At 68.1% G+C, this 56,862-nt stretch carries 56 protein-coding genes and 2 pseudogenes (1 of these 58 running past the window's edge); 43 read left to right on the plus strand and 15 right to left on the minus strand.

The window, feature by feature from the left end; genetic code table 11:
* Window positions 1-735 carry the 3' portion of a phytanoyl-CoA dioxygenase family protein gene (locus tag AB0K82_RS07820; protein ID WP_364394092.1) on the plus strand. 81 nt of this gene lie to the left of the window's left edge, so 735 of the gene's 816 nt are visible here — the last part of the coding sequence; its start codon lies off the left edge, out of view; it ends in the stop codon at window positions 733-735.
* A gap of 113 nt (window positions 736-848) precedes the next feature.
* On the opposite strand, the gene AB0K82_RS07825 is transcribed toward AB0K82_RS07820, so the two are convergent.
* Window positions 849-2,024, minus strand: coding sequence for a low temperature requirement protein A (locus AB0K82_RS07825; protein WP_364394095.1), 1,176 nt, complete (start codon window positions 2,022-2,024; stop codon window positions 849-851).
* Between the two features lie 234 nt (window positions 2,025-2,258).
* On the opposite strand from AB0K82_RS07825, the gene AB0K82_RS07830 reads away from it, so the two are divergent.
* Together AB0K82_RS07830 and AB0K82_RS07835 are read left to right on the plus strand one after the other, a co-directional pair.
* Complete coding sequence (locus AB0K82_RS07830; protein ID WP_364394097.1) at window positions 2,259-3,011, plus strand: SDR family oxidoreductase; 753 nt, start codon at window positions 2,259-2,261, stop codon at window positions 3,009-3,011.
* Between the two features lie 146 nt (window positions 3,012-3,157).
* Complete coding sequence (locus AB0K82_RS07835) at window positions 3,158-3,400, plus strand: hypothetical protein (RefSeq protein WP_364394099.1); 243 nt, start codon at window positions 3,158-3,160, stop codon at window positions 3,398-3,400.
* Window positions 3,401-3,832: 432 nt separating this feature from the next.
* Here the strand turns inward: AB0K82_RS07835 and AB0K82_RS07840 are convergent, their stop codons facing one another.
* Window positions 3,833-4,369, minus strand: a complete 537-nt coding sequence (locus tag AB0K82_RS07840; RefSeq protein ID WP_364394102.1) for a nuclear transport factor 2 family protein — start codon at window positions 4,367-4,369, stop codon at window positions 3,833-3,835.
* Window positions 4,299-5,255: an oxygen-dependent coproporphyrinogen oxidase gene (hemF, locus tag AB0K82_RS07845; protein ID WP_364394104.1), complete on the minus strand. Its 957-nt coding sequence runs from the start codon at window positions 5,253-5,255 to the stop codon at window positions 4,299-4,301. The genes AB0K82_RS07840 and hemF overlap by 71 nt, the downstream gene beginning before the upstream one ends.
* A gap of 196 nt (window positions 5,256-5,451) precedes the next feature.
* On the opposite strand from hemF, the gene AB0K82_RS07850 reads away from it, so the two are divergent.
* Window positions 5,452-6,435, plus strand: a complete 984-nt coding sequence (locus AB0K82_RS07850; protein ID WP_364394106.1) for an aldo/keto reductase — start codon at window positions 5,452-5,454, stop codon at window positions 6,433-6,435.
* A gap of 25 nt (window positions 6,436-6,460) precedes the next feature.
* Here the strand turns inward: AB0K82_RS07850 and AB0K82_RS07855 are convergent, their stop codons facing one another.
* From AB0K82_RS07855 to AB0K82_RS07865, 3 genes are all read right to left on the minus strand, one after another.
* Window positions 6,461-6,646 (minus strand): GNAT family N-acetyltransferase, encoded by a 186-nt coding sequence (locus AB0K82_RS07855; protein ID WP_364394108.1) that lies wholly within the window; start codon window positions 6,644-6,646, stop codon window positions 6,461-6,463.
* Between the two features lie 185 nt (window positions 6,647-6,831).
* Window positions 6,832-7,545, minus strand: a complete 714-nt coding sequence (locus AB0K82_RS07860; protein ID WP_364394111.1) for a trypsin-like serine protease — start codon at window positions 7,543-7,545, stop codon at window positions 6,832-6,834.
* A 128-nt stretch (window positions 7,546-7,673) separates the two neighbouring features.
* Window positions 7,674-8,015: a hypothetical protein gene (locus AB0K82_RS07865; protein ID WP_364394113.1), complete on the minus strand. Its 342-nt coding sequence runs from the start codon at window positions 8,013-8,015 to the stop codon at window positions 7,674-7,676.
* Between the two features lie 981 nt (window positions 8,016-8,996).
* Here AB0K82_RS07865 and AB0K82_RS07870 point away from each other — a divergent pair.
* The 8 genes from AB0K82_RS07870 to AB0K82_RS07905 all read left to right on the plus strand — a co-directional run bounded on the left by AB0K82_RS07870 (window position 8,997) and on the right by AB0K82_RS07905 (window position 16,356).
* Window positions 8,997-10,628 (plus strand): MFS transporter, encoded by a 1,632-nt coding sequence (locus AB0K82_RS07870; RefSeq protein ID WP_364394115.1) that lies wholly within the window; start codon window positions 8,997-8,999, stop codon window positions 10,626-10,628.
* A 4-nt stretch (window positions 10,629-10,632) separates the two neighbouring features.
* Window positions 10,633-12,438, plus strand: coding sequence for a DEAD/DEAH box helicase (locus AB0K82_RS07875; protein ID WP_364394118.1), 1,806 nt, complete (start codon window positions 10,633-10,635; stop codon window positions 12,436-12,438).
* 41 nt (window positions 12,439-12,479) lie between these two features.
* Entirely contained in the window at window positions 12,480-13,487 is a 1,008-nt protein-coding gene (locus tag AB0K82_RS07880; RefSeq protein WP_364394120.1) for an ATP-binding cassette domain-containing protein, read from the plus strand.
* Entirely contained in the window at window positions 13,414-13,749 is a 336-nt protein-coding gene (locus tag AB0K82_RS07885) for a hypothetical protein (RefSeq protein WP_364394122.1), read from the plus strand. Before AB0K82_RS07880 ends, AB0K82_RS07885 begins: the two co-directional genes overlap by 74 nt.
* Before the next feature lie 303 nt (window positions 13,750-14,052).
* Complete coding sequence (locus tag AB0K82_RS07890) at window positions 14,053-14,217, plus strand: hypothetical protein (protein ID WP_364394124.1); 165 nt, start codon at window positions 14,053-14,055, stop codon at window positions 14,215-14,217.
* 14 nt (window positions 14,218-14,231) lie between these two features.
* On the plus strand, window positions 14,232-14,654 hold the full coding sequence (locus tag AB0K82_RS07895; protein ID WP_364394126.1) for a metalloregulator ArsR/SmtB family transcription factor: 423 nt from the start codon (window positions 14,232-14,234) through the stop codon (window positions 14,652-14,654).
* Between the two features lie 61 nt (window positions 14,655-14,715).
* On the plus strand, window positions 14,716-15,756 hold the full coding sequence (locus AB0K82_RS07900; protein ID WP_364394129.1) for a VWA domain-containing protein: 1,041 nt from the start codon (window positions 14,716-14,718) through the stop codon (window positions 15,754-15,756).
* Between the two features lie 414 nt (window positions 15,757-16,170).
* Window positions 16,171-16,356: a hypothetical protein gene (locus AB0K82_RS07905; protein WP_364394132.1), complete on the plus strand. Its 186-nt coding sequence runs from the start codon at window positions 16,171-16,173 to the stop codon at window positions 16,354-16,356.
* A 425-nt stretch (window positions 16,357-16,781) separates the two neighbouring features.
* Here AB0K82_RS07905 and AB0K82_RS07910 read toward each other — a convergent pair whose 3' ends face one another.
* Window positions 16,782-18,155, minus strand: a complete 1,374-nt coding sequence (locus tag AB0K82_RS07910) for a nitrate/sulfonate/bicarbonate ABC transporter ATP-binding protein (protein ID WP_364394134.1) — start codon at window positions 18,153-18,155, stop codon at window positions 16,782-16,784.
* Between the two features lie 20 nt (window positions 18,156-18,175).
* Window positions 18,176-19,927 carry an ABC transporter permease subunit gene (locus tag AB0K82_RS07915; protein ID WP_364394137.1) on the minus strand — a complete coding sequence of 584 codons (1,752 nt, stop codon included), beginning with the start codon at window positions 19,925-19,927 and terminating at the stop codon, window positions 18,176-18,178.
* Window positions 19,928-20,408: 481 nt separating this feature from the next.
* Between AB0K82_RS07915 and AB0K82_RS07920 the strand changes: the two genes are divergently transcribed.
* The 4 genes from AB0K82_RS07920 to AB0K82_RS07935 all read left to right on the plus strand — a co-directional run bounded on the left by AB0K82_RS07920 (window position 20,409) and on the right by AB0K82_RS07935 (window position 23,234).
* The gene (locus AB0K82_RS07920) at window positions 20,409-20,786 is read left to right on the plus strand and encodes a hypothetical protein (RefSeq protein ID WP_364394140.1); all 378 of its coding nucleotides are present in this window, start codon (window positions 20,409-20,411) and stop codon (window positions 20,784-20,786) included.
* Between the two features lie 51 nt (window positions 20,787-20,837).
* Entirely contained in the window at window positions 20,838-21,014 is a 177-nt protein-coding gene (locus tag AB0K82_RS07925) for a DUF2637 domain-containing protein (RefSeq protein ID WP_364394143.1), read from the plus strand.
* A 1,000-nt stretch (window positions 21,015-22,014) separates the two neighbouring features.
* A complete protein-coding gene (locus AB0K82_RS07930) occupies window positions 22,015-22,218 on the plus strand; it encodes a histone-like nucleoid-structuring protein Lsr2 (protein ID WP_364394231.1) in 204 nt (67 codons plus the stop codon).
* Window positions 22,219-22,682: 464 nt separating this feature from the next.
* Entirely contained in the window at window positions 22,683-23,234 is a 552-nt protein-coding gene (locus tag AB0K82_RS07935; protein ID WP_364394146.1) for an NUDIX domain-containing protein, read from the plus strand.
* On the opposite strand, the gene AB0K82_RS07940 is transcribed toward AB0K82_RS07935, so the two are convergent.
* Window positions 23,215-23,865 (minus strand): TetR/AcrR family transcriptional regulator C-terminal domain-containing protein, encoded by a 651-nt coding sequence (locus AB0K82_RS07940; protein ID WP_364394148.1) that lies wholly within the window; start codon window positions 23,863-23,865, stop codon window positions 23,215-23,217. The two genes, AB0K82_RS07935 and AB0K82_RS07940, sit on opposite strands and share 20 nt — an antisense overlap.
* Window positions 23,866-23,964: 99 nt before the next feature.
* Between AB0K82_RS07940 and AB0K82_RS07945 the strand changes: the two genes are divergently transcribed.
* The 6 genes and pseudogenes from AB0K82_RS07945 (at window position 23,965) to AB0K82_RS07970 (ending at window position 27,497) form a co-directional block, all read left to right on the plus strand.
* Entirely contained in the window at window positions 23,965-25,473 is a 1,509-nt protein-coding gene (locus AB0K82_RS07945) for an FAD-dependent monooxygenase (protein WP_364394151.1), read from the plus strand.
* On the plus strand, window positions 25,470-25,622 hold the full coding sequence (locus tag AB0K82_RS07950; RefSeq protein ID WP_364394153.1) for a hypothetical protein: 153 nt from the start codon (window positions 25,470-25,472) through the stop codon (window positions 25,620-25,622). Before AB0K82_RS07945 ends, AB0K82_RS07950 begins: the two co-directional genes overlap by 4 nt.
* A gap of 365 nt (window positions 25,623-25,987) precedes the next feature.
* On the plus strand, window positions 25,988-26,419 hold the full coding sequence (locus AB0K82_RS07955; protein WP_364394233.1) for an Rrf2 family transcriptional regulator: 432 nt from the start codon (window positions 25,988-25,990) through the stop codon (window positions 26,417-26,419).
* 91 nt (window positions 26,420-26,510) lie between these two features.
* Window positions 26,511-26,681, plus strand: a pseudogene (locus AB0K82_RS07960) (SDR family NAD(P)-dependent oxidoreductase); the annotation flags it as partial.
* Window positions 26,682-26,830: 149 nt separating this feature from the next.
* Window positions 26,831-27,031, plus strand: a complete 201-nt coding sequence (locus AB0K82_RS07965) for a hypothetical protein (protein WP_364394241.1) — start codon at window positions 26,831-26,833, stop codon at window positions 27,029-27,031.
* A gap of 49 nt (window positions 27,032-27,080) precedes the next feature.
* A complete protein-coding gene (locus tag AB0K82_RS07970) occupies window positions 27,081-27,497 on the plus strand; it encodes a nuclear transport factor 2 family protein (protein ID WP_364394236.1) in 417 nt (138 codons plus the stop codon).
* A 395-nt stretch (window positions 27,498-27,892) separates the two neighbouring features.
* Here AB0K82_RS07970 and AB0K82_RS07975 read toward each other — a convergent pair whose 3' ends face one another.
* Window positions 27,893-28,462, minus strand: coding sequence for a TetR family transcriptional regulator (locus tag AB0K82_RS07975; protein WP_364394156.1), 570 nt, complete (start codon window positions 28,460-28,462; stop codon window positions 27,893-27,895).
* A gap of 142 nt (window positions 28,463-28,604) precedes the next feature.
* Here AB0K82_RS07975 and AB0K82_RS07980 point away from each other — a divergent pair, with 142 nt between their 5' ends.
* The 14 genes and pseudogenes from AB0K82_RS07980 to AB0K82_RS08045 all read left to right on the plus strand — a co-directional run bounded on the left by AB0K82_RS07980 (window position 28,605) and on the right by AB0K82_RS08045 (window position 44,024).
* The gene (locus tag AB0K82_RS07980) at window positions 28,605-29,465 is read left to right on the plus strand and encodes an NADP-dependent oxidoreductase (RefSeq protein ID WP_364394158.1); all 861 of its coding nucleotides are present in this window, start codon (window positions 28,605-28,607) and stop codon (window positions 29,463-29,465) included.
* Between the two features lie 253 nt (window positions 29,466-29,718).
* Window positions 29,719-30,008, plus strand: a pseudogene (locus AB0K82_RS07985) (transposase); the annotation flags it as partial.
* Window positions 30,009-31,238: 1,230 nt separating this feature from the next.
* A complete protein-coding gene (locus AB0K82_RS07990) occupies window positions 31,239-32,879 on the plus strand; it encodes a GH3 auxin-responsive promoter family protein (RefSeq protein WP_364394239.1) in 1,641 nt (546 codons plus the stop codon).
* 15 nt (window positions 32,880-32,894) lie between these two features.
* The gene (locus tag AB0K82_RS07995) at window positions 32,895-33,935 is read left to right on the plus strand and encodes a phytanoyl-CoA dioxygenase family protein (protein ID WP_364394160.1); all 1,041 of its coding nucleotides are present in this window, start codon (window positions 32,895-32,897) and stop codon (window positions 33,933-33,935) included.
* Window positions 33,904-34,803, plus strand: coding sequence for an alpha/beta fold hydrolase (locus tag AB0K82_RS08000; RefSeq protein ID WP_364394163.1), 900 nt, complete (start codon window positions 33,904-33,906; stop codon window positions 34,801-34,803). The genes AB0K82_RS07995 and AB0K82_RS08000 overlap by 32 nt, the downstream gene beginning before the upstream one ends.
* Window positions 34,800-35,993: an enolase C-terminal domain-like protein gene (locus AB0K82_RS08005; protein ID WP_364394165.1), complete on the plus strand. Its 1,194-nt coding sequence runs from the start codon at window positions 34,800-34,802 to the stop codon at window positions 35,991-35,993. Before AB0K82_RS08000 ends, AB0K82_RS08005 begins: the two co-directional genes overlap by 4 nt.
* The gene (locus AB0K82_RS08010) at window positions 35,990-36,742 is read left to right on the plus strand and encodes an SDR family oxidoreductase (RefSeq protein ID WP_364394167.1); all 753 of its coding nucleotides are present in this window, start codon (window positions 35,990-35,992) and stop codon (window positions 36,740-36,742) included. Before AB0K82_RS08005 ends, AB0K82_RS08010 begins: the two co-directional genes overlap by 4 nt.
* Window positions 36,743-36,751: 9 nt before the next feature.
* Entirely contained in the window at window positions 36,752-37,540 is a 789-nt protein-coding gene (locus AB0K82_RS08015; protein WP_364394169.1) for a glucose 1-dehydrogenase, read from the plus strand.
* Between the two features lie 12 nt (window positions 37,541-37,552).
* The gene (locus AB0K82_RS08020; protein WP_364394171.1) at window positions 37,553-38,995 is read left to right on the plus strand and encodes a 3-isopropylmalate dehydratase large subunit; all 1,443 of its coding nucleotides are present in this window, start codon (window positions 37,553-37,555) and stop codon (window positions 38,993-38,995) included.
* A 10-nt stretch (window positions 38,996-39,005) separates the two neighbouring features.
* Entirely contained in the window at window positions 39,006-39,647 is a 642-nt protein-coding gene (locus AB0K82_RS08025; protein WP_364394173.1) for a 3-isopropylmalate dehydratase small subunit, read from the plus strand.
* 51 nt (window positions 39,648-39,698) lie between these two features.
* Window positions 39,699-40,727 (plus strand): NAD(P)-dependent oxidoreductase, encoded by a 1,029-nt coding sequence (locus tag AB0K82_RS08030; RefSeq protein ID WP_364394175.1) that lies wholly within the window; start codon window positions 39,699-39,701, stop codon window positions 40,725-40,727.
* 29 nt (window positions 40,728-40,756) lie between these two features.
* Window positions 40,757-41,533, plus strand: a complete 777-nt coding sequence (locus AB0K82_RS08035; RefSeq protein ID WP_364394177.1) for a fumarylacetoacetate hydrolase family protein — start codon at window positions 40,757-40,759, stop codon at window positions 41,531-41,533.
* 20 nt (window positions 41,534-41,553) lie between these two features.
* Complete coding sequence (locus AB0K82_RS08040) at window positions 41,554-42,651, plus strand: phenazine antibiotic biosynthesis protein (protein WP_364394178.1); 1,098 nt, start codon at window positions 41,554-41,556, stop codon at window positions 42,649-42,651.
* A gap of 77 nt (window positions 42,652-42,728) precedes the next feature.
* A complete protein-coding gene (locus tag AB0K82_RS08045) occupies window positions 42,729-44,024 on the plus strand; it encodes an aldehyde dehydrogenase family protein (RefSeq protein WP_364394180.1) in 1,296 nt (431 codons plus the stop codon).
* 189 nt (window positions 44,025-44,213) lie between these two features.
* Here the strand turns inward: AB0K82_RS08045 and AB0K82_RS08050 are convergent, their stop codons facing one another.
* The 3 genes from AB0K82_RS08050 to AB0K82_RS08060 form a co-directional block, all read right to left on the minus strand.
* A complete protein-coding gene (locus tag AB0K82_RS08050; protein ID WP_364394182.1) occupies window positions 44,214-44,900 on the minus strand; it encodes a class I SAM-dependent methyltransferase in 687 nt (228 codons plus the stop codon).
* 365 nt (window positions 44,901-45,265) lie between these two features.
* On the minus strand, window positions 45,266-46,663 hold the full coding sequence (locus AB0K82_RS08055) for an MFS transporter (RefSeq protein ID WP_364394184.1): 1,398 nt from the start codon (window positions 46,661-46,663) through the stop codon (window positions 45,266-45,268).
* Window positions 46,664-46,680: 17 nt separating this feature from the next.
* Complete coding sequence (locus AB0K82_RS08060) at window positions 46,681-47,067, minus strand: hypothetical protein (RefSeq protein WP_364394186.1); 387 nt, start codon at window positions 47,065-47,067, stop codon at window positions 46,681-46,683.
* Between the two features lie 361 nt (window positions 47,068-47,428).
* Between AB0K82_RS08060 and AB0K82_RS08065 the strand changes: the two genes are divergently transcribed.
* From AB0K82_RS08065 to AB0K82_RS08080, 4 genes are all read left to right on the plus strand, one after another.
* Window positions 47,429-47,926, plus strand: coding sequence for a hypothetical protein (locus tag AB0K82_RS08065; RefSeq protein ID WP_364394188.1), 498 nt, complete (start codon window positions 47,429-47,431; stop codon window positions 47,924-47,926).
* 50 nt (window positions 47,927-47,976) lie between these two features.
* The gene (locus AB0K82_RS08070; protein WP_364394190.1) at window positions 47,977-48,459 is read left to right on the plus strand and encodes an integrase core domain-containing protein; all 483 of its coding nucleotides are present in this window, start codon (window positions 47,977-47,979) and stop codon (window positions 48,457-48,459) included.
* A gap of 253 nt (window positions 48,460-48,712) precedes the next feature.
* Window positions 48,713-48,910 carry a hypothetical protein gene (locus AB0K82_RS08075; RefSeq protein ID WP_364394193.1) on the plus strand — a complete coding sequence of 66 codons (198 nt, stop codon included), beginning with the start codon at window positions 48,713-48,715 and terminating at the stop codon, window positions 48,908-48,910.
* A gap of 196 nt (window positions 48,911-49,106) precedes the next feature.
* Complete coding sequence (locus tag AB0K82_RS08080; protein WP_364394195.1) at window positions 49,107-49,520, plus strand: thiamine pyrophosphate-dependent enzyme; 414 nt, start codon at window positions 49,107-49,109, stop codon at window positions 49,518-49,520.
* Window positions 49,521-49,700: 180 nt separating this feature from the next.
* On the opposite strand, the gene AB0K82_RS08085 is transcribed toward AB0K82_RS08080, so the two are convergent.
* Both AB0K82_RS08085 and AB0K82_RS08090 read right to left on the minus strand, forming a co-directional pair.
* Window positions 49,701-50,867 carry an alpha-hydroxy-acid oxidizing protein gene (locus AB0K82_RS08085; RefSeq protein ID WP_364394197.1) on the minus strand — a complete coding sequence of 389 codons (1,167 nt, stop codon included), beginning with the start codon at window positions 50,865-50,867 and terminating at the stop codon, window positions 49,701-49,703.
* A 393-nt stretch (window positions 50,868-51,260) separates the two neighbouring features.
* On the minus strand, window positions 51,261-52,613 hold the full coding sequence (locus AB0K82_RS08090) for a molybdopterin-dependent oxidoreductase (RefSeq protein ID WP_364394199.1): 1,353 nt from the start codon (window positions 52,611-52,613) through the stop codon (window positions 51,261-51,263).
* A gap of 999 nt (window positions 52,614-53,612) precedes the next feature.
* Between AB0K82_RS08090 and AB0K82_RS08095 the strand changes: the two genes are divergently transcribed.
* The 3 genes from AB0K82_RS08095 (at window position 53,613) to AB0K82_RS08105 (ending at window position 56,378) form a co-directional block, all read left to right on the plus strand.
* Window positions 53,613-53,927, plus strand: a complete 315-nt coding sequence (locus AB0K82_RS08095) for a hypothetical protein (RefSeq protein WP_364394202.1) — start codon at window positions 53,613-53,615, stop codon at window positions 53,925-53,927.
* Window positions 53,928-54,564: 637 nt separating this feature from the next.
* Window positions 54,565-55,413: a DUF2637 domain-containing protein gene (locus tag AB0K82_RS08100; RefSeq protein WP_364394204.1), complete on the plus strand. Its 849-nt coding sequence runs from the start codon at window positions 54,565-54,567 to the stop codon at window positions 55,411-55,413.
* Window positions 55,414-55,775: 362 nt separating this feature from the next.
* Entirely contained in the window at window positions 55,776-56,378 is a 603-nt protein-coding gene (locus AB0K82_RS08105; protein WP_364394207.1) for a divalent metal cation transporter, read from the plus strand.
* Window positions 56,379-56,862 lie beyond the last annotated feature (484 nt).

A 56,862-nucleotide genomic window follows, 5' to 3' on the forward strand; every position in this document is an offset into this window, starting at 1 on the left:
TTCGTCCATCTGCCCGGAGTCATCTCCCGGGCGGACGCGGCCAGGTTCGCCGACGCGGCGCTGGCGGCCCGGACCACCGTCCGGGACCATCACGACGGGATGATCTTCACGCAGTTGCTCCAGCTGTGGCGTCACGACGGGACGCTGCGCGAGCTGACCCTGAACCCGGATCTGGCGGCCATCGCGGCCCGGCTGGCGGGGATCCCGCTGCGGTTGTGGCACGACCAGCTGCTGATCAAGGAGCCGCGCAACGGGGCCGCGACCGAGTTCCACCAGGACCAGCCGTACTGGCCGCACGCCGGCTCACGGCACGCGCTCTCGGCCTGGATAGCGCTGGTGGACGTGCCGGTCGACCGCGGCTGCATGACCTTCATCCCGGGCTCCCAGCACCTGGAGGGCCTGCGGTCGCAGGATCTGTCCGACCACACCGACATGTTCACCGTGGCGCCCGGGTTGCAGTGGGAGCAGCGCGTCACCGTTCCCCTGCCCGCGGGCGACTGCACGTTCCACGACTCCCGTCTGGCGCACAGCGCCACACCCAACCTCACCGGCGACCCTCGTATCGCCCACGTCATCATCTATGTGGACGCGGACCTGACCCTGGCGGCCGAACCCGCCCATCCCGTCACCGACCCGCTCGGCCTGACCGCAGGCGGGCCGCTGCCCGACGAGCATTTCCCGCCCTTTGCCGACCACGCCTTCGCGCGGCGGGATCGGGCTGAAGAGGGCTCCTGACAGCCGACCGGCAGGGACCGTTCCCGCGTAGGCGGGGACGGTCCCTGCTTGGACGGCCTCACCGTCCGTCACCGGTGTAGCGGGGATGGTCGGCCGTTCTCAGGTGCCGAACGTCACGGGGTCCGAGCCTCGCGGTCGGCTTTGGGGAGGATGGTGACGGCGGTCATCAGGACGCAGACGCCTGCGATCGCCGCGATGACGGCGGCCACTCCGGTCCGCGGCGCCGCGAACGGCAGAAGCAGGACGGCGGTGGCGGCGGACAGCACCGCGGCCGGCTGGATGACGGGTTCGGCGATGAGCGGCGTGTGGACGAGCCAGTGCAGGACGACGAACGTCGCGGCGGGGATCGCCACGGCGTAGCAGATGGCGAGGGGAGAGGCATCGAGGTCGTGCCCGGTCTGCTCGACCGCGACTTCGAGGCCGGCGCCGAGAGCCGCGAGGGCGGCGAAGATGCCGTAGTGGCCGTATCCCCACAGGTAGGACCGGTCGCGCCGGTCGTTGAGACCTTCGCCGGCCGGGGCGAGGAAGTAGAGCCACCAGAGGGCGAACAGCAGGACGAGGCCCGAAACGGCGATGACGACGAGGGGACCGCTGAGCTCGGCCGCTTCGAGCGCCCGGTCGACTCCGTTGGACGTGGCCAGGACGCTCTCGCCGAAGAGGATGATCGTGAACAGGCCGTAGCGTTCGGCGATGTGGTGCGGGTGCCAGTTGGTGGGCGTGGTCCGTTCCGCCCACCGCGGCACCGCCAGCTCCAGAACCGCCAGGGTGATGAAGGACGGCAACTGGGCCGGTGACGTCAGGTTGCCCGTCTCGGCGAGAGCGAGACGCAGAATCCAGCCCACCTGGAGGACGGAGATGCCGCCGGCGTAGCGCAGCGCGGTACGGCGGCCTGCGGAGTCCGCGGCACCGGCCCGCAGCCACTGGGCGATGAGAGCGAACCTCATGATGAGGTAGCCGAGCGTCACGGCGCCGTAGTCGGAATGGTCGGCTGCGGCAGGCACACCCGCGGCCAGCACCAGCACGCCGGCCATCTGCACCATGGTCAGCAGCCGGTAGGGGACGTCGTCGGTGTCGTACGACGACGCGAACCAGGTGAAGTTCATCCACGCCCACCACACCGCGAAGAAGACCTGGAGGAACGAGGCGATCCCGGCCAGGGCGTGCCCGTCGACGACGTCGTGGGCGAACCGGTCGGTGACGGCCGCGACGGCCACCACGAAGGTGAGATCGAACAACAGCTCGAGCGGGCTCGAGGTGCGGTGCGGCTCGTCGACCGCGCGCGGGGTCATTCGGACCCGGATCCGGTACCTGGTGTCTGTCGGCGGCACGCCTTGCTCCCGTCGCTCCATACGTCCGTCCCGCTGACAAAGACCGGGCAGCGCCCTCTCCGGTGACAGCTCGGGCCGAATGACCCGCGACTCTAAAGATTTCTCGCCCGCGTTGTCACATCCCGGACGGGTGGCCTGTCTTAGCTGGCGACCGGATGGCGCACGGAGCGCCCCGGCGGACAGGAGGGCTTGTCAATGAAGATCGTGGTAGTCGGCGGTACCGGCCTGATCGGGTCGAAGCTCGTGACGAAGCTCGGCGAGCACGGCCACGAGGCGGTTCCGGCCTCGCCGAACACCGGCGTCAACACGCTCACCGGCGAAGGGCTGGCCGAGGTCCTGGACGGCGCGTCCGTGGTGATCGATGTGTCCAATTCCCCGTCCTTCGAGGATGCGGCGGTGCTGGAGTTCTTCCAGACCTCCACCGGCAATCTGCTGGCGGCGGAGGAGAAGGCCGGGGTGGGCCACCATGTCGCGCTGTCGGTGGTGGGCACCGAACGGCGGCCCGACATCGGCTACTTCCGGGCGAAGGTCGCTCAGGAGAAGCTGATCAAGGAGTCGTCGATCCCCTTCTCGATCGTGCATGCGACGCAGTTCTTCGAGTTCGCCAGGCGGATCGCCGACGAGGCCGCCGACGGCGACACGGTGCGGATGCCGCCGGTGCTGTTCCAGCCCATCGCGGGGGAGGAGGTCGCGCAGACGGTCGGCCGGACCGCGGTGGGGTCGCCGCTGAACGGGCGGATCGACATCGCCGGTCCCGAGCGGTTCCGGATGGACGAGTTCTTCCGCGGTGCCCTGGCGGCCTGGGGTGACCCGCGTGAGGTCGTCACCGATCCGCATGCGCACTACTTCGGCGCCGAGATGCGGGAGAGCGATCTGGTGCCGGGCGACGGCGCGACCCTCGGCGAGGTCAAGTACGCCGACTGGCTGAAGAGCGACGCCGGCAAGTAGTGCCCGACTCGCCCCGCCCCGCCCTCACGAGCCAGAGAGGTTGGTCCATGTCCGGCACTGATCCGAATGCCAGATCGTCCGCGTGGCAGATGGCGCTCACCACGATCCAGGAGGTCGAGCCGCTCCAGGCCACAGGTGGAGGAGAGATGAGCAAGCCGACCGGCGACGACGACTTCGGGATCGGACTCGAGGCCGAAATCGAGGCGGAACTGACCATGGCACAGTCGAGCCGTCCGGAGGATTCCGCCGGACTGCCGGCCTCGGAGTGGCTGTTCGACCCCACCGACGTCGAGCGTGAAGAGGTCGAGCTCCGCACCCTCCTCGGTGCGGTCGAGGGGCTGGAAGGCGACTCCCGTTCACGCCGACGCGGCACCGGCGAAGGCACCTGAGCCGCCGCGCCGAGGACGCGGCCGTGGCGAGCCCACTTTCGACATGGGCGATCGGGCTGGAACACGCGACCCTGCCGCCGTGCCTTCGGGCTCCTACCGGCGGAAGGCCGATGCGGCCCCGGCCCCCGGCCCCGGCCCCCGGCCGGGGCAGCCTCGACCGACCCGTCGAGCGCGTCGTCCAGGCCATCCGCCGGGTCACCACCTCCAGACCGGGGGCGGCCAGGGGCCGGGCCAGCGCCGCCAGGCCGGACCTGCCGGGCCGTGGTCCGCCCGCCGCCTCCGCGTCGTACGGTCCCGGTGGCCAGGACGTCGTGCCGCTCGCCGGCGACACGGGCCCGCTCTGCCGGGGCGGTGACCACGCCTCGAACCGGTCCGGCACGGCCACGACCGGATCAGGCGGCGTTCCCGGCGGTCGGGGTCGGCCACGGGCCGTCAGGCCGTGGGGCGCTCGGCGGCGTTGAGGCGATAGTGGGCGCGCTCGGCGTCGGGGATCGGGAACGAGCTGTGCACCCACATCTGGTCCACCGCGCAGGCGGTCATCCGCCACACGCCGTTCTCCTTGCGGAAGCGGTCGACGCGTACGCCTTCGCCGGCGATGATCGGGCGTTGCGGTCCGCCGGCGTCCTCGCCGACGAGCACGCCGAGCAGGTACGACAGTGCTACGGCGGTGCCGTCCTCCTCGCCGTAGACGGTCGGGTTGAGGCTTGCGTGACGCAGCCCGTCGTTGATCGGCAGCTTCTCGCGCAGCAGTGCCAACGCCGCGTCCCGGCCCTCTCGGTAACCCCAGACGTGGTCCAGGACGAAGTCGTCGGTGAGCATGCCGGCCAGCGCGTCGAAGTTGCGCGCGTCGAAGCACCACTCGAAACGGGCGACGAGGTTGAGGCAGGCCAACTGGTCATCAGCGCTCAGGCTGGTCTGAATCTTCTCCCAAGAGCCGAAGTATCCGTTCGGAACGATCGACGAGATCACGTTTTCCTCCTCTGTACTGCTGTTGCACGACGATGCTGGCAGCGAGCGGGGAGGGGGCGACAGTGCCGCTGTCACGGATCGCATGTGAAGAACGCACAGTCTCGGACAGGACCTCGGACCAGCGGCGCGTCCCTCTGTCATAGACGAGGTTGAACTCGGCGTACCGTCCCCGCCGCCGCAACTGCCAGGCACGTTGCCGCTCGCCGTACGGCATCGGGCAGCGGCGGTCGAGTATCGGCAGGTAGGCGGGCAGGATGGTGGCGAGGCCGTCCTCGACGAGGGCGAGGCACCGGTCGAACCCCGCCGGGCCCTGCTCGGACAGGTGGTCGAAGAACACTCCGCCGATGCCGCGCATCTCTCCACGGTGGGAAATGGTGAAGTAGTCGTCGCAGGCCGCCTTCCACTCGGCGTACCGGCTGGGCGGATGGCGGTCGCACCACGCCTTGAGCGTCGTGTGGAAATGGACGGCGTCAGCCTCGAAGCCGTATGCCGGCGTCAGGTCGCAGCCGCCGCCGAACCACCGTTCCTCCGCGCCACCGTCGGTCACGCCGAAGAATCGAAAGTTCGCGTGGAACGACGGCGCGTACGGGTTGAGCGGGTGCAACACCATCGAGATCCCCGTGGCGGTGAACGGCCGCCCGTCGGTGCCCGGGACCGTATCGGCGATCGTGGGCGGCACCCGGTCGCCGTGGACGAGTGAGACGTTCACTCCGGCGCGTTCGAAGATGCGCCCCCGCTCCAGCACGCATGCACGGCCGCCACCGAGCCCGGACCGGTTCCACTCCCGGACGCGGAACCGTCCGTCCTGGTCATAACGCTCGAACTCGGCGACCAGCCGGGACTGCTCGGCGCGCAGCATCTCGGCGATGCCCGTGGCATGGCTCATCGGACCTCCTGGGGATTCGCAGGCGACATTGCTCAGACGCGCCACGGCGTCCGCCGGTGTCGCGGCGGTGTGCCGTCCGTGGGATCTCGCCCGGCCGCCCGCCCGCGCCGGGCCGAAAAACCGGTTGGATACGCGGGTCCGGCGCCGCGACACTCTGTGTGTCGCATGGGGACGCCGTACGGGGGAGACCGACCGGATGAGGACGACACGGCTGGGGCGCAGCACGGTGGAGGTCACGGAGCTGGGCTTCGGCGGCGGGCCTCTCGGCGGCCTCTTCGCACCACTGGACGACGAAACCGCCACCAACACGCTCGAGGCGGCCTGGAGTTGTGGCATCCGCTACTTCGACACCTCGCCGCACTACGGCATCGGGCACTCGGAGCGCCGAACCGGTGAGTTCCTCCGGAGCATGCCCCGAGGCGGTTTCACCCTCTCGACCAAGGTCGGACGGCTCCTCGTGGAGCAGGACCCTGCCGGACGCCGGGACGAGTCGTTCCACGTGCCGGCCACGCACCGCCGGGTGTGGGACTTCTCCCGCGACGGTGTCCTGCGCAGTGTCGAGGACTCCGTGAGCCGTATGGGCGTGGACCGCATCGACGTGCTGTTCCTGCATGACGCGGAGCAGCATTTTGAGGACGCGCTGCGCGACGGGTACCCGGCGCTGGCGGAGCTGCGTTCCCAGGGCGTGGTGGGCGCCGTCGGGGCGGGCATGTACCACCCCGGCATGCTGACCAGGCTGGTCGAGGAGACCGATGTCGATGTGGTGATGCTCTCCGGCCGCTACACACTGCTGGACCACAGCGCGCTCGACGACCTGCTGCCGGCGTGCACCGCACGCGGCGTGTCGGTGCTGGCTGCCTCGATCTTCAACTCCGGCCTGCTCGCCACACCCCGCCCCGCCGAGGGAGCGCCCTTCGACTATGCCCCCGTCTCGCCGGAGATCCTGCGGCGGGCACGTCGGATCGCGGCCGTGTGCGAGGCACACGGTGTGACCCTTCCCCAAGCGGCGATGGCGTTCCCCCTGCTGCATCCGGCGGTCGCCGGCATCGTGGTCGGCATGCGCTCACCGGACGAGGTACGGGACAACATCGCCGCGTACCGGGCGGAGGTGCCGGGCCGGATGTGGGCCGATCTGGTCGCGGCGGGCCTTCTCGACGAGCGGGCGCCCGTACGGGCCTGAACGGCCCGCCGCTCCGCGCTCGCGGTTACCACGGGGCGTGAGCGCACAGGGCGGCGGCCGGCTCGCGGACCGTGAACACATCCAGCGGGTCCTCGGTCTCCACGGTGAAACCGCGGCGCTCGTACAGCCGACGGGCCCGGCTGCCCTGGAGCACGTTCAGCCGCATCCGGGCGCCGTCGCCGTCGCATCGCTCCAGCAACATGCGCAGCACGGCCGATCCGACCCGCTGCCCCGGTTCGACGTGCCAGTGCTCCAGCCGGTGAGGGCCGTGCGCGGGGCACAGCGCTACGCATCCGGCCAGGGGACCGCTGAGATGGGGAGAAGATGCCGTAGCCGCCTCCCGCGAAGTCGGCTCGGATCGACGACACGGGGCCGGCCTCGGGGTTGCGCTCCGCGCTATCGCTTCGTGACTTTGTGGATCCAGGCGAGTTGCTGGGCGATCTCCCCGGCCCCGGCGATCTTCTCTCGGTCGGAGCCGTAGAAGACGCCGAGCAGGGTCTCCTTGCCGTGTGCGCCGATGCTCATCACCGGGGCCCCAGAGTCGCCGCCGGCGGGAATCCCGGACACCTTCTCCATGCAGAAGTCCGTGCCGCCCGGTACGGCGTAGCCCTCGCAGCGGCGGGCGTCCGGCCGTAGGACCCGCAGCGTCGACTGCTTGAGCACGGGCGACTGACAGGTGTTCTCATCGGCGGTGCAGGTGGCGCCCCACCCGTACTGCCGCACGATCTCACCGGGGTGGACATGGGCCGTGGCCAGGCGAACCGGGCGGATCTTCATCGGCGAGACCTTGATGAGCATCATGTCGGCGCGCGCGTTCCCCGCCCGCTTGCCCACCGGGCGGACAGTGGTGCCCTTACGCATGTCGAGGTTGCCGACCCGGAACGAGATCCGCTTGTCGGCGACCGCCTGCCCCTGCTCGAAGAAGCAGTGCGAGGCGCTGATCACCCACTGCTTCGTGACCGCCGTCCCGGTGCACACCGGTTTGCCGTCGATGAGCATGCGCACCGCCCATGGGCCGTAAGTGCTCTTCGACCCGCCGATGACAGCCGAGGCCGGCCCCGACACCATCACCGATCCCGTTACCAGCAGCAACGCAGACACCAACAGCACACGAACGCGACGCACCATCCGGAACAGCTCCTCTCGGGGCAGGGCCTTACCGGTGGTGTAGATACGCCGTCAGAGCAAAAAGTTTCCGAGTCTTGAAGGCCAGCGCACGGCGGGGACCGCGGGGGCGGCTACGGGAGGTCTTCCACGGGAAGCGGCGGGACCGCCTCAGATGCCGGGAATGAGACCTTCGTCAGTGCGGATTTGGTGTGGGCGAAGACCCACACGTTGTCCGGCCCCGACGCGGCGATCCAGTCGAGTTCGACGGGCTGGGACGTCTGCGGAAGGCTCTGCTCACGCCAACTGCGCCCGTCGAAGTGCAGCAGCGGAACGGAACCGTTGATCGACACGTCGCGCCGCCCGTACGCCCACGCCTCGGTCGCCCCGGCGGCCACGACGCGCTGCGGCGTCTGGTCGGTCCGGCCGATATAGGAGTAGTTCCAACCCGGACCGCGAACCGGCCGAGGCGTCACGATGTCGCCGGATCGCGACGGCGCCTTCGCAGTGCCGGTCGAGCATCCGGCCCCGGCCGCCGCCACAGCAACCAACCCGGCGACGAGTAAGCGGCGTACGTCCATGCCGACAACCTATGAATGGGACCTCCGCCGTTCGGCCGGTCCGCTCTTTTGATCCCCTGCCGTGTACGAGGACCCCCATGCCCTTCGCGGTGATCGCGGCAGCACGCTGCCACCGGCAGCACGACACAAGCCTGAAGCCCCGCCTTTCCAGAAGAGAAGCAGGGCTCCTGACCTGCACTTTCATGCGGTGGGCGGTACTGGGATTGAACCAGCGGCCTCTACCGTGTCAAATGTCGTCCCGATCAAGGCCTGACCTGCGATTTTTCGAAATGTCGCAGGTCGGTGTCGTCCAATGGCGCACGTTGACGCCGGTTGAGGACGGTTCGGGAATGGCGTGTGCTCCCGGTACTCCCCGTTCCCGACGGGAGCATGGGAGCAAAAATTGGGGGAGCGGCCGCATGGCCGCGACGCGGGGCAACCCCGTAAGGTCATCCTCTTCCTCTCCATGTGTGTGCCGGCGATTTCCGTTCCGCTGACCGTGGTGAATTCCAATCCCGCCATTCAAAAATACGCCGGGAAGAACGTTCAGCCTGCTGAACCGACAGGCCGAAGGGGTCGTCCGCACGGGGTAGTCGTCTGGATACGCTGCAGCTCCCGGCAACGGGCTCCGGGAGCGCCTGCGCGGCGGCGGCACCTCACCATCGCGAGGTCAAACAGCAGGACCAGGAATTGACAAGGCGGTTGGCGGTATGCCCACGGAAGCGCACTAAACCGCCGGTCCGCTCACATCTTCAAGAATTGACAGAGTGCTTGGCGGCATGCCCTCGGGAGCACCGAAGAATCGCCGACCGTTATCGGTCCCCGGGGAATTGACACACGCCTGATGGCTGCCTACAGTCCGCTTGTCAGTTTTCCAGAGCGCACCCAAAGGTATTCATGGCTACATCCACGTTGCCGAAGTCCAGGCAGCAGTTGATTCTCACCGTTCTCATGATGTGTTCGCTGCTGATCTGGCTGGACAACACCGTCCTGAGTACCACCCTGGAGACCCTCGCGGACCCGGTCCGTGGGCTGAACGCCGGCCCGGCCGAGCTGCAATGGGCCACCGGCTCGTACACGCTGGCCTTCGCCACCTTGATGTTCACCGCGGGTGCGCTGGGCGACCGCTTCGGCCACCGGGCCGTGCTCGCGACGGGCCTGGTGGTCTTCGCCGCGTCCTCGGTGTGGGCGGCGTACGCGGGCGGCGCGGGGCAGTTGATCGCCGCGCGGGCGGCGATGGGCGTCGGCAGCGCGCTGATCATGCCGGCCGACCTGGCCATCCTCATGTGGACGTTCACCGGCGCGGCGCGATCGACCGCGATCGCCATCTTCTCGACCTCCGCCGGTGTCGGCATGGCCGTGGGCCCGGTGCTCGCCGGTGTGCTGCTCGACCACTTCTGGTGGGGCTCGGTCTTCCTGGTCAACGTCCCGGTTGTGGTCCTCGCGCTGATCGGCATCGCCCTGCTGGTCCCGAACTTCCGCAGCCCCGCCGTGCGACCGCTGGACCCGGCCGGGATGCTGCTGTCCATCACCGGTCTCGCGGCGCCCGCCTACGGACTGATCCGCGCGGGTCAGGTGGCGGCCTGGGGCCGCACGGACGTCTGGGCGCCGATCGTCGTCGGACTGATTCTGCTGGCCGTGTTCGTCCGCGTCGAACTGCGCACCAAGATGCCGAGCTTTGATCCCCGGCTGCTCGCCCAGCGCGCGTTCGGCGGCGGCAACGTGGCGCTCGGCCTGCTCCTGTTCGCCGTGTCCGCGGTCACCTTCTACAACGCGTTCTACCTGCAGGGCGTGCGCGGCTACTCGCCGATCGAGGCGGGCCTGGCCAGCCTCCCGACCGCGCTCGGCGCGATCTTCGGCGCGCCCGTCGGCACCCGCCTGGTGCACCGCTGGTCGCTGCGGCTCGTCGCCGTGCCGGCGCTGATCGTCGCGGCGCTGACCATGGGCGCGTACGGGCTCTTCGGACTGGGCACGCCCCTCGTCTGGATCGAGGTCGTGCTGCTGGTCCAGGGCCTGTCCATCGGCATAGTGATCGGCCCGGTGACCGCGGCGCTGATCAGCACCCTGCCGCTGGAGCGGGCCGGTGCCGGGTCGGCCGTCACCAACACCGTGCGCCAGACCGGCAGTGTGATCGGTATCGCCGTCGGCGGCACGATCATGTCGATCGTGTACCGACGCGCGATCGAGCCGTCGCTGGACGGTGTCCCCGGACCGGTACGGGAGCAGGCGCGGGTCTCCGCCGAACAGGCGCGGCACGTCGCCACCACGTCCCACCTGCCCGCGCTCGGGCACGCCGCCGACAACGCGTTCGTCCACGCCATGCATGTCGGCGCGGTCTGGATCATGTTCGTCGCGCTCTTCGGCGCGGCCGTGCTGCTGCTCGCCCTGCGCTCGGTCCGCAAGCCCGCGGCTGCCGGGGGCGCGCCGGAGCCCGCGCGGGACGGCGGCCCGACCGCGGACGAGACGGCCCCCCGGGCCGGTGCCGAGGACCTGACCGCCCGCGAGGGCGCCGACGTTGGCACCCGCTGACGCCATGGGAACCAGGCAGAAACTCCCCGAGGCGCGGTCGGACACTCAGGCCACATACCTGCCCGACCGGCACATGTTCGCCCTGTGGACCTGGGCCGACGGCGCGGTGGGGGCGGCCCCGCCGGTCGGTGACGTCGAGACCGTCCCCCTGGTCGTTCCGACGCCGGACCTCGGCGGGCTCAAGGTGTCCGACGTCGACTGCGTGCTGATCGAGCCGGACCGGCTCGTGACCGTGCCCCTCGACTCGCCCGGCCGGTCGGTGGACATCTGGCGGTCGTGGATCGCGGGCGGCGAGTCGGCTCTGCCGATCGCTGCGCACGCGGTCCCCGACGCCACGGGCGTCGCCGTTACGACGGCGGAACACGCGAGCGGCGTCTTCCGCCACACCACCTCGGTGGGGGCCGAGATGCGCACGGCGCTCACCGCCAAGCTGCGCCCGTATCAGGTGCGCGGGGTGAGCTGGCTGCGCGAGACCATCGACACGCACGGCGGCGCGGTGCTGGCCGACGAAATGGGACTCGGCAAGACCCTGCAGACCATCGGCTGTGTCGCCGGACGCGCCGAGAAGGGGCCGCAACTGGTGGTCTGTCCCACCTCGTTGGTGGGGAACTGGGCACACGAGATCGCGCGGTTCGCACCCGACCTGCGGACCACGATCTGGCGCGGCGGGCCGCTGCCCGAGGTGGACAACGGCACGGTGGTGCTCACCGGCTACCCCACGCTGCGCACGCACAGCCCGGCCCTGGCGCGGATCCAGTGGAGCACCGCGGTCTTCGACGAGGCGCAGAGCCTGAAGAACCCCCGTACGCAGGTGTCGAAGGCCGCGCGCACCATCGCGGCCGACGCGCGGATCGCCCTGACCGGGACGCCCGTCGAGAATCACCTCGACGAGCTGTGGGCCCTGCTCAATCTGGTCGCACCGCACCTGTTCGGGAACCGCACGCAGTTCCGCCGCCGTTTCGTGCGGCCGATCTCGGACGGCTCCCCGGCCGCTTCCGCCCGGCTGCGCGGGGCCATCGAGCCCGTCGTGCTGATGCGGAAGAAGTCCCAGGTCGCGGGGTCGCTCCCGCCAAAGATCCACGCCGATCTCCTATGCGACCTCACCGAGGAGCAGGAGCGGCTGTACGACCGGCTGCTGGAGCAGGTCATCGACGACGGCTTCGGCAGTGGCACCCAGCGGCAGACCAAGGTGCTCGCCGTCCTTACCTCGCTCAAGCAGGTCTGCAACCATCCGGGCCTGATCACGGACGACCTCGGGGAGCTGTCGGGCAGGTCGGGCAAGCTCGACCTGTGCACCGACATCGGGGCCAACAACCTGGAGAACGACTCTCCGACCCTCGTCTTCACCCAGTACCGGCAGACCGGTGAGCTGCTGGTCCGGCACTTCGCCGAACAGTTCGAGGTGAGTACGCCGTTCTTCCACGGCGGCCTGAACCAGGAGCAACGGGCCGACATCGTCCGCCGGTTCCAGTCCGACGACGGTCCGAAGGTGCTCGTCCTCAGCCTGAAGGCCGGGGGCACCGGGCTCACGCTCACGCGCGCGGCCGACGTCATCCACTTCGACCGGCGCGTCCCTGGCCTCAGTGGTGGGCACCGTCGCCTTCATGGCGCCGGTGGCCGCAACGCTGCTCGCATGCGGAACAGCGACGCGGGCCTGAACGACACCGTCGGCACGCAGTGCCGGCTCAGCTCACACTCAACGAGTGCTCCAACCAAGGGCCCGGCGTCAGCCGGGCCCTACCCATGTGGAGGGCAGGCTCGACGGCGCGCAGGTCGTCGGCTGAGACGTTCTGCCCGCCGAGGCGGGTGAGCAGGTCGGTCAGGAACTCCTCCAGCAGAAGCAGGCGCGCCTTGGCGGGGTCACCGCTGCCGTACTCGGAGTACTGGTTCTCCCCCGTCATCACCGTCGGCAGACACCTCACCGAGACCGTACGAGCCCACCGCACCGGCGACCCCGGCGCCGCCTCGCCCGGAACGGCCTCGACCCGGCGCTCGCAACGGCGTACCCATTCGAACTGTCCGGCGGCCAGGCCCAGCGGCGCCCTCGCCATCGCGACCGTGCACGAACCCGCGGTCCTCATCGCCGACGAGGTCACCACCGCCCTCGACCCCATCACCCAGCGAACCGTCCTCGACCTGCTGCGCGCCCAGGCAGGCGAACGCGCCATCGTGCTCATCACGCACGACCTGGCAGCCGCCGCACGCTGGGCCGACGACATCGCCGTCATCCACCACGGCCGGATCGTCGAACACGGACCCGTCACCGACGTCCTCGCCCGGCCCACGGCGGAGCTCACTCGTGAGCTGACCGACGCCTCCGCTCTCGCGACGACCTACGCCGGACCCGGCGAACGCTCCGGAACCGCTCTCTCCGGCAAAGGTCTCACCCGCGCCCTGCGCGGCCGAGGTCGCAGCACCATCGCGGTCGACGGTGTCGACCTTGAGATCGCTCCAGGGGAGTCCATCGCGATCGTCGGCCGCAGCGGATCCGGCAAATCCACCCTCATCGGCGCCCTCGCAACCCTCGACCGTCCGGACTCCGGAACCGTCCATCACGACGTCTGGGCCCTGGCCGAACGCGGACGCCGCACCCTACGCCGCCGCACCGGCCTGATCTTCCAGCACCCCGCCGCCTTCGACCCCCGCCACAGCGTCCGCCAGGTCATCGCCGAAGCCGGCCCGTACGACGACGACCTGCTACGCCGCGTCGGCCTGGACCCGGCCATCGCACGCCGCCACCCCGCCACGCTGTCCGGCGGTGAACGCCAGCGCGTGGCCATCGCCCGTGCCCTGGCTCAGCCGCCCCCGGCTTCTGCTCGCCGACGAACCCACCAGCGGCCTCGACGTCCTCACCCATGAGCACATCCTGCGCCTGCTCGTCGACCTGCGCCGCGACCTCGGCCGCACCCTCGTCCTCGTCACCCACGACCTACGCGTGGTTCGACGCATCGCCGACCGGGTCATCACCCTCGCCGACGGCCACATTGTCGAAGACCTCCCCGCCGATCGCCTCTCCGAGGCCGAAAGCCCCGAGACCAAGGGGCTGCTCGACGCCACTCCAACACTCAGCCGAGTACGGCACCGGGCTCAACCGTCAGAGGGGCATCACCCTGCCGGCTGACTGGTTCGGGCTTCACCCGGCCGTTGGTCGAGCCGGGCCGCTCCGAGTAAGAGGGCGGCCAGGTCGGCCGGGCGCATCCGGTGCCGCGCGGCTCTAGAGGCGCGCGACCGTACGTCGGGCAGCCCCGGTGATGGCCGTCAGGCTGTGCCATGTTCCTGGGCGATCCCCTCCGTGAGCGCATGGAACAGCGATGGCGCTCGGCGCCGAATTGAATTAAGCTTATTGCGCAATCATGCAAGTAGCTCGAGTTTCGTTGGAGGCGCCGTGAGACGGCATGCCTGGGTGATGCGTCCAATACCGGTCGTGGCGATAGTGCTGCCCAGCGAGATGCTGATCGTCTGGCTGTTGCCGGACCCGGCGCGAGGTGCCGTTTCGTTGGTGTTGATCACCGCGGCCGTCACCGCGTTGCTGATGGTCGGTGTCTACTCGCGGCGAGGGCTGCGGGGGCGTGGTAGCGGTCGTTGGTGAATTAGGGTTGTTGCATGAGCGCGCAAGCTTCGTCTGAGTCACCAGTGGTCAGCGTTGACGCGATCGTCTCGGTCCTGAAGGCGGTCGCCGACCCGACGCGGTTTCAGATCTTGTGGGCGGTGGCCGAAGAGGAGCGAGCGGTCGGCCAGCTTTCGGAACTGGTGGGGGCGCATGTGGCCGCGGTGTCGCAGCATCTGGCGAAGTTGCGTGCGGCCGGTCTGGTGAGCTCGCGCCGGGACGGAACACGAATCTTCTACAGGGCGGCGAACTCGCAGGTTCGCGACCTGCTGGAGGGTGCGGGGCTGCTGACCGGGTACATCACCGGTCAGGTCGACCCGCCACAGGAAGGGCAAGGGCCTCGGGGGGTGGCGGTGCCCGCACAGGTGGGAGCCGTCGTGCCGGTACCGATCATCGCGCGGGGTCCGGCACCGGCGTAAGCACAGATCCGGGGACCGGGGCACGGGGGCGTATCGGGTGACGGAGTCGTGATGAGAGGTGATGCCGCCGCCGACCGTAGCGACCCAGGGCGGCACCGGCGATGACCACCTCGCGGCAAGGCGTCGTTCCCGGATGGCGTCTCGGGTGGCTCCCGTGACGTTTCTCTCTCCGGAGCGGCTGTGGTGGCTGCTGTTGGTTCCCGTCATGGTCGCCGCCTATCTGCTGATGCAGAGGCGCCGGAAGAGATACGCGGTACGGTTCACCAACCTGGCGTTGCTGGCCCAGATCGCGCCGCGCCGCCCCGGGTGGCGACGGCATGTGACGGCGGCGTTCTTCCTGGCGACGATCGCGGTGCTGTTGGTCGGGTTCGCGCGGCCGGCGCGGCGGGTGAGGGTTCCGCGTGAACGCGCCACGATCATCGTGGCGATCGATGTCTCCTTGTCGATGAAGGCGACCGATGTGGCGCCGAGCCGCGTCGAGGCGGCCAAGGCGCAGGCGAAGAAGTTCGTATGGAGCCTGCCGGTCCGGTTCAACGTGGGTCTGATCGGATTCTGCGGCAATGCCTCCGCGGTCGTCGCTCCGACCATCGATCGCGATGCCGTCGCGCATGGGATCGATGGTCTTCGCCTGTGCCCGAGCACGGCGATCGGTGAGGCGGTGTTCACCGCCCTGCAGTCCATCCGGTCCTTCGACGCGCGCGGGAGGCAAGGGCCGCCGCCCGGCCACATCGTGCTGATGTCCGACGGTGACAACACCAGCGGGCGTTCCACGATCGAGGCGGCCGCCGCGGCGAAGGCGGCGAAGATCCCGGTGTCGACCATCGCGTTCGGAACCTCGTACGGCACCGTGACCATCGGTGGAGAGACGATACCTGTGCCGCCCAGCAAGACCACCCTGCGCAATCTCGCCGAGGGTACCGGCGGCAAGGCGTACGAGGCCGAGGCCGGATCGGAGTTGTCTCAGGTCTACAAGCACATCGGCAGCTCGCTCGGATTTCGCACCGAACGCCGGGAGTCGGCCTCACGCTACTTCGCTGTCGCGCTCGTGTTCGCGCTGACCGGCGGTGTTCTTTCGCTGGCATGGTTCGCACGCCTGCCATGAGCGATACGAGGCGCGAAGCGACCCCCAAGGCGCATGCGATCAATCCGAACAGCGGCGCGTGCGTGGTGTGCTGCCGACCCGGGAGCACGACGACGACCTGAAGACCGCGAAGCCACCGCCCGATCGGTCGCGCGGACGCGCCGACGGCGGGTTTTGATTGCTTACTTGCGCAATAAGTTGACGATATGTCGGCCGCGGGGTCTAATGGAGGCGAAGCCGCAGGTCCACTGGGCCATGACCGCGAGGAGGTGAGCGGAATGAGTCCCGATGCAAGCAGTGATCATCGACCGGATTCCGCTGCACCCGGCACGCGCGGCCTGCGGCTCGCGGGCTGACCGTCGCGCTGGGACCGGCTCGCCCGGTCCCGACGGGTGCGCGTTGCGCCGTCTCGTCGGCGCGGACGGGAGGTCCATCATGACGATAACGATCAGCATTCCCCAGCTCGCCCTGTCCACGGGTCTGGCCGACGCGCTGCGATCCCTGCTTCCGTTCCTTGAGCCGGTCGCGGTCGCGATCGTGGGGGCCTGCGGGGCCGGGATCCTGGCGCAGATCGGGCTGGACATCGGGCTGAGGCTCATCCAGAGCACGTTGCAAGCCTGACCGCCGGCCCGCACCCGTCCCGGCCCGGCCTCGTCGGCCGGCTAGCGCTACCCGACCGGACGGTGGGGGCAAGGGGCCGGGTGGGCGCGTCGGCCCGCCGGGCGAGTCCAGCTCATGGCGATCCTGACGGCGACCAGTGCCGTCATGTCCAGGGCCAGGGGAGTGAGCGCAGGCTCCGCGAGCAGGATCGCGGCATTGCTCACCAACAGGCCGGCCGCCGTGAGCGACAGCCGAACCCGCCGACGACGATGCCGGACGTACCGACCGGTGGCCATGGGAGCGGCCGCCGCTCGGCTCGGGTACGGACCGCCGGTCCGATTGCGTGCATCGCCACAGCGAAACGTTCGGCGAGGACCTGCCGAGAGTCGTTGAGCCATCGGTGCCCTCCTTCGCGTAGCCCCCTCCGCGGGGTTTCGTGCGGCCGTTCAGGCGGTGGACATTCCGGGTTCGTCGTCGTGGTCGAGGCTCGTGGCGCGGGAAGGGTCGAGCATGTACTCCTCGTGGTTGGCGTCGTAGGAGTACAGCTCGGCGTAGCGGCCCCAGTCGGTGGCGACCTCCAACTGGGCGGTGACCTGTTCGCTGGTGTAGTGGTGGGCGAGCAGGTCGCGGAAGAACCCGTATCGCAGGCCGCCGTCGACGCTCTTCTCCAGGCTGGTGGTGATGAGCCGGACCAAGGGGACCTCGAGCGCCGCGGCGGCGAAGATCTTCTTGGAGTCCTGCACGTCGGCGGCCGAGAACGCCAGCCCTTCGTCGGAGAGGGCGACGTGGCCGCCGTCCAGGGTGGCGAACCCGAGCAGTTCCAGGGCGTCGACGAGGGGAAGCAGGTCGTCGACTTCGAGACCGAGCTCGTCGGCGAGGGCTGCGATGTCGAGGTGGCCGTCATGGCGCTGCAGGATCTCGGCCAGCCCGGCCAGGCCGTCCACCGAGGCGGCGGGGAGTGGGGAGTCGGCGAGCGTGGGCCGGGGACGTGCGGTCTCGACGCCGTGCGGCGGGAGCGGGGCGGCCTGTTCGCCACGACCGGTCATGGTGCGGTAGATCTCGTTGATGAGCGCGGTGAACTGGCGTGAGTCGCGGTCGCGGGGGCGGTCCAGGGTGATGTCGTAGCTGGCACGAATGGTGCCGTAGGGGCGAGAGCCGAGCACGATGACGCGGTCGGCCATCAGCACGGCCTCTTCGATGTTGTGGGTGACCACGACGATCGCCTTGGTGGGGAACTCCCCGGAGTCCCACAGTTCCAGCAGCTCACCGCGCAGGTTCTCCGCGGTCAGCACGTCCAGGGCGGAGAACGGCTCGTCCATCAGCAACACGTCGGGTTCGACGACCAGGGCGCGGGCGAACCCGACGCGCTGGCGCATCCCGCCGGACAGCTCCTTGGGATAGGCCGATTCGAACCCGTCCAGGCCGATGAGATCGATCGCCTTCAGCGCCGCCTGGCGGCGCCGCGCCGCGCCGATGCCGCGTGCTTCCAGGCCGACCTCGACGTTCTGCTGCACCGTGAGCCAGGGCAGCAGCGCGAAGGTCTGGAACACCATCGCGGTGCCGGGGTTCGCACCCTTCAGCGGGTCCCCGCGATAGCTGACCGTGCCCGAGCTCGGCGGGATCAGACCCGCCAGGCAGCGCAGCAGCGTGGACTTGCCCGACCCGCTCTTGCCCAGCAGAGCGACGATCTCGCCCTCATGGATCGTCACGTCGATGCCGGCCAGGACGGGCAGTTCGCCGTCGGCGCCGGCGTAGCTCTTGGTCAGCCCATGCACTGACAGGAGTTCGGCGCCGGTGCGGGTTCCGATGGTCGTGGTCATCGTCTTCGGCCTCCACGCCCTCACAACGAGTATCGGTTCTCGGCGAGCCGGTACAGCCGCCGCCAGACGAGGCGGTTCAGCCCGACGACGTACAGGGACATCACGGCGATTCCGGCGAGGATCTTGGGGTAGTCGCCGTGTTCGGTGGCGTGGGCGATGTAGGCGCCCAGCCCCGTGGCGGTCAGTGTCGTGCCGCCGAAGGTGACGATCTCCGCCACGATGGAGGCGTTCCAGGCTCCGCCGGAAGCGGTTATGCCGCCGGTGACGTAGGCGGGGAAGATGCCGGGGATGATCAGGCGGCGCCAGCGCCGCCAGCCCCTCACGCCCAGGTCGTCCATTGCCTCGCGCAGGTCGGTGGGGATCGCCATGGCGCCGGCGATGGTGTTGAACAGGATGTACCACTGGGCGCCCAGTGCCATGAGCAGGATCCCGCCGATGTTCAAGCTCAGGCCGGTCTTGAGGAAGAACCAGGTGGCGAGCGGGAACAGGAAGTTGGCGGGGAAACTGGCCAGGATCTGTACCACCGGCTGGGCGATCCGCGTCAGTCGAGGGGAGAAGCCGATCTTCACGCCGATCGGCACCCACACGAGCGTGGCCGCCGCCACCAACACGACGACCCGTATGAGAGTGGCCAACCCGAGGAGCAGCGGCTGAGTGAAAACACTCAGCCCGGTACGGTCGCGCAGGTAACCCAGCAGATCCAGCAGGCCCCAGCCGGTCAGCCCGCACACCACGAGCGCGAAGGCCAGGTCTCCGGCGCGCCGGCGCAGGGGGTGCTCCTGCAGGGGCCGGTCATCGACTCCGAAGACGCGCCCCGCCCGATTCGCGGCCTCCCGCAGCGGGGCCATGACACGGCCGAGGGCGCGCGGCCAGTGTGAGCGGCGCAGGAAGTCGAGCACGAGCGAGCGCTGCACGTGGACGGCCTCCGACTGCTCGACCTTGAACCGCTCGGCCCAGGCCACCAGGGGCCGCCAGAACAAGAAGTTCACTCCGATCACCATGACCGCCATCGTCGCGATCGCCCATCCCACTCGGCTCAGGTCACCGGTGGCGATCGCCGTACCGGCGTAGGAGCCGACACCGGGCAGGACGTAGTGGCGGTTGGACACGCTGATCAGCTCAGAGGCCACCAGGAAGAACCAGCCGCCGCCGAAGCTCATCATCCCGTTCCACACCAGGTTGATCGCGCCGGAGGGCAACTCGATCTTCCAGAACCGCATCCACCGCGAAAAACCCATGCTGCGCGACAGTTCATCCAGCTCACGTGGCACCGTGATCAACGAGTGGTAGAACGCGAACGTCATGTTCCACGCCTGGGAGGTGAAAATCGCGAACACCGACGCGCACTCCAGCCCGAACAGAGAATGCGGGAACAGCGCGATGAAACCGGTCACCAGAATCGTCAAGAAGCCCAAGATCGGCACCGACTGCAGAATGTCCAGCGCGGGAATCAGTACGCGCTCCAGCCGCCGTGAATGCGCCGCCGCGTACGCCCAGACCAGCGTGAAGGCCAAGGACAGTCCCAGCGCCGCGAACATCCGCAGCAGGCTCCGGGCCGCGTAGTACGGCAGGCGCGCGGGATCGGTATCGATGCCGCTCACCTTCGACGGAACGAACGACACCGTCGTCCCGCCGCCGACCCGTACCACCACGTACAGCCCGACCAGCACCGCCACGGCGACTACCACATCCACCCAGGAGAACTCCGCCATCCGGCGGACCACCCGCGTACTCAGTGACGCCCGCCCCGGCACCAGGCGCGGCACATTCATCACGAACCCCCTCGATCACCAGATCAGGAACACAGCGAGGGCAGCTCGCGGGTACACCGTTCCCACCGAGGCGGCGACGCGCGGCGGTGAGGGCTCACGACGCAGGTGAGACCGAATCAACTCGGCAATGACGACGTCAACGGTGACTCGCGAGACAGCCGGGACTATGCGGATCGCCACTCATGGCTGCCTCCCTTCCCCGCAGACGCCGAACCGAGGCCAATTCTGCACCTTGTTGCGCGAATATGCAAATAGTTCTCGGGTCCTGCTCAGGTGCGCAGGTCAACCCCGGAGGGCACTCCGGTCATGCGCGGTTGACCGGCTCAGACACGCCAGTGGAGGCGGCCCCGTCATCCTGGGGTCCGTCGCCGGTTCGGATGTCGTGCCCGCCGGTCGGCCGGTGTGAGCACTGCTTGATCGGGTCACTGATGGTTCTCCCGCCGGCTGCTGCAGGTGATCGGCATTGAGAACGGGAGGGCCGTTGCGGTCGTTCGTTGGGGATGACTGGGCCGAAGACCACCACGATGTGGAGGTGATGAACGGCGCGGGCGGGCGGCTGGCCAAGGCATGGTTGCCCGAGGGCGTGGCCGGCATGGTCCGGCTGCATGCGATCGTGGGTGAGGCGGCCGGGCAGGAGGCCGACGACGTCGAGGTGCTGGCGGGGATCGAGACCGACCGGGGCCTGTCGCCGCCGTCCTACGCGACGACTCCTGAACCGCTAGAGGGCGTTCTGAAAAGGTCGGCGGGGGCGTGGAGACCGCCCGCGCCGTCCCATGTCCGCGACGGCGACATGCTGACCGTGTACGGTGCCATAACTAAACCAAAATGCAGGTCAGGCACACGGCCTGACCTGCATTGATATGGTGGGCGAGCGTATCCCTGCCAGGGACTCCCCGTGGGGGAGGTCGCCGTGGCTGAGGGGCCTTCCAGCGCAGAGCGAGCGATCCGGTGGACGACGATCGCCAGCGTCCTCGTGCTCGCCGCGGTTGCGGCGGTGGTGTCGTACAAGCACACGTATCTGCTGGTCCGGCGGTATGGGGAGACGTCGTGGACTGCGGCGCTGCTTCCGGTGTCGGTCGACGGATGATCGCGGTCTCGTCGATGTCTTTGCTGTTGGACTCTCGCCGTGGCAGGCGCAGCGGGGTAACTGCCGTGGACGCTGCTCATCATCGGTAGTGCCGCAAGCCTGGCCGCGAACGTCGCCGTTGCTGAGCCTTCGGCGGTCGGCCGACTGATCGCCGGATGGCCGAGCTGTGCTCTCATCGGATCGTATGAGCTGCTGATGCGGCAGATCAGGCATGCCAGTCCGCGGGAGACGGGGTCCGAGGGCCCTGCCTCATACCTGCCTCATACGACGTCCGCTGGGACACCTGCCGATTCTCAGGAGCCTCATATGCCTCCCGGCGCGACGACGGTGCCTTCGGAGAAATCCTTTACCACCGCTTCGGTCGCTCCTGACGGCTCAGAGGAGTCGCATATGGATAGAGCGTTTGGCCTCATAGGTCCTTCAGAATGTCCTGCGCCTGGGCGCATCGACGGCGCTGGCCGTCGGCGTTCGCAAGCAAGAGGCGGCCGAGGCGATTCGGTGCTCCAAAAGCAGGCTTGGAGGTGGGCCGGACGCCCGAAGGCGAGTTGCCGCCGGGGAGGGCAATAGCCCGCGAGTTCGGGCGCAGCGAACGCTGGGGACGGCTGATCAAGCAGGCCGGCTTGGCCGGACGACTGGATAAAACCACAGAGTAGGCTCGTCAGCTCCCATCACCGCCGAGCGGGCCGCCCGCCTGCCCGGCACCCGCGCTGGCTGCGGCCACTCCGCTGCCGCCCCCGCCGTTGTAGCTGCCGACCTCGCGCTGGCTGCATCGCAGCCAGCAGCGTAAGGGGTGGCGCTTTCGGGGAGTGCGGGGTCGTAGATGGTCAGGTGTCCGGCCGGTGATGGTCATGGTGATCTCGACGACCTCATCCCAGACGTCGAGGTCGGGGCGAGTGGGTGCTCCAGCACGTCGACGTGCTGGAGCAAGTGGCCGTGGGCGATGCCGGTCAGCACCATCGCAGCATCGCCAGATGACAGCCCGAAGGCCTTCCGCGCCAGCATGCGTGATCGCCTGTCGCCGTTCATAGAGCACGGACGGCGGGCCGGTGGCGGTGGGGTCCGGCGTCATCGAGGCCGTGCCGCTTCCAGCCGCCGCCAGCGCAGCGCGGACATCCGCGCGTGGGCGAAGGCTCATGGGATCGAGGTCAGCGAACGCGGTCGTATCCCGGCGACGGTCGTCGAAGAGTACGAGCGAGCCCATTGACACCCGAGGATATCCGCACGAGGAGGCCTCCTGTCGACCTTAGCCCGCTCCTGCTGCGGCCGTCTCCACGGTGAAAATCCAGGCAGCGCTGGAGGACACGGCGGCATCAGGGAGCCGAATTCGCCAACGCAGGTGCTCAGGCGCATACCAGTCGGTGCTGGTGGCCGATGTACTGGAGGCGTGTAAAGGGGACGCGAAGCGACAGGACGGCTCTTCCGGCGAGCTCCTACTGGCAGGTTCCGCCCGACGTGCAGGCCTTGGTGAGCGGCGCCTTGCCGGCGGATGATCCTCTTGAATGTCCGCTGTCTCGTAGGTCTGGGCATTCAGGACGTCGGGCGGCCGGGACGTTGCCGAGTCGGCGTCGAGCGGCGCTATGAACGTCGAGTGGCGCTGGGCTTGGCCGCTTGCTGCCGCACGGCGCGTTCAGCGGACGGCCCGGCCCGCTGCTGGCTAACGTGCGGGGAATGACTCCCGACGCCGCCGCGAAGTACTTCTGGCACGAGGCCCCCGTCGCAGAAGGACTGGAGATCACCCAGGTCTACGGGTATCTGATCTGCCCGAACACCGGCCGCGTCTTGATCCAGGACGATCAGGGGAAGTTCAACCTGCCAGGCGGCACGCCCGAATCGTTCGACGCCGACCTGGTGGACACCCTGGTGCGGGAGGCGTTCGAGGAGAACCAGGTCGTCGTCAGCGACGCGGTCTACCTGGGGTATCAGGAGGTCCACCGGTCGTACCGCGAGCCTTACGCCCAGGTCCGGATGGTCGGGCTGATCGGCGCGTTCGAACAACGCCAACCCGACCCAGACAACGGCCGGACGTACCGCCGGCTGATGACATCGCTGGCAGAGGCACCCAAAGTGCTGGGCTGGGGTGAGCCCGCGGTCGCCCAGGCCAAGCCGGCAGCTCGTATCAGTCTCCTACACCATACGCACCGCTCCGGCCCGGAACTCCAGATCGAACGAGCGACGGACCCCGCGAGGTCACAGACAGTTGCTACGGCACGTCGCTGGTGAGGAGTTGCAGGCCCCGTTCGTAGAGTTGGGTGAAGTCGGTGCCAGTCAGCTTTTTGTGGGTTTCGGTGAGCTGAGGGTATTCGCCGTGCGAGATCGCCTGGTGCAAGTCGTCGATTTCGGTTAGCAGTTCCGGGTCGGAGCCGGTCGCGGCCTGCTCTTCGAGCACGTGTCCGGTGGTGAAGTGGACGATCAGCAATGCGGTCTGAACCGCGGCTGCTGCATTAACGCCCGCCTGGCGTAGCGCCCCGATGAGGGTGTCAGAGAAGCCGAGCGTGTTCGGTCCGACGGCGTGGGTGCCCGCGTACACCCGGGCGCCGTCGCGGTGAGCAAGTAGCGCCGTCCGCAGGCCGCGCGCGAGTGCCAGCACCTGCTCGCGTGGTGTGGCCGCGTTCTCGCCGGCATCCTGGCAGCCGCTCATCATCGCCTCGGCCATTGCCGTGAGCAGGGCGCGTTTGGTCGGGAAGTAGCCGTAGAGGGTGCCGGCCTGCACGCCGAGGGCGTCAGCGAGTCTGCGCATAGTGAGCGCGTCGAGGCCCACCTCGCCAAGCAGGCGGAGGGCGGCATGGACGACTTGCTCTCTGTCGGCGCGGGGCGGGCGTCCGCGGGGGCGAGCGGCCGTGTGTTCTGCCATACGAACCGCAGACTAGCACCGGGTTTGACAGATGGGCTTCCTGGCCGGACACTGCTCTCACAGATTAAATGAACGTTGTTCGGAAATTCAGGAGGCGTCGTGGATGCCGACGTGGTGATCAGCGGTGCAGGCCCGACCGGCCTGCTGCTGGCAAGCGAGTTGGCCTTGGCGGGGGTACGGGTGCGGGTACTCGAGCGCCGGCTCGCCAGGCATCAGGAGTCTCGTGCCCTGACCTTGCACCCGCGCAGTATCGAGATCATGGACCTGCGCGGGATCGCGGACCGTTTCCTGGAGCTGGGGCGCACCGTCCCCGGCTGGCATTTCGCGGGTCTGCCCCAGCGGCTGGATTTCTCCGCCCTGCGGACCCGGCACGGCTACTGCCTGTTCCTCGAGCAGGCCCGCGTCGAGCGGGTGCTGGAGGAACGAGTTCGCGAACTCGGTGTCGAGATCTCCTACGGGCACGAGCTCTTGGCGGTGGCGCAGGACGAGGATGGAGTCGAGGTGACGGTTCGTGCGCCAGGTGGCGAGTCGGGGCTGCGCGCCGCATATGTCGTGGGATGCGATGGCGGGCGCAGTCGTGTCCGGGACATTGCGGGCATCGGGTTTCCCGGTACGGACGCCACGATGACCTCGATGCTCGGCGACTTCATGGACATCGACCACGACGCCATCGCCGCTGTGGGTGAGGACGCGCCAGTGCTCATCGTGCCGCTGGAAAGCGGGGCCACCCGTCTCGTCGTCACCGATCCTCTGCGGATGCGGGTCCCCGCGTCGGAGCCGGTCACGTTCGAGGAATTCCGTGACGCCTTGGTCCGGATGGCGGGCTCGTCGTTCGGCATCGCCGAACCACGATGGCTGTCCCGCTTCGGTAACGCGACTCGGCTGGCCGAGGCCTACCGGGTAGGCCGTGTCCTGCTGGCGGGCGATGCCGCCCACATCCACTTCCCGGCGGCCGGCCAAGGACTGAACACCGGTCTCCAGGACGCGATGAACCTGGGCTGGAAACTCGCCGCCGAGATCAACGGCTGGGCTCCGGCCGGCCTGCTCGACAGATACCACACCGAACGGCACGCCGTCGGACGAACGGTCACCGCCAACACCCAGGCCCAGACACTGCTGCTGGAACTCACCCTGCTACCGGACTACCAGCAACCGGTGACCGCGCTGCGGGAGCTGATGAATGACCTGTTGCAGATCCCGGAGGTCAACAGCCACCTGGCCGCTCTCGTCTCCGCGCTCGGGACGTCCTACCCGTCCTCGGACGACGACCCGCTCGTCGGCGCGCGGATGCCCGATATCCCGTCCACCGCCACGGACGGCCGCCGGCTGCGAGTTTCGGAGCTGCTTCAAACCGGGCGGTTCGCCTACCTCGACTTCACCGGCGCCCAGGAAGGGGCCGCCGCGGTCGCGGCCGGCTGGGGTGACCGCGTGGAGGTCGTGGCCGGTGACCCGCCCTCCGCGGCCGGAGATCTCGTCGAAGTGCTCGTCCGGCCTGACGGTCACGTCGCATGGGTGCGTCGCCGACACGAAACACCGGACGTCGCCGCCCGGGAATCAGCACTGCGGACGTGGGCCGGGGCGCCTCGGCAGGCGGCGGTGACCACGTGAGCACGACCGAGCATCTCACCCCCAGCGGTGTGCGCAGCGTGCCAGGTGCCGTCACGCCCGCCGTGCTCACTCGCGGTACCGATCTCGTTCTCCTTCCGGGCCAGGTCGCGTGGGACGCCCAAGGCGCGCTGGTCGCGACGGTCACCTGACGCAGATGCGCCAGATCGTCCACGATCTGGCGCCGTGCTCGCCGCCGGTTCCGGCCGGGCGCACATCGTCACGCAAACCGTCTACGTCGTGAACTATCGCCCCGAGTTGCTGCCGGACCTGTTCAGGCCCCTGCGGCATGGCCGGTATCTCGCCGCCGGTGCGGGTGGCGCCCGCAGCGGCGTGCTCGACCGCATGGGGTGGGAATGCGAGCCGGGAGCCCGTCCCGCCATGGGTGAAGAAGGCCGGGCGCACGCGCCAGGCGGGCCGACGAGGCCGCTCCGGCCGGGTCCGTAGATTTGCCGCATGCTGTTGTAACAACTATCGTTACGATCAGGGTCGAGGGGCGAGGGAGATGGAGTCCGACGTGGGCGCCAACAGCAGACTGACCATCGCGGCGCATGCCCTGACGTGGATTGGGCTATATCAGCGGCGTGGTCACGAGGTCGCCACCTCCGAGCAGATCGCGACGAGCGTCAACACCAATCCGGTGGTGATCCGCCGCCTGCTGGCCCAGTTGAGCAAGGCCGGCCTGGCCGAGTCACGGCGGGGGGCGGGGGCGGGCTGGATGCTCGCGCGGGACCTGGCGGCGATCACCCTGCTCGACGTCTACCGGGCGATCGAACCGGGACCGGTCTTCGCCCTGCACCGCGCGGCACCGGACTCCGAGTGCGTCGTGGGCCGCGGCATCGGACCGGCGATGACCGCCGTGTACGACGATGTGGAGGCCGCCCTGCGCAGGGAGCTGGCCAAGACCACGCTGGAGGACGTGCTGCGGGACGTCTTGAAAGCCGCCTGATCTCGGATTGTCGACTTCCCTGATCGAGGGGGCCGCATTCCGCGCCCTGCGGATGTAGCCAAAATAGTTACATTTCGAAGTGGAGTATCTCATGGGACGGCTGGACGATAAGACCGCCCTTGTCGCCGGCGCCTCCAGCGGCATCGGCCTGGCGATCGCCCGCCGTTTCGCCGCCGAGGGCGCGACCGTCTACCTGGCCGGGCGCCGCAAGGCGGCGCTGGACGCCGCCGTCGCGCAGGTCGGCGCCCGCGGCATCGCCGTCCAGGGTGATGCCGCGGATCTCGGCGACCTCGACCGCCTCGTCGCCGAGACCGCAAACCGAGAGCCGCGTACTCGCGACCGTCGTCAGGGCAACGGCTTCGACACGAAAGGAGTGAGTCATGAAGAGCGTGGTCCACTACCGGGCGGTCGATGCGGCAGCCCGATCCCCGCCACGAGGACGGCAACCAGGTCGTCTTCCTCGTCGGTGACGACGAGTGCGCCAGGCCCCTTCACACGGCTGCTGACCGCATTCGGGTTCGCGCCGGCCGGCCTGGCGCGCTGCGCAAAGGCGGGGTGCTCATGCAGCCCGGCGGGCCGCCGAGCGGCAAGCACTTCCTGTTCCAGGGCTGAGGCCCGACCGGCACACCTCATACGAACGAAAAGACAAAGGACAAGGACGATGGCAACAGATACTCAGACCTCGCGAACCGTGGCCGAGGAGTTCGTGGAGCGCCTCGGCAGGCAGGACCCCGACGGCATCCAGGAACTGTTCGCCGAGGAGATCGACTGGTACGTCCCCGGCAGTGACGCGCTGCCCTGGACCGGGCGCCGTACCCGCCGGGAGGAGGTCGCGCCGTACTTCACCACGATGTGGCCGCACTTCGCGCCCGGCAAGAGCAAGGTCGTGCTGGAGCGCATCATCGTCGACGGTGGTGACGTGGTACTGCTGGCGGTCTGGACGCACACCGTCGTGGCCACGGGTAAGGAGTTCACCACACCGGCCGCCCTGCACCTGATGGTCGAGGACAACCGGATCGTCCGTATGCGCCTGTACGAGGACACGCTGACCGTCGACAAGGCGTTCAACGTCGGCTGAGTGGATAGTGCCCCGTGCCCCGTGCCCCGTGCCCCGTGCCCCGGGGCACATGAGCACCAGGACCTCGCGTTCGCCGAGTCTCGGGCCGGCGGCGCCCACAGGATCGGCATCCCGAAGGGGGTGCAGATCAGATCCAGGGCCCAGTGCGGTGCGGCACTGCCGTATCGGCGACGGACAGCACGGCCGGCCGGTGGAGTTCGGCGCCGGTCGTCACCAGGTGCGAGGAGGCCGGTCATCTCGGCGATGACCTCCGGCGAGGGCTTGAAGCAGCGGCGGACGTTCTCGGCCTTCCTGCGCCGGGACTTGGCCATCAGCATCAGCTACCACCGACCCCACACCGCAACCGGCGGCAAATCACCTATCACCAGGTTGACCAACCTCCCTGGGCGGTACAACTAGCGCACGGCTGCGGCCGCGCGTACTTCGGCAAGCGCTTGTCGTGCCAGCGGGCCGAAGCCCTCGCTGTTGTTGGTGTCGATCCACTGATCGTAGGCGATCTCCCAGACGAGCATGCCCAGGCTCGCGGCCACGCGCGCGGTCAGGCTCGGGACTCCGCGGCGGTTGAGGGCCTCGATCGTCGAGGCGGTGAGGTCGATCCTTTTCAGGGCTTCGCGCTCACGTAGTTCCGTATTGGCGTTCAGCACGGCCTGGCGCCGGGCGCTGAACTCGCGGCGGTCGTCGGTGAAGAACGTCCGGCCGAGCGCATCGAGAGCGTCCGCCACCGCGTCGAGCGGCCCGGCCGCCGGCGGCGCCGAGGCGATCCCTTCGACGAGCAGATCGGTCACCGTGCCCCTGCCGAAGAGCACCTCGCGCTTGTCCGGGAAGTACCGGAAGAACGTGCTCTTGGTGAGCCCCGCGCGCCCCGCGATCTCGATCACGGTCGTGTTCTCGTAGCCGTGCTCCTCGAAGAGGTCGAGGGCGGCGGCGGCGAGTCGTCCTGGTGCGTCGGGTTGCCAGCGAGCCATGGGAGCAGTGTACGGGACTTAGTCCCATCAGTGTGTACGATCGATAAGACCAAGTCCCATCACTGGCCAGGAGGGGTCACCGATGAGTAAAGCTGTCCGTTACCGGCGATTTGGCGGTCCCGAAGTACTCGAACTGCAGGAGATGCCCGAGCCGCACGCCGCACCGGACGAGGTTCGCGTCCGGGTCACGGCCGCCGGGCTGAATCCGATGGATTGGCAAATCACCACACAGCCCGACATGGCGGCGCGGTTCGGCATCACCTTGCCGGCCGGGTTCGGCAGCGACTTCGCTGGAGTGGTGGACGAGGTGGGCACCGAAGCCACGGGATTCGCGACCGGCGACCGGGTGTACGGGGCTGCGATTGGCCGGTCCGTCGCCGATTTCGTGCTGGTCAAGACACCTGCGGAAACGCTGTGGCACACCCCGGAGGGCATCGGCGACGAGGTGGCGGCCACGCTTCCGGTGGCCGGTCTGACGGCCTCCGCCGCGCTCGCCGCGATCGGGCTCCGCACCGGGGACACCGTCCTGATCGGTGGGGCGGCGGGTGGCGTGGGCGTCTTCGCCGTGCAGCTGGCGAAGCTTGCGGGTGCCCGGGTGCTCGGCACCGCCTCCGAGCGCACGTTCGGATTCCTGCGCGGGCTCGGCGCCGAACCCGTGGCGTACGGCCCTGGCCTGGCGGACCGGGTGCGGGCCCTGGCGCCCGAGGGGATCACCGCCGCCACCGACCTGTTCGGAAGGGAGGCGGCCGAGACCGCGCTCAAGCTCGGCGTGGCACCCGAGCGGATCTCCGTCGTGGCCGACGGCCCCGCCCCGCCGCCCGGTGTACGCAAGACGGGCGCCCTCGATGCGGGTCCGGGCGCCCTGGAACGGATCGCCGACGCGATCCATTCTGGCGAGATCACGGTGCCGATCGCGGCGACCTTCCCGGTCGAGCAGATTCGCGAAGCCGTGACGATGCAGGCCGAGAGGCATGTTCACGGCAAAATCGTGGTCGCACTGTGAACCAGCACAAAGTGGACTCGGCGACCAGGAAGTCGAGCTGAATCCGCGATTCAGCTCGCAACTTACGAGGTCGTGGGTGGTGGCGCGTCGATGCCGTGATCGTCGACCGTGACCCGTGGTGGGAGCCCGGTCTCGCGCAGTGATCACCCGAGATCAGCGGGTCACCGGGCTGACGCCCGAAGAAGTCGCCGCCAGGAGGCCGCCCCCGCGCGTCAGGGGTCGCAGGCGCGCAGGGGTGGCCTCCCACGCCGACGGGCACCGGGAGATCCTCGGCATCGAGGTCACCTCGGCCGAGGACGGCGCCGGCTGGCTGGCGTTCCTGCGTGGCCTGGTCGCCCGCGGCCTGACGGGGGTGCCACTGGTCATCTGCGATGCCCACCGTGGGCTGGTCGAGGCGATCGGCACGACGCTGCCTGGGCGGCCTGGCAGCGCTGCCGCACGCACTACCTGCGGAATCTGCTGACCAAGGTGCCCAAGTCCGCCCAGCCATGGGTGGCGACCGTGGTGCGGACCATCTTCGACCAGCCGGGCGCCGATGAGGTCCACGCCCAGCACGGCCGGGTGGTGGCCGGCTGGGAGACCAAGTATCCCGACGCCGCGGCTCCAGCAACGCTGGACCACCCTGACCACTCGCCAGGCGCAACCGTCGTGACCTCGGCCCATCTCGTGCCGAGGCGGAGCAGGGCCGGGAACATCACCGGGAGCACTGCTCCCGGTGACCCCGACCCACGAAAAGCACCGACGCCGGCCTACCGAATGGGTAGTCCCGATCAGCCGTGGAGCACCCTGCTCCCGATCTGCTCCCGATTCGGTCCGATCGTTAGCGGCAGAAACCACAATGCAGGCCAGGCCATGCGCCTGGCCTGCATTGATGTGGTGGGCGATACTGGGATTGAACCAGTGACCTCTACCGTGTCAATGTCGTCCCGATCAATGGCTGACCTGCGGTTTTTCGAGATGTCGTAGGTCGGTGTCGTCAACGGCGCAGGTGGCGCCGGTTAAGGACCGTTCGGGAATGGCGTGCGCTCGCGTGCTCCCCGTTCCGGGTGGGAGCACGCGATCATGGATGGGGGAGCAGCCGCGTGGGCGACGCTGGTTGGCCCTGTCAGAGCTGAACGCCTTGACCACCCGGCCTGCCCACACGATCGCCCACGTCATGGGCTGGTCCCCATGGCGCCGGCACCACCAGCAACGCGTCCGGCTGAGCCACTACCAGCGAAGACCGCGCAGCCAAGAACCATGATCGTGAAGTGTCACTGGAGTACTAGTGGCAAATGATCACTTGGCGCTGCGTGGTGCCGCCTGTACCGAGGGCCTTGACAATGAGCCGGTTGCTGGAGTTAATGTGAGTTCGCTTGATTATTGACTCTCTCAAAAGAGGCCATGGCGCACGTGTGACTGTGGTCGACTGGTGCGTCGTGGGATGGCGGTTGCGGTTGGTCGGACTAGCTTACATGCGAAAGCGGAGAAATCAATCGGCCGCATCCAGACGCGTCTCTCTCAGTACATAAGGGCCATGTGATCGTGAGCGATGGCACCAAGATCTATAAACTTATCTATTGTCCGCGGATGTCGACAGATCGCGGATGTGACGCCCCGAATATTAGGTGAAACACCGTTGTCTCAGAGCGCTTTCTTGGGGCTTCGAACCTAAAATTATTTGTACGGTTTGCCGCCATGGCCGGGTAGGTCGCCGCGAGGTCGGTCATGTTATGTTCAGGAGGAAGTGTGGTGCTGATTCGGCAGGCCAGAGTGGCACTGGACAGGCAGATTATGGCGTGTTCGGAGCCGTCTCCGGTCATCGAAGCGGTGCTGGCAGACCTTCTTTCCGAGACAAGGGAAACGCGGTTCGCCGACGAGCACGGCTTATCCACGGTGCGGGACTTATCGAGCTGGCGCGACGCGGTTCCCATTCGCCCCTACCAGGCATTGGAACCGTACATCGACAGGGAACTCGACGGCGAGGAAGCGGTACTGACTCGTAGTCCGCCGTACGCGTTTCTGCGCACCTCCGGAACATCCGGGAAACCCAAGCTCGTCCCCACCACGCGACATTGGCGAGTGCGTTACCGGGGGCCGGCGCTCTACGCCCAGTGGGGCCTCTATTTCAAGCTGCTCGGCCTTACCCGACTCGACGAAGAAAACGTCCTGGACCTGTCATGGGAGCGGACGGCGGTCACGTCCACCGTCCGCGGGTATCCCGTGTACGGCATCAGTCAGCGGCCGGCCTCAGTGGGTTCGGGAGACTGGACGCCGTCCTGGTACGACGCGCCGTGGTCGGTCGATGAGACCGGGCAGGGCGACTACTTCGACCGGCTTTACACGAAGCTGCGGCTGCTGGCCGGCCGCGACGTCCGGCTCGTCGTCTCCGTCAACCCATCAAAGATCGTTTCCTTGGCCGAGCACCTGGGCCGATCGGCCGACCGGCTCATGCGCGACATCCACGACGGCGGACTGAACGGCAGGGCCCACCCGCTGGCACCCGCGAGCCCGGAGCTGGCGAGGAGACTACACGCGGCCATGCGGTTCGGGGACGGCACCCTGCGCCTGACCGACCTGTGGCCGCGGCTGTCGCTGCTCGTCTGCTGGAACTCCGCGTCCGCGCGTCTGTACCGGTCCTGGGTCGAACGGCTGGTGCCCGACGTGCCACTGATCCCGTTCAGCGCGACCGGCACCGAGGGTGTGGTGACGCTGCCGGTCGACACCCATCCGTCATCCGGCCCGCTCGCGATCAACCAGGGGATCTACGAGTTCGTGCCGTGGACCGCGGACGATGGGGGCGCGATCCCGTCGGATGCGTCCACCCTGGATTTCGCCCAGCTGGAACTCGGTGCGACCTACCGGCTGGTGATGAGTCAGGCCAACGGCCTGTACCGGTACGACGTTGGCGATGTGTACCGCCCGATCGGTTGGGTGGGGCGCGTGCCGCGGCTGGAGTTCCTCGGCCGGGCAGGCTTCCAGAGCTCGTTCACCGGCGAGAAGCTGACCGAGGCCGACGTTGTCGGAGCCGTTCATCGCTCGCTCGGCGAGAGCTGGCCGGACTGTCCGGTGTTCTCCTGCGTCCCGGTGTGGGACACGCCGCCGGGTTACACGATCGCGATGGAACGGACCTCGGCCGTGGCCCACCTGTCCGCCGGGCGGCTCGCCGACCGCGTCGACCGCGAGCTGAGCGAGCTCAACATCGAGTACGCCGAGAAGCGCCGGACCGGCCGCCTGCGCCCGATCCGGGTCACCTGGCTCAGACATCACGCCTTCGGCCGGGTCGACCAGACACGCGCCCGGCAGGGGACGGCGACGGCACAGCTCAAGCACCACTGGATCCAGAAGGACAGCGCCCTGTTGGACACCCTGGAAAGCCTCGGCCAGATCCTCCCGTCACCGACCGGTTCCGTCTGCCTCATGGCCGGCGCCTAACCCGGAGAAGTCACCATGACCAACGAAACCAGCCTCTCGCGGTTCGCCGAGGAGGGCTACGCCGTGCTGCGCGGCGTGCTCGATGAGTCCGATCTCGCTCCGGTCCGCGCCGAGTACGCCGAGGCGCTGCGGTCGCGTGCCCGCGTCTGGCGTACGCAGGGACGGTTCAAGGGTGGTGAGGAACTCATGGCGCTACCGTTCGAGGAGCACCTGATCGGACTGTCCCGCCTCGACGGCTTCGACCCGTCCCTGCTGGCCGAGCTGGACCTAACTCTCCCGCACATGCCCTTCACGTTCATGCGGCCCGACGCCGAGCTGCACACCGGACCGGCCGTGCTCGGGCTGCTGTCGAACCCGAAGGTGCTCGACCCGCTGAGGCCGTTGCTCGGCGACGCGATCAAGGCGAGCCCCAACCAGCACTGCCGCCTGAAGCTGCCCGTCGTGTCTGCGGACGGCGGTTTCCGTGGCCGCGTAGGCGAGACCATGCACGCGCCGACAATGTGGCACCAGGACGCGATGACCCAGATTCCGCAGTCCGATGACACGTCGCTGGTCACGTGCTGGATTCCGACGGGCGACGTGGACGAGACGCACGGGTGTCTCAAGGTCGTACCCGGTGCGCACCAGAACACGACGTTGCTGCCCTGGCCGATGGACGACGCGACCACTGCCCGTCTGGAGGATGCTGCCGTGTCCCTTCCCGTCCACAAAGGCGATGTGGTCCTCCTGCACAAGCGGACTCCACACGGGTCCACATCGAACATCTCGCCCCGCGTACGGTGGAGCCTCGACTTCCGCTATTTCCCGGCCGACCAGCCAACCGACCGGCCCTGGTTCCCGAACATCGTCGTGTACGACCGCGCGCATCCCGAACGTACCCAGTCCGATGCCGAGGACTGGCGCCGCCAGTGGATCCGGGCGCGAGACCTGATCGTCGCGTCGGGCCGGCCGCTGCCAGGCCGCCGAGAGTTCGCGCAGCTCGTCTCGGACGCGATGATCAGGGGCTGGGAGGCGGGTGACTACCTTGACCTCGACCGTCTTCTCGCCGCCGAGTGATGGCGAGCAGATTGGCGGTTCGGCACACGACGTCACCATCCTCACGGCCGGCGACGACGTGGAGCTGGCGCTGCACCGGTGGACCCGTCCGGGAAACCAGGCCGTGCTGTTCTACATCCACGGCATCCAGAGCCACGCCGGATGGCTGTTCGAGACCGGTCCGTGGCTGGCAGATGGCGGTGTCGACGTCTACGCCCTCGACCGGCGGGGGTCGGGACGCAGCGGTGGACCGCGTGGCCACCTGCGTTCGGCCTGGCAGGTGCTCGACGACTACGAGCGGGCGCTCGGTCAGGTGGCGGCCGTCGCGGCGCGACGACCGCTCGTCGCACTGGGACAGTCGCTCGGCGGCAGTGTTCTCGCCGCACTATGGGCGACGTCTCGCTTGCCGACCCTGCGTCGACTGGTGTTCTGCGCCCCGGCGCTCGGCCAGCAGCGCCGGCGGCATTCCCCGGAAGCCCTGCGCGAGCTGCGGAACAGCGCGGGCGAGCAGCGGCGACCGCTGTCGTTGGACGACGCCGACTACACATCGATGACCCGCTACAGCGCCTTCATGGCGAACGACCACCTCATGCTGCGCCAGGTCACCGCGTCCACCCTCGCCACGCTGGTCGAGCTGGAGGACTGCTACATGACCGGCGCGCACCCGGATCCGCTGCCGGTCGCGCTCGTCCGAGCGGTACGGGACCCGATCATCGACCTGGACGCCGCCGAGGCTGTTCTGCGATCGCTGAGCACCTTCCCGATCGACATGCGTCAGTTCGATATCGACCGGCACTACATCGAGTTCTCCGAAGCTCGCACCGCGTACTGGGACTGGCTCATCACTCTCGTGACCGCCGAGGCTGACCGGCCGGAGCCCACGTCGTGATCGAATCGATCCGCGTCCTCACCGTCGCCGCGCCGCTGGCGGTCGGCTTCGACCACGCGTCGCACACGCGGACGCACTCCGCATCCGTCCTCGTGGAGTTGACACTGGCGAGCGGCCATCGAGGGTGGGGCGAGGGCGCCCCTCGTCCCTACGTGACGGGCGAAACGCTGGACTCGGCCGTCGACGCGTTGGTCACGGCGGCCCCGGACATACTCGCGGACGCCGTGGATTGGCGGTCGGTGGACACGGTGGTCGACTCACTCGCGTCCATCGATCTGCCCATGGTGTTCGGTGGCCGGTACCCGGCGCCGGCGGCGGCGGCCGCGTGGGAGACCGCTGTGCTGGACGCGGCGTGCCGGGTCGCCGGCCGCCTGATGTCCGATGCGGTCCGAATGGCCGCGGCGCCGAGCTGGCGGCCGCCGGAGCCGGTGCCGGTCAGCCTTGTGATCGACCTGTCGCGCGACGTCACGGTCACCCTGGGCCGGCTGCCCGAGCCGTCCCGTGCCGCGTTACGCCACGTCAAGGTGAAGGTGGGCCGGGATGTGGACGATGCCGTGAAGCGGGTCGCCCAGGCGATGTCCCACCTGACTGCGGAGACATCGGTCTCCGTAGACGTCAACGGCGCGTGGAGAGCCGACCAGGCGGACCGAGCCGCCTCACGGCTCGCCGAACTCGGGGTGGCCTGGATCGAGGAACCAACGTCTGCGCGCGACTGGGCGGGCATGGCCCGGCTGTGCCGGGCCGGGGTGCCGGTCATGCTCGACGAGTCCTGCGGTGGCGAGGACGATCTGCGGCGCGCGGCCGACGCGGGCGCGGCGACCCACGTCAACATCCGCGTCTCCAAATGCGGCGGGATCATCCCGTCCGTCCGGCTGGCGGCATGTGCGGACGCCCTTGACATCGAACGCCAGCTCGGAGTCCAGGTCGCGGAGATCGGGCCGCTGTGGGCGGTCGGCCGCGCGCTGGCCACGAGCCTGACCGGCTGGCGGGCGGTCGAGGCCGGACGCGGGGACGAGTGGTTCCTGGAACCGCTGACCGAGCCCGCGTTCGCGGTCGACCGGACACGTCACCTGGCCGCGCCGCTGACCGGCCCAGGCACCGGGATCACCCCAACCCCGGCATTGCTCGGCATCGCCCGGCCGCGCGCGCAGTGGTGCGCGGGCGACGGGAGTTGGCGGGCGGCGTCATGACCGACTCGCGACGGATCGCACTGGTCACCGGCTGCGGTTCGGGCATCTGCGCCGCGGTGGCGCACGGGCTTGCCGAGCGCGGCATGCGTCTGCTGCTGGTGGACCGCGACCCGTACGGGCTGGCTCGGACCGGCCGAGCGGTCGAGGACGCGCTGGTGGCCGACCCGCTGGTCCTCGACGTCACCGACGCGCCCGCGGTCGAGGACGCGCTGCGTTCGCTGCCGGCTCCGGACCGCCCGGACGTGTTGGTCAACGGCGTCGGCGGCGACACCCGCGCCATCCCCTTCGCCGAACTGACCGAGGCGGACCTGCACATGGCGGTGACATACAACCTGACCACCGCGTTCACGATGACGCGGTTGTGCGCGCCCACAATGGCCGAACGCGGATGGGGTCGGATCGTCAACTTCGCCTCGGTCGCCGGGCGGACGTACACCCACGTCAGTAACGCCGCCTACGTCGCCGCGAAGGCCGCGGTGATCGGACTCACCAAACAGTGCGCCTACGAGTTCGGTCCGATGGGGATCACGGTGAACGCCGTCGCACATGGCGTGATCGGCACCGATCGCGTCGCCGAGGCGTGGCGGGAGCGCCCCGAACAGTGGCGGCAGTCAGTGCTCGCCCGCATCCCGGTCGGGCGTCCCGGCACGGTCACCGAGGCGGCCGCCATCGTCTGCCACCTGTGCGGCGAGGAAGCCGGCTACACGACCGGTGCCGTCATCGACGTCAACGGCGGGCTGCACATCTGAGGAGGACACGTGGAAGACGGTCTGGCCGGGAGCGTGGCGATCATCACTGGCGCGGGCAGCGGAATCGGCAGGGCGACGGCTCGGTTACTCGCCGAGCGCGGCGCCCATGTCGTCCTCGTCGGCCGGAGACCGGGCCCGCTGCACGCCGTCGCGGCCGAGTTCGCTCCGGATCGCGTGATGGCCGTGCCCTGCGACGTCGTCGACGCCGAGGCGGTGCGCACGTGCGTCGACCGGGTGGTCGATCGGTTCGGTCGGCTTGACGCCGCGGTCAACAACGCCGGCACGTTCGGCGCCTTCGGCCCGCTGCACCTGGACACCGACACCAATTTCGACGAGGTGGTCAACATCAACCTGCGGGGAATCTGGAACTGCCTGCGCTTCCAGATCGCCGCGATGCGCAGGACCGGGGGCGGCTCCATCGTGAACTGCGCCTCGGTCTCGGGGCACATCGGCCACTCGCACAGCCCGCTGTACGCCGCGACGAAGCACGCCGTGCTCGGCCTGACCAAGTCGGCCGCCCTCCAGTACGCCGGCGACGGCATCCGGGTGAACGCCGTCAGCCCTGGATCAACCGACACCGAACTGCTGCGGCAGCTCTACGGCAGCGCCGAGGCCATCGCCGAGCGGGGGCGCCGCGCGCCGCTGGGCAGGGTCGCCGCCCCGATCGAGGTCGCCGAGGCGGCGGTATGGCTGGCCGGTCAGGGCGCGAGCTACGTCACCGGGCAGACGCTGGTCGTGGATGGGGGAGTGACGGCCGGATCCCTCGCGCCTGCCCGGACCACAGCAGCACACCACTGATCGAGAGGTGCCATGACCGCAACGCTGTATGACAAGGTTTTCGACCTCCACGTCGTCCGTGATCTCGGCGATGGCCGCTATCAGCTGTTCGTGGGGCTTCATCTGATCCACGAGGCCACCAGCCCGCAGGCGTTCGCCATGCTGCGGGAGCGGTCCATGGGGGTCGCCTTCCCCGAGCTGACGGTGGCGACGGCCGACCATGTCATCCCCACCGACGACATCAGCCGCCCCTTCGCCGACCCGCTCGGCGAAGCCATGCTCACTCGCCTCGAACGCAACACCGAGGACTTCGGCCTGCGTTTTCTGTCCCCGGCACGGGGCGAACACGGCATCGTCCACGTCTTAGGACCCGAACTCGGCATGACGCAGCCGGGGATGACCATCGTGTGCGGGGATTCGCACACCTCCACGCACGGTGCGTTCGGCGCGCTGGCGTTCGGGATCGGTACCTCGCAGGTGCGCGATGTGCTCGCCACGCAGACCGTCGTGCTGAACCGGCTCAAGGTACGGCGCATTCGCATCGAGGGGCGGCTTGCCCCTGGTGTCACGGCCAAGGACGTCATCCTGCACATCATCAACCGGCTCGGCCCCAAGGGAGGGGTCGGCTACGCGTACGAGTTCGCCGGTCCTGTCGTCGAGGCCTTGTCGATGGAGGAGCGGATGACGCTGTGCAACATGGCGGTCGAGGCAGGCGCCCGCTGCGGCTACGTGAACCCCGACGACACCACCATCGACTATCTGCGGGGCCGGCCGCACGCGCCGACCGGCGCCGAGTGGGACAGGGCGCTCCGCTGGTGGCGCTCGATCGCCTCGGACCCGGACGCCCGCTTCGACGACGACGTGGTGCTGGACGGGTCCGCGATCCCGCCGATGGTGACGTGGGGGATCAACCTCGGGCAGTCCATTCCGGTCGACGGGACGGTGCCCACGCCCGCGGATGCCGCCCCGGACGAGGCCGCCGCGCTGACCGAGGCCCTGGAGTACATGAGGCTCGAGCCGGGCCGGCCGCTGCTCGGTACCCCGGTGGACGTCGCGTTCCTCGGCTCCTGCACCAACGGCCGTGAGTCCGACTTCGTCGCGGTGGCAGAGGTGTTGCAGCGCACCGGGCTGCGGGTGGCCGCCGGCGTGCGGGCACTCGCGGTGCCAGGTTCGGCCCGCGTTCGCGAGCGGCTCATCCGGCTCGGCGTCCGTGACGTGCTCGAGCGCGCCGGCATCGAGTTCCGGCATGCCGGGTGCTCGATGTGCCTGGCGATGAACACCGACAAGCTCGTCGGCGAGGAGATATGCGCATCGTCGTCGAATCGCAATTTCAAGGGCCGCCAGGGATCGCCGACGGGCCGGACCCTGATCATGTCGCCGCTGTCAGTCGCGGCCGCGGCGGTCCGCGGGTACGTCGCGGACCCCCGCGAGGTCTTCGACATTGAGAATTCCGCATCCGTCCCACCGACCAGCTGAAGGAGACCCTGTGTCCGTCGCGCCGACAGGCATCCGTGAGATCAGCGGTACGACCGTGGTGCTCGCAGGTCAGGACATCGACACCGATCGGATCATCCCGGCTCGGTTCCTCAAGCACCTCACCTTCACCGACCTTGGCAGGCACGTGTTCGAGGACGACCGCAAGCAGATGACCGCGGCCGGCCGCACACATCCTTTCGACGACCCGGCCCGCCAGAACGCGTCGATCCTGCTGACAGCCGCGAACTTCGGATGCGGCTCCTCCCGTGAGCACGCCCCCCAGGCTCTGAAACGCTGGGGGTTGTCCGCAGTGGTGGGGGAGAGCTTCGGCGAGATCTTCCACGGCAACTGCGCGAGCATCGGGCTGCCGTGCGTGAGCCTCAATTCGGCCGATGCCGCCGAGGCGCGCGCCGTCGCCGACTCCGACCCGCACTGCCTCGCCCGACTGGACCTGGTGGAACGGCTCCTGGTGATCGGTGAGCGCCGATACCCGATCCAGATCAACGAGTCCCTGCGCACTCGGTTCGTCGACGGCACCTGGGACACATTGACGGAGCTTGCGGCGAATCTCGACGCGGTCCGAGCCACCGCACCTCGTATCCCCTACTTCAACGGCTGGCAGACCGATCCGGCGTCCGCCGGTGTGCGGTGACGTCCGGGCGGGAGGCACGAGCCGATGCGGCAGGGCGATCCTTGTGTGTTCGTGGGCAGCGATCACGTGCTCGGCGAGATCCTGGACTGCGCGGCCGAGGAACTGCGTGGCCAGGGCATCGACGTCGTCCGCGGGCCCGCGCAACCGCCGCCCGCGCGGACGCTGTACGCACCGCACGAGTGGGACCACTACTTCGGGCGGGCCGGGGCCATCCTCGTCAGCTCGCGGACGCTGCTGCCACGTCCGGTGCTCGCCGCCGCGCCCCGTCTGCGCGGGGTCGTCTTCGGATCCATCGGATGCGACTCATGTGATCTCGACGCGGCCACCGAGCTGGGGATCATCGTCGCGAACGGGGCCACTCCCCAGAACGCGGACAGCATGGCCGAAGCCGTGGTGATGCTGGCCGTGGCGCTCCTGCTGGAACTGCCCGACAAGCAGCGGCGGTTCGCCCGCATGGCGGCCCGGCGCCCGCCCCGTTCGATCACCAGCCGGATGCTGGCCGGCCGCACGCTCGGTCTTGTCGGCTTCGGCCGGACCGCGCAGGCGGTTGTACGTCGACTGGCGGGCTGGGATCTCGCCGAGATCCGTGTGCACACCCGACGGCCGGACCCGGTCCGCTGGCCGCAGGTGCGGTTCGTGGGGTTGGGTGAGCTGCTCGCCGAGAGCGACGTGGTCAGCGTCCATGTGCCCGCGACCGATCAAACCCGGGGAATGATCGGAGCTCCGGAGCTGGCGGCCATGAAACCGGGCAGCGTGCTGATCAACACCGCGCGTGGGGGCATCGTCGACGAGGAAGCGCTGGCCCGCGTGCTCGGCGAAGGCCACCTCGCCGGGGCTGCGATCGACACCTATTTACAGGAGCCGCCGCCTCCGGACCATCCGCTGCGCGGCGTCAACACGGTCATCGGTACCGACCACGTCATCGGGCACACCAGGGAGATGTTCGATTCGCTGGCACCGGCCGCAGTGGACAACGTGACCGCCATTCTTGCGGGCCGCCTGCCGCGGTACGTGTGCAATCCCGACGTCATCGCGCGCTGGCAGGCGCGGCATGGCCGGTCGGACCCAGCCTCCTCCTGATCACTCAGGTCCTCCGAAGGGCAGGCCCCATGCGCATCGCTCGTGTCATCTTTCCGGACGGGACGACCGGTCACGGTCTGGTGGAGGGGCCACCAGGCTCCGAGGTCGTCGCCGAGATCGACGGTGCGCCCTTTGGCGCACCCGTGCGTACCGGTCGCGAGATGCCGCTCGCCGAGACCGAACTGCTCGCGCCGGTGGTGCCCACCAAGGTCGTCGTCATCGGCCGCAACTACGCCGACCACGCGCGGGAGAGCCCGGCCGCCGACAGCGACGGCACGGCGTTGATCTTCCTGAAACCGCCGAGCGCGGTGATCGGGCCCGGCGGACGGATCACCCTGCCACCTGAGTGCGGGGACGTCGTCTTCGAGGGCGAACTCGCGGTCGTCATCGGCCGGCGCTGCCGACGCGTACCCGCCGCCGATACCGGATCGGTGATCTGGGGTTACACCTGCGCCAACGACGTCACGGCGCGCGACCTCGGTCGGCAGACCTCCAGTTGGACGCAGGCGAAGAGCTTCGACACCTTCAGCCCGTTGGGCCCGTGGGTGTCGACCGGGATCGATGCTAGCGACCTGCGGATCACCACGACGGTCAACGACTCCGTGCGGCAGACGGACTCCACCGCGTCCATGACGCGCGGTATCGCCGACCTCGTCGCATACGTCAGTTCGATCATGACCCTGCTGCCGGGCGACGTGATCCTCACCGGCACACCGTCGGGAAACGGCACGGTACGCCACGGAGATGTGGTGTCCGTGTCGATCGAGGAGATCGGCACTCTCAGCAACGCCGTAGTCGGGCACTGACACCGAACAGGAGATCTCAGATGTCGTTCGACCATCCCGTGCTCGACCTGCCCATGGACGAGCAGCCGGAGGGCAAGGAGCTCATCGAGGCCGCCATGCAGTGGCACTTCGGCCCTGATACCGGGAGTCCGTTCTGGCTGGAGAAGGCGAAGACGCTGGACTTCGACCCGCGTACGGACGTACGGAGCTTCGGCGACCTTACGTTGTTTCCCAACGTCGTCAACGAACTGCGCGAGGTCCGCGTCGAGGAGTTGATTCCGCGCGGGTACGGGGACCGCGCGGACGTGGTGGGGGTGTTCGAAAGCGGCGGCACCACCGGAGCGCCGAAGCGGGTGGTCTGCCTCGCAGACTGGCTCGAACGCTACACGACCTGGGTGAGCCGGAACATGGACCAGCGTGGCTTCGCGCGCGGCGTCAACTACGTCAACATGGTGCCCACGGGCCCGCACGCCTTCGGCCATTACACCGCGGGACTGGCGCGGATGCGCGGCGGTGCCATATTCAACATCGACATGGATCCGCGGTGGGTCAAGCGATGCATCGCGGGCGGCCACGACGAGCATGCCGACCAGTACGCCGACCACCTCGTCGAACAGGGCAGGCACCTGTTGGAGACGCAGGACGTCGGCGTCCTGGTCATCACTCCGCCGCTGCTCGCGCGGCTGGCGCGCGACGACCGTCTCGTCGACCTGGTCAACCAGAAGGTGGGGGTCATCTACTGGGCCGGCACACACATGGACGCGGACACCAGGTACCTGCTGCGCACCGAGCTGTTCCCGGAGGCCGAGCTGTTCGGGGCCTACGGAAGCACGATGGTGCTCTGCGTGACCCTCGACCGGTTGGGCCAGTCCGTCGACGACCCCTGCGTCTTCGACCCCTTCTCCCCGTACATCTCCTTCTCGGTGGTGCGGCCGGGCACCCGCGATGTGGTGCCGTACGGCGAGCGCGGACAGGTCGTGATGAACCACATCAGCAAGGCGATGTTCATGCCGAACAATCTCGAACGGGATGAGGCCACCCGTGTCGAGCCGCTGCCGGGCCAGCTCGGCGACTCGGTCGCGGACGTCACTCCGGTCGCCGTCTTCGACGACGAGACCGTAATCGAGGGGGTGTACTGATGCCGGACCTGATCGCGCTCGACGCACTGGGCCCCGGCGGCCCGTACCGGTCGCGTAACCGGCTGACCGTCACCGACGTGGCGGGCGCGCCGATCGCCGAGCTCAGCCTGGTGCCACCGCTCTTCGTCTCGCGTAGCGTGGCCGCGTTGGGCCGGGCCGAACCGCTTCCGGCCGACCGGCGAACGGCCGCGCTGACCGCCGCCGCGGAAGCCTTCGTGGGCGGCGTCGTCGCGGGCCTGACGGTCGAGGAGTACCAACGGGCCGTCAGCCGGGTCTCGGGCATGCCCATCTCGGTGGTCCGCGGCGCGGTCCGCGCGCTCGCGTACAGCGCGACAATGGCCGGCACCAGCGCGCATAGCGCCCGCCCGGCCGGCTCGGTCGGCGACTGGCGCGATCCCGCCACTCGCGACGGCCGCGCGGTGTGGGTACGCCGTGGCGAGGTGTTCGCGGTGCATGCCGCCGGCAATCACCCCGGCGTGCACGCACCGTGGCTGGAGGCACTCGCCCTCGGCTATCGGGTGGTCGTACGCCCCTCACGGCGCGAGCCCTTCACCGCACATCGGCTGATCACCGCCCTGCGGGAGGCCGGGTTCGGGGACGACCACGTGGTCCTACTGCCGACCGACCACGCCGTGGCCGACGAGATCATTCGTGCCGCGGACCTTTCGATGGTCTACGGCAGCGCCGACGTCGTCGCCAAGTACGCTGCGGATCCGACGGTCCTCCCCCAGGGGCCCGGCCGGTCCAAGATCCTGCTGACCGCGGCGGATCACTGGCACTCGTACCTGGACACCGTCGTGGAGTCGGTCGGCGGGCATGCGGGGATGGCCTGCCACAACATTTCGGCGGTTTTCGTCGAAGGGGATCCGGGACCGGTGGCCAGGGCGGTCGCCGAGCGCCTGGGTGATGCCCCCAGCCTGCCACCTGAGCATGACAAGGCCGTGCTTCCCGTGCAGCCGGTAGACGTGGCGCGCAGGATCGAACGGCATCTGCTTCGTCACGCGAAGGGCTGCGTGCCGTGGCTCGGAGGTTCCGGCGTGGTGGACGAACTCGGTGATGGCAGCGCCGTCCTGCGCCCTGCCGTGATCCAGGTGGACCGGCCGGATGCCCCGCAGACCGCGGTCGAGTTCGGGTTCCCTTGTGTCTGGGTGGCTCCGTGGTCGCGTTCGGCCGGCATCGAGCCGCTGAGGCGCACACTTGTGCTCACCGTGAGCGCACCCGACGATGAACTGGTCGACCGGCTGCTGGGCGAGCCGAGCATCGGCAACGTCTATGTCGGGAACAACCCGACGCTGTGGTTGGAGCCGGGAATTCCGCACGACGGATATCTCGGAGAATTCCTGATGCGCTCAAAGGCGATGATCAGGCGCTGACCAGGGGGAGCGCGGGCTCGGTACGACGGAGGACGTCGTCTCGACTGTGCTTCCCGCCATCCGGCCGCTACGGCCAACTGCTCCGCAGCGGTGCGGTCCTGCCTTGGGCTGGTGGGGATCAGTCCCGGGCAGGGCGGCGTCATCAGCCGGGGCAGGTGCCGACCGCCCGGTCGGGCAGGGCGTTGAGCGTCACGACCGCCAGCCGGCGAAGACGGCGAAGAAGTAGTTCTTGTAGAAGCAGTCCGCGTCCTGGAACCCGATCTCCGACAGCCACTCCAGCTGGGTTCCGACGGTCGTCGGCCGATCGTGCTCCATCCGGCGGTGGGCGGCTTCCAGGTCGGCCTCTGTCGCCCCGGCGGCCCGTGCCCGCTCCAGCCAGAGCGAGTGGTCGAGCTTCTGGACGCGTTCGGTCGTGCCGGCCACCTGCTCGGCGTTGACGAAAACCCCGCCCGGTTTCAGGACGTGATGAACCCGCTTGAACAGATCGTGTTTGTCGGAGTCCTCCAGGTGGTGGATGGCCAGCGCCGACACCACGGCGTCGTATGGCCCGCCCGGGATCGGTTCACGCATGTCCTGGGTGATCGTCGTACAGGACGCGCAGCGGCCGTCGAGGCGTCGCTCGGCCTGGGCGAGCAACTCCGAAGCACCGTCCACCAGCACGAAGTGCGCGTCAGACCTCAAACCGGCCACCACGGCCGACAGCATTCCCGTGCCGGCACCCAGATCCAGGATCCGTGGAGCGGGGCCGAGCCGAAGTGCGGCGAGCTCGGCCGCCATGCCGTAGAAGTCGTCGAAGCAGGGGACCATACGGTGGCGCACCTCGTCATAGGTGTCGCCGAGAGCGGCGAACAATGCGGAGATTTCCAGATTTTTCATCGCGCCTCCGTGACGGCGGGATCCGCACCTGCATGTGCGTCTCAAGATGCGAGATGCTTGTTCACTATATGACATGATAGTTAACCGCGAGGTAAACCCGCAAGCCTGGTCGCGTGTATGGCACCATGCCCGCATGCCGCTCGGTTGAGCCGGCCATGCATGTCCGTTGCCGCATATGCGGCGGACCGCGACAAGGTCTGGCGGTGGAGCCATATCACGGCAACTCGCCCGGTTCATTGGTCGGCTCGCCGAGGTCGGTGAGCAGGCAGCGAATGCGTTCGACGGTGCGTTCGTGGCGTTCCGCACGCACCGCCGGCCGCCGGATCCCCAGCGGGTGAGCGGGGGATCCGGCGGCAGAACCGCTGTCAGGATGATGTGGCTCCGGCAGCCTCCGGCCCGGTCGCTGACTGACCGTCGCTCTGCCGGCCGGAGGCCTCGAGGCTTTGGCCGTTGGTGCGCGGGCCGAGGATGCCGACGTCCAGGGCGAGGAGCACCAGGATGATCGCTGACCCGGTGAAAACGAGGCCCGCGCCGAGATCGTCGATCAGGTTGAGGGCGATGAACGGCAGCACCGCCGAGGTCAGGCGGGACAGGGAGTAGGCCACGCTGATGGAACTGCTGCGGATGCTGGTCGGGAAGATTTCGGCCTGGTAGGTGTGGAACGCGTTGGAGAAGATGTTGGATGTGCAGGTGAGCAGGAACCCTGCGGTCACGATGAGGGCGGGATCGGGTGCGTAGCCGAAGACCAGCCCGCAGACACCCATCGCGAGCGCAGATCCGACGATGAGCCATTTGCGTTCGATGCGCTCGATGATCGGAATGGACAAAGCCGACCCGATCGGATAGCCGAGGAAACTGAGCGCCGCATAGCCGAGGGACGTGACGACGCCGAAGCCCTTGGCGGTCAGTATCACCGGCGCCAAGGAGCCGAAGCCGTAGTAGCCGACGGTTTGCAGGATCTGGAAGAGCCAGAGCATGACGGTACGGCGGCGGTAGTCCTCGGTGAACATCTGCGCGATCGTCAGGTGCCTGACCGGTTCGGCAGATACGGCGGTGAGTGCGGGCAGCGGGCCGCGGGCGGTGGCTTCGACGCCGGCCACGATTTGCTCGGCCGCATCGGCTTGGCCATGGTCGATCAGCCAGCGCGGTGACTCCGGCAGGCGGCTTCGCACTATCCACACGATGAGGGCGCCGAGGGCACCGAAGATCAGTAGCCAACGCCAGCCGTCGATGAGCAGATGCTTGTCGGCGACGAACCTGCCGCCGAGGAAGGCGGCGACGGGGACACCAACGAAACCGATGGTGTACGCCCAGGCGACGGAACGGCCGCGGCGGCTTCGAGGTACGAACTCGCTGATGTAGGTGTCGACGAGGGTGAGTTCGGCACCGAGCGCCAGGCCCCCGAGAAAACGCAGCACTAAGAAGACGTCCAGGTTGGGGGCGAACGCGGTCAGCAGCGAGAACAGAGAGTACAACCCGAGGTTGACCAGGAACATACGGCGGCGGCCGAACCGGTCCGCGGCGATGCCGAAGCAGATTGCGCCGACGAACATTCCCGCGAACGCGGACGCGATGATCAGAGATTTCTCATTGGTGCTTAGGTGCCACTGATCGGTGAGTACGGCGCCGAGCACGCCGCCAAGGAACACCTCGTATAGGTCGAAGAATGTGCCGAGGCCCACGATGACGATCAGCGTCCAGTGCCAGCGCGTCAAGGGCATCCGGTCGAGCCGGGCAGTGATTGACTCAGCGGTTGGCTGCACGGCGTCCGCTCCTCACATCAGGTGTGCTGCGATAAAACCACACGAATCCACTGTTTGGGAATATTCCATCCACTTATTGAGATGCCTTGCGGCAGAATGACACTTTCCTTCGCGCCGGAGCCGACGGCCGGCTGCGCGTCGACCAGCGCGCGCGGGCGTGCGGATGGTTGCTCGTACGTCGAGGTAGTACCGACATCGCCCGGCGCCGCATCGCGATGATCTACTATGGAACCTGCGGCGAACGCGGACCAAACCACACGTGGTAGCACTACGAAACACGCTCCCCCCGCGAGACCTACAACGGCGCCCTCGACGACCAAGATCTCGCCACCGATCCCTTCACCGACAACCGCTACGCCTTCGGCGGTGGCAACCCGATCGGAACCGTCGAACTCGACGGCCACGAACCATGCCCCAGCGGAAAACTGTGACCTCCTGTATACGGGCAATCCCAAGTATTCCGACCAGGCAAAAGCAACTCGGCAGAGCCTGCCCGACACCGCAACCGATAAATGGGCTCGCAATGCGCTGGCGTATGTCGCCGGCAGCATGTCCAGCTGCGACCGCCGCGCCCACGCCGACCCGTGGCACGGGCGGATCCCACACCCCTCGACCGCATCCCTTTCTTGCCCCGCACCATCCCGCGCAAGCGATCTTTTGGTGTCTCATATGACTGGTGTTCGAGAGCCGGGATGATGACCACGCGCGTGTGCCGTGCCAGAACTCGTGCAGAGCGGTTGACCTGGGCGTCTAGCCTGGGCGGTCATGTCCCCCCGACTCATGTACTTGATCTTCGTGCGTCTGATCGGCTGGTTCGTGTTGCTCGCTCGAAGCGAGGCGTCCAAAGATCTGGAAATCTTGGTGCTGCGCCATGAGGTCTCGGTGCTGCGGCGGCAGGTCGGTCGGCCGCGACCGGACTGGGCAGACCGGGCGGTCCTGGCCGCGCTCACACGTGGGCTGCCGGCCTGGCTACGCGGTCACCGGATCGTGACGCCCGCCACACTCTTGGTCTGGCACCGCCGTCTGGTCAAACGGCACTGGACCTACCCGGCCAGGTCCGGGCGCCCGCCCATCCCCGCCGAGATCCGCGACCTTGTAGTACGGCTGGCCCGGGAGAATCCCCGCTGGGGCCACCGGCGAATCCAGGGAGAACTCCTCGGCCTCGGGCACCGGATCGGCGAAGGCGCGATCCGCCGGATCCTGGCTGCGGCCGGTCTGGGCCCCGCTCCCCGCGGGCCTCACCGACCTGGCGGCGGTTCCTGACCGTCCAAGCCTCCGGATTGCTGGCATGCGACTTCGCCAACGTCGACACCGTGTTCCTCAAGCGCCTGTATGTGTTCTTCGTCATGGAGATCCAGACACGCCGAATCCACATCCTGGGCATAACCGCCAACCCGACCGGTGCCTGGACGGCCCAGCAGGCACGGAACCTGCTGGTGGACCTGGGGGAGCGCGCCGACCGGTTCACCTTTTTGATCAGAGACCGTGACGGCAAGTTCTCCAGGGCGTTCGACGAGGTGTTTACCGGAAGCGGCATACGGGTCATCAAGACACCACCACGATCGCCTCGTGCGAACTCCTACGCCGAACGATTCGTCGGCACATTGCGGCGTGAGTGCCTCGACCACTTGCTGATCTACGGTGCGCGGCACCTGCGGCAGGTGCTGGCCGATTACGAGCGGCACTACAACGATCACCGTGCTCACCAGTCCCGAGGCCAAAGACCTCCGCTGTACGACACCGATCGGCTGATCGACCTCACGGGTGTGATCGAGCGCCGCAATACGGCGGTCTGATCCACGAGTATCGTAGAGCCGCCTGATGATCAGGTGAAAGCCCAGGTAAGCGGCCTAGCGATAAGTTTTGGCACTGTACAGGTCAAAGACAAATCCTCCCCCCACACGAGACGCGGCAAACCTGCATCCCGCACCAAAATCATAAACGACAATGATTACACCATCGTTGCGACCTTCGGGGCCGAGTACAGGGGGTCGTCCAGTACTACCTGCTGGCCAGTGACGTCTACCGACTGAACCGGCCGCGAGCGTGATGCCCGCCGTCGATGCCCCGGACCCGGGCGGACTCAGCGCCGCCGAACTGACCGATCTCCTCGTGGCCCTCGCACCGCGAGCAATCGGAGCGCAGGTGACCGTCTTCGACCCTGATCTCGACCCGGACGGCAGCCGATCCCGCCTTCTTGCCGACATTCTCATCACCGGCCTTGCCGCCTTGGGTGAGCGCCGTTGAGCCTGCCCCCCGGTCTGATCCGCCGGCTCCAGCCTCAAGGCGGTCATCATCATCTAGTCAGTGACTCAACGTCACCTTACGAGTTGGCCACGGTCGGAAACGGAGCGTGTGCGAATCGTTCCCGGCCGCGCCCGGATGTGACCGGTACGGCCTCAGCCGGGCGATGAACTGGCCTCACCGGCGACGACGGAGCGCGATGGGCCTGGAACCCGACAGGCGACTGATCTCCGTCATCGGCGACGGCTCCTTCCAACTGACCGCCCAGGAGGTGGCCAACATCATCCGCCACGGCCAGGAGACCCTCATCTTCCTGGTCAACAACCGCGGATACGTCGTCGAGTCCGAGATCCACGACGGCCCGTACAACTACATCAAGAACTGGGACTACGCCGGTCTCATCCATCCCTGGAACGCGGAGGACGGTGACGGCCTGGGCATCAGGGCGACAACGGGAGAGGAATTGGCCTCCGCCATCGAAAGAGCCCGCAAGCACAAGGGTGGTCCGGTACTGATCGAATGCCAGATTCAGCACGACGACTGCAGCCGCCAATTGCTCAAATGGGGATCCAGAGTGGCCCACGCCAACGCGCGGCCACCCCAACCCGGGTAGGACCCCGGCGAGACACGGCCCCGCCTGCCTCGTTAATTAAGGCCTGCTCCTGTCGCGCCGACCGCCTGCACCTGCGCCATCGCCGGATTTAGGCGGTAATTCCCCTGACCTGCACCACTGGCCAACTGGCGACGTTGCAATATGGCTGGTAAAGGGGGAGCTCACATCCCCTGCCCGACGTCATACCCGGCGGATCCCCGCAGCGGCCAGATCGCTGATGGTCGGATACCCGTCAATGGCCATCAGCAGATCGAGTTCGGCGAGGGCCGAGCGAAGATAATGCGCCACACAGTCAGTCCCACCGATGGCGAGAGCGTAAGCGTAGGGCCGGCCGAAACCAACAGCTGTTGCCCCCATGGCGAGGGCCTTGGCCGCATCTGACCCGCTACGGACGCCGGAGTCGAAGAGGACGGGCATGTCCCCGGCCGCCTCGACCACCTCGGGGAGCAGGTCGAGCGCAGGCACTCCGCCGTTGGCCTGGCGCCCGCCATGGTTGGAACAGTAGATGCCGTCTATGCCCTGATCCCGTGCACGCCGGACGTCATCGGGAGAGCCGATTCCCTTCAGCAGGAGAGGAAGCTTCGTGAGGGAGCGCAGCCAGTCGAGATCCTCCCAGTGCAGCGAGTTCCCCCAGACCTTCAGCCACTCCAGCCTGGCGGCGTTCAAATCCTCCTTCGGCGACTTGTCCAGCCTGCGCAGAAAGACGTCGTCGCTGAAGTAGTTCGCCAGACAGTAACCGCGCAGCTCAGGAAGGTTTCCGGTGTTCAGATCGCGAGGCCGCCACCCGGTCGTCCATGTGTCAAGGGTGACGACGATCGCCTTGAACCCCGCTCGTTCGGCGCGGGCGACGAAGCTGGCCGCAAGGTCGCGGTCGCGCGGGGTGTACAGCTGGAAGAACCCCGGCGTATCACCGAAGTGAGACGCGACCTCCTCCATCGGATCCATCATCAACGTGGACGCCACCATCGGCACGCCGGTCGTCGCCGCCGCCTTGGCGATCTGGACATCGCCATGGAAATCCTGGGCGCAGATCCCGATCACACCGATAGGACACATGAACACCGGCGTTGGCAGATCGATACCGAAAAGCGAGATGGAAAGATCCCGCTCATAGGCCCCGTTCAGCATACGAGGCACAATCCCGTATCTTTTGAACGCCTCTACATTAGCGCGCTGGGTGTGCTCATCGCCGGTCCCTCCCGCGAGGTACGAAAGGACCCACCATGGAAGAACCTCCGAGCCTGCCCTTTCCAGGCTCGGGTAATCAAAAGGATATTTTGGGACGATCCCATTCAATGCATTGATATAGATCTCATTCTGGAAGTCGCCGTACTGATAGGATGGCATACCGTCCACCAATCGAGCTACCCAAGTTTCGAACTGGATCGAGAGCCGTTCCGGCAGGGCCGACTCCTTCTCAATACCTTTCCCTGCGTCCGTGATCGGCCAGTAGTGGTCAGGGAAGGTTCTGTCGGATTTCCCATGCCAAGTTTTTAGGCTCTTCGAAGTTAAGTGGGTCGCTCCTGGCGGAAGGCTGCTGTTCGCCCGCAGGTGAAGCGGTCGCGGAGTGCGTTTAGCGGTAGTGGATCAAGGCGACGGCGCCGCAGGCCGCCCGCTCCGGCACGCCCTGCAGGCGTGCGGCGTGAGCGCCGGTCCCTCCGGCCGTGCCGATCGGGCGGCTTACTGGCCGTTCGGGGTAGCAACTCGGCTGGCTAACCGAAACGTGGACCAAGCGCGGGATCAGGGCATGTCGCTGGCCGGTACCACGATCAGGTCCAGCGGGTAGTGCCCGTTGTAGCCGAGCCCGTGCTGGTTCCACACGACGTCCTCCGGTCGAGGCTGGACGTTACCGGCCTTGTCCTTCGCGCGGGACATTACGCGGTACTGCCCTGGTTTTACGCCGTTCCATGGCACCTCGAAGCGCACCCACATGAGTGGTTCGGGTGTGTTCAGCAGCGTGGCCCTGCGCCATGGCATCTCGGTGACCCATCGCCCGGGTGAGGCCAGTTTCTCCACGGAGACGTCGACGCTTTCGATCGCGCCGGACCCGGACCAGGCCCGCCCGCGCAGGGTGATGTCGCCGGGAGCAAGCGTGATCTCCGGGTCGTGCTCGATGGCGCTGCGGACGGGGCCGACGGTCAGGTGGGCCGGCTTGGGATAGGCAGGGCCGATGAGCACATGTCTCGTCTGGAGACCCGTTGCCGGAATGGGGTGCTTCGACGCCTCGATCTCACCGAGCCACTTGACGTAGGTGACGGCGGCCCACCCCGACAACAGCAGGCGGAGCGGGTAACCGTGGTCGACGGGCAGGTCGGCTCCGTTCATGCGGTACACCAGCAGGGTGTCGTCCTTGAGTACCTTGTCGGCGGGGGCGACCTGGGAGTAGTGGATCTTCCCGCCGGGGAAGCTCTCGTTTGAGATGACATCCAGGCCGGTGAACTTCACGTCCAGCGGGGACTCGACACCGGCCGCTGCGAGCACGTCCTTGACCCGCACCCCTGTCCACTCCGCGGCGCCCACCGCACCGAAGTGCCATTGGGTGTAGCCGACCGGGAGCCAGCGATCGTCGGCTCCCCCGGGCGGCAGCTTAGGGAAGAACGCGGCACAGTTGGCGCCGCAGTCGATCGTGCGTTTCACAGTCACGGACGGCATCGCCAGCAGCTCGTCGTAGGTGAACGAGCGCGGGCGGGTGAGCGCGTCGCCGGTGAGCTTGAGTCGCCATGTCCGGCGGTCGATGGCGGGTGGGCGGGCCCTGTTATGGATGTACATTCGGTCGTTGGGGACGAACTCGCCATAGCCGCCGGGTTGGCCGTCGAGGACAGCCCGCCCGACCGGGCCCCACTTCATCTCCTGCGAGCCGTTCTCACGCTGGATGAAGTACCAGGATGGCGTCGTCTGCACGACGAAATTCGTCGTCTCGGCCGATGCCGACGCGGCCCTGCCGGATGTGACGAGCGCTCGCTCGGCGAAGAACGGCGCCGTCGCCGCCACCGAGTACACGAAGAACCGCCGTCGCGAGCACCCCGCCTCTGATCGGATCTCTTGGGAGCGGTCAGCGCCGGCCCCGTTGTTGGCCCGTCGGTGCCCCACCATCAGTGCCTCCCCCAAGCTGTCGATTGCAGAATCGGGGGATTGGCCGTAGTTCGTATGTTTCGTACCTACCCCGACTACCCGGGCGGCCTAACCTGGATCACTCCTGGGGCCGATTGGGCCCGCGGAGCGATTCGGCTGGCTGCTGCCCGCCCAGCCCTGGCATCAACCGACAGCCCAGGTCTCCCCCTCGTTCAAGCAAGATGCCTCCAGCGGGGGCGCTCCGGCGCGGGGATGGCCCGCACTGCGCGCCGAAGGTGTCTGAGCTGGTTGAGGTGGAAGCCGGGTCCTCGCCTCCACCGGCGTCCCGGGCGAAGCCAAGCAGACCGGACACCCCATGCCGTTTGGTGTCAAGCGGCGAGGGGTCGTTCCCAAGCCCGGCGGGGCGAGGTGTTGTAGATCGAACGATTCTTCAACAGCCCCGACGCCTGGTGCCGGGACCATCGGTGGGAATGTCCTGCGGTTGGCGACGCTCGCCTACCTGGCGCGGTACAAGGGTGACTCACGCATGCACACCGAGTCGGACCTGCGGATCTACCTGGCCTGGTGCGCCGAACGGCACCTGGCACCCTTGGCGGTGCGACACGCGCATGTGGAGTTGTACGTGCGGTGGCTGCGGGAGATCCGCCGGTTCCGGCCCTCGACCGTGTCCCGGCGGCTGTCGGTGGTAGTCGGCTTCTACCGGACCTGCGTGATCGACGGGATACTCGAGCACTCGCCCGCCGACCATGTCCGACGCCCTAATGTCCCACCCGAATCGCCCACGCTCGGACTATCACATCTGCAGTTCGAGGCACTCCTGTCCGCCGCACGTGCCTCGGCCAACCCCAACGACTTCGCGCTGGTCGCGATGCTAGGACTGCTCGGGCTGCGGATCTTGGAAGCCACCAGCGCCGACATCGACGACCTGGGCGAGGAACACGGCCACCGAGTCCTACGCCTGGTCGGCAAGTGCACCCGGATCATGCTGATACCTCTTCCACCAGCAGTCGGCAGAGCTCGGTGTTCATCACCCCGGACGGTCACTGGCATCGGCGATCCAACTTCGCCCGCCGCCTATGGCGGCCCGCCTGCGACGGCGATACCGCCCGCAAATGGCCGCCCATCCTGCCCGGGGAGGTCTTCCACGGCCTGCGCCACCACCACAAAACGATGCTGGACGAACTCGGTATCGAAGATGCCCTCAAGTACGAGCGGATGGGGCACCAGATGCCGGGCATCGCCGGCGTCTACAGCCACGTCACCGATTCCATGCGGCTAAAGCTGGGGGACCGGCTTCAGCAACGATGGACCGCCCTCACCGCCTGCCGGGCGTAATCGTCGTGACCTCGACCCATCTCGTGCTGAGAGGGAGCAGGGCCGGGAGTATCACCGGGAGCACTGCTCCCGGTGACCCCGACCCACGAAAAGTACTGACCCCGACCTACCGAATGGGTAGTCCTGATCACCCGTGGAGCACCCTGCTCCCGATCTGCTCCCGATTCGGTCCGGTCGTTAGCATGGAAAACCAAAATGCAGGTCAGGCGCATGGCCTGACCTGCATTAATGTGGTGGGCGATACTGGGATTGAACCAGTGACCTCTACCGTGTCAAGGGAATCCGTTGGTTCAGTTGACCAGCGTCTTTTCATAAACGTGCAGGTCAGAGGCCCCGTTCAAGGAAGTTGAGGGACGTTCAGAGACGTTGGGTGAAGTCCCCGTCTCCAGTTCCTCCCCAGATCTTGTAGGGGAGCCACCTGCATGTTCTTCTCATCGCCACTACTTTCCGTAACTGTCGGCGGCGGCCGAGGCTGCGCTGATCGCCGGTTCACACTCGACCCAGAACATTCATCCACCGCAGAGCCCGGCACGATCGCCTGGTCATGGCGGGAGTACAGGGCGGTTCAGAACCGTGCTGCAGCGCGGCGGTGTGTCGTGGCGCCGGTCGGCAGTCGTTCGTCGGCGGGTGAGCGGTGATGCGGGCCGGAGCCCGGGTGATTCGGTGGACGACGACGCTGAGTGTGGTCGTGCTGGCCGTGATCGCGGCGATCGTGTCGTATCGGCACATGTATCTGCTGGTGCGGCGGTACGAGGAGACTCCATGGACCGCCGTGCTTCTTCCGATCTCGGTAGACGGAATGATCGTTACCTCATCCATGTCCTTGCTCATGGATTCGCGATCCCGTCGGCGGAGCGGGCTGCTGCCCTGGGCGTTGCTGCTCATCGGGAGCACCGCCGGTTTGGCGGCGAACGTGGCGGTCGCTGAACCCTCGGTGGTCGGCCGGCTGATCGCAGCCTGGCCGTCCTGTGCTCTGATCGGCTCGTATGAGCTGCTGATGCGCCAGGTCAGGAACGCTGGTCCACAATGCCTGCCGGGTGCTTCAGAGGAACCTCATACCGATTCGGTGATCGGTGGCGTCGTTCCGGACCAGCCCACATACGAAGCGACGACGATGATCGAAGGCGCTTCCTACCCAGCTCATACGGATGTAGACGCTGCTCATACCGTTGGGGGCGATCTGCCGGATGGCTCATACGAGCTTCAGACAGAGCACCCCGACACGACGGCGAGCCCAGCCTTGATGGAGACCTCCGCCGAGCGGACACCACGAACAGGCGGGGCAGCGGCGGGGTGCTTGCAGCACCGGGCGTGGCAGTGGGTCCTCGCCAACCAGACGCAGATGGGTCACCTGCCCACCGGCAAGTCGATCGCAGAACAATTCGGGCGCCGGGAACGCTGGGGCCGTCTCGTGAAACAAGCCGGCCTCAACGGACGCTTCGACCCCGCAACCCGCCGACCAGGTCAAGAGACGAATGCTGCTTGAGTTGGAACATCGAACCTGCGGGCTGCGCCGGAAAGAGGACTGGCCTGGCAGAGCCGGTGACACGGCCGATCTGTCCGCTGAGGTCAACGCCGCAATGGGGCCGGCCCGGTAGGGCCGGTGACACTACACCGCCTCCGGCCACGGCACGTCATCGTGATAGTCGGCGTGATGGCCCTGATGGGCGCCACCGCCGCCGCCTTCGCCCACAGCAAGGACGCAGAACTTCACCGACCAGGCCGGACTGGCGCGCGGCGTCGCCGCTTACGCCGGTCACGGCGCGGGCGTGCTGTTCTCGATCGGATTGCTGGACGCCGCCGTCATCGGCGCGTTCGCCGTGTCCCTGTCCACCGCCTACGCCATCGGTGACCTGTTCGGCCTCAACCACTCCCTGCACCGCGGTCAAAGGCGCCAAAGGCTTCTACAGCGTCTACGCCCTGCTGATCGTGTTCGCCGCCGTCATCTCCCTCACGGCCTCCGACAAAGTGCTCGGCCTGATCACCCAGGGCGTCCAGGTGCTGGCCGGAGTGCTACTGCCCTCGGCGACGGTGTTCTTGCTGCTGCTGTGCAACGACCGGGCGGTGCTCGGCCCGTGGACCAACGGCCGCAGGACCAACGCCTTCACCTCGGCCGTGGTCGGTGTGCTGGTCACTCTGTCCACCATCCTGACCGCCTCGGTGCTCTTCCCCACCATCACCGCCGACCAGATTCTCGACATCGTGGGCGCCGGCGGCGTCGGCGGGCTGCTCGCCATCGGCTACGCCGTCCTCCGCCGTCGCGCGGCGACCCCCGCCGAGCCGATCGACCGCATCGGCAAGGACACCTGGCGGATGCCTCCCCAGGCCGAACTGCCCAAGCCCTTCTTCTCCACAGGGCGCAAGATCGGCATGGCCGCACTGCGCCTTTACCTGGTCGCCGCCGTCGTTCTGGTCATCATCAAGATCACCCAGCTCGCCCTCGGCCACTGACCGATTCCCCTGGGCGCGCGCCGGAGCCCAGCGCCTGCAGACGCCGATCCGGCGCGCTCCTCCTTCAACCCGGCTGTCGCCTGACGCAAGCGAGGTGAGCATGACGTTCCTCATCGCGCCCTTCCACCCGGCCCGCTGGGCAGCGCCCCGTGCCAGAGGACAAGCCGTCTGACCGGACAGCACCCCGGCACGCTGGAGAGCCGACAACGACCGACACACGAGTAAGGAGAGCCGACATTGATCTGACAGGACCTGTCGCACATCCAGCCGATGACCGGCGTCACGATCAATTCGCCGCCGAACTGGCCACCCCGCCACCGGGGTGGTCACCACCGCCGGGGTGGGCACCGGATCCCTCGTGGCCTCCGCCGCCTCCGCCGCCTCCGCCGTTGATGACGCCCCCTCGGCACCGATGACGCGGCCGCCGACCGGACCGCCACCAGAACTCGTCCCGAGCGGCCTGCTTTCCCAAGGCAGTTCGACG

Origin of the sequence: Actinoallomurus sp. NPDC052274 (genome assembly GCF_040679475.1) — a bacterium.
Lineage (GTDB): Bacteria > Actinomycetota > Actinomycetes > Streptosporangiales > Streptosporangiaceae > Actinoallomurus > Actinoallomurus liliacearum.

Bases quoted from the DNA above. Each gene is read 5' to 3' on its own strand.
- AB0K82_RS07895 (WP_364394126.1), top strand. From the start codon at position 14,232: ATGAGCGCGCAAGCTTCGTCTGAGTCACCAGTGGTCAGCGTTGACGCG.
- AB0K82_RS07830 (WP_364394097.1), top strand. From the start codon at position 2,259: ATGAAGATCGTGGTAGTCGGCGGTACCGGCCTGATCGGGTCGAAGCTC.
- AB0K82_RS07835 (WP_364394099.1), top strand. From the start codon at position 3,158: ATGAGCAAGCCGACCGGCGACGACGACTTCGGGATCGGACTCGAGGCC.
- AB0K82_RS08050 (WP_364394182.1), bottom strand. From the start codon at position 44,900: ATGAAAAATCTGGAAATCTCCGCATTGTTCGCCGCTCTCGGCGACACC.
- AB0K82_RS07990 (WP_364394239.1), top strand. From the start codon at position 31,239: ATGGCGTGTTCGGAGCCGTCTCCGGTCATCGAAGCGGTGCTGGCAGAC.
- AB0K82_RS07825 (WP_364394095.1), bottom strand. From the start codon at position 2,024: ATGACCCCGCGCGCGGTCGACGAGCCGCACCGCACCTCGAGCCCGCTC.
- AB0K82_RS07905 (WP_364394132.1), top strand. From the start codon at position 16,171: ATGACGATAACGATCAGCATTCCCCAGCTCGCCCTGTCCACGGGTCTG.
- AB0K82_RS07930 (WP_364394231.1), top strand. From the start codon at position 22,015: ATGCGTGATCGCCTGTCGCCGTTCATAGAGCACGGACGGCGGGCCGGT.
- AB0K82_RS08035 (WP_364394177.1), top strand. From the start codon at position 40,757: ATGCGCATCGCTCGTGTCATCTTTCCGGACGGGACGACCGGTCACGGT.
- AB0K82_RS08075 (WP_364394193.1), top strand. From the start codon at position 48,713: ATGCCCGCCGTCGATGCCCCGGACCCGGGCGGACTCAGCGCCGCCGAA.
- hemF (WP_364394104.1), bottom strand. From the start codon at position 5,255: ATGAGCCATGCCACGGGCATCGCCGAGATGCTGCGCGCCGAGCAGTCC.
- AB0K82_RS08080 (WP_364394195.1), top strand. From the start codon at position 49,107: ATGGGCCTGGAACCCGACAGGCGACTGATCTCCGTCATCGGCGACGGC.
- AB0K82_RS08065 (WP_364394188.1), top strand. From the start codon at position 47,429: ATGTCCCCCCGACTCATGTACTTGATCTTCGTGCGTCTGATCGGCTGG.
- AB0K82_RS07875 (WP_364394118.1), top strand. From the start codon at position 10,633: ATGGGAACCAGGCAGAAACTCCCCGAGGCGCGGTCGGACACTCAGGCC.
- AB0K82_RS07870 (WP_364394115.1), top strand. From the start codon at position 8,997: ATGGCTACATCCACGTTGCCGAAGTCCAGGCAGCAGTTGATTCTCACC.
- AB0K82_RS07915 (WP_364394137.1), bottom strand. From the start codon at position 19,927: ATGAATGTGCCGCGCCTGGTGCCGGGGCGGGCGTCACTGAGTACGCGG.
- AB0K82_RS08010 (WP_364394167.1), top strand. From the start codon at position 35,990: ATGACCGACTCGCGACGGATCGCACTGGTCACCGGCTGCGGTTCGGGC.
- AB0K82_RS08100 (WP_364394204.1), top strand. From the start codon at position 54,565: ATGCGGGCCGGAGCCCGGGTGATTCGGTGGACGACGACGCTGAGTGTG.
- AB0K82_RS07975 (WP_364394156.1), bottom strand. From the start codon at position 28,462: ATGGCTCGCTGGCAACCCGACGCACCAGGACGACTCGCCGCCGCCGCC.
- AB0K82_RS07970 (WP_364394236.1), top strand. From the start codon at position 27,081: ATGGCAACAGATACTCAGACCTCGCGAACCGTGGCCGAGGAGTTCGTG.
- AB0K82_RS07850 (WP_364394106.1), top strand. From the start codon at position 5,452: ATGAGGACGACACGGCTGGGGCGCAGCACGGTGGAGGTCACGGAGCTG.
- AB0K82_RS07940 (WP_364394148.1), bottom strand. From the start codon at position 23,865: ATGGCAGAACACACGGCCGCTCGCCCCCGCGGACGCCCGCCCCGCGCC.
- AB0K82_RS08085 (WP_364394197.1), bottom strand. From the start codon at position 50,867: ATGCCATCCTATCAGTACGGCGACTTCCAGAATGAGATCTATATCAAT.
- AB0K82_RS07900 (WP_364394129.1), top strand. From the start codon at position 14,716: ATGCCGCCGCCGACCGTAGCGACCCAGGGCGGCACCGGCGATGACCAC.
- AB0K82_RS07935 (WP_364394146.1), top strand. From the start codon at position 22,683: ATGACTCCCGACGCCGCCGCGAAGTACTTCTGGCACGAGGCCCCCGTC.
- AB0K82_RS07995 (WP_364394160.1), top strand. From the start codon at position 32,895: ATGACCAACGAAACCAGCCTCTCGCGGTTCGCCGAGGAGGGCTACGCC.
- AB0K82_RS08020 (WP_364394171.1), top strand. From the start codon at position 37,553: ATGACCGCAACGCTGTATGACAAGGTTTTCGACCTCCACGTCGTCCGT.
- AB0K82_RS07910 (WP_364394134.1), bottom strand. From the start codon at position 18,155: ATGACCACGACCATCGGAACCCGCACCGGCGCCGAACTCCTGTCAGTG.
- AB0K82_RS07980 (WP_364394158.1), top strand. From the start codon at position 28,605: ATGCCCGAGCCGCACGCCGCACCGGACGAGGTTCGCGTCCGGGTCACG.
- AB0K82_RS07965 (WP_364394241.1), top strand. From the start codon at position 26,831: ATGCGGCAGCCCGATCCCCGCCACGAGGACGGCAACCAGGTCGTCTTC.
- AB0K82_RS08040 (WP_364394178.1), top strand. From the start codon at position 41,554: ATGTCGTTCGACCATCCCGTGCTCGACCTGCCCATGGACGAGCAGCCG.
- AB0K82_RS08090 (WP_364394199.1), bottom strand. From the start codon at position 52,613: ATGGTGGGGCACCGACGGGCCAACAACGGGGCCGGCGCTGACCGCTCC.